Origin of the sequence: Ensifer sp. 22521 (assembly GCF_052044795.1) — a bacterium.
Lineage (GTDB): Bacteria > Pseudomonadota > Alphaproteobacteria > Rhizobiales > Rhizobiaceae > Ensifer.
On record NZ_JBQENM010000001.1, the window covers coordinates 113,659 to 170,548 of the forward strand.

51 protein-coding genes (2 of these 51 running past the window's edge) are annotated in these 56,890 nt (G+C 63.1%); 32 read left to right on the top strand and 19 right to left on the bottom strand.

Annotated features, from left to right (window positions below):
- From guaB to ACTJKE_RS00545, 4 genes are all read left to right on the top strand, one after another.
- Positions 1–3, top strand: partial view of an IMP dehydrogenase gene (gene guaB / locus ACTJKE_RS00530; protein WP_057250925.1) — the 3' portion only. The gene continues 1,500 nt to the left of window position 1, outside the view; 3 of the gene's 1,503 nt are visible here — the last part of the coding sequence; the start codon falls outside the window, past its left edge; the stop codon is at positions 1–3.
- A gap of 98 nt (positions 4–101) precedes the next feature.
- Entirely contained in the window at positions 102–518 is a 417-nt protein-coding gene (locus tag ACTJKE_RS00535) for an MAPEG family protein (RefSeq protein ID WP_057250923.1), read from the top strand.
- A gap of 147 nt (positions 519–665) precedes the next feature.
- Positions 666–1,694, top strand: coding sequence for an alcohol dehydrogenase AdhP (adhP, locus tag ACTJKE_RS00540; protein WP_440691028.1), 1,029 nt, complete (start codon positions 666–668; stop codon positions 1,692–1,694).
- 122 nt (positions 1,695–1,816) lie between these two features.
- The gene (locus ACTJKE_RS00545; RefSeq protein ID WP_058325429.1) at positions 1,817–2,692 is read left to right on the top strand and encodes a dienelactone hydrolase family protein; all 876 of its coding nucleotides are present in this window, start codon (positions 1,817–1,819) and stop codon (positions 2,690–2,692) included.
- 12 nt (positions 2,693–2,704) lie between these two features.
- Here ACTJKE_RS00545 and ACTJKE_RS00550 read toward each other — a convergent pair whose 3' ends face one another.
- Positions 2,705–3,616 (bottom strand): hydrogen peroxide-inducible genes activator, encoded by a 912-nt coding sequence (locus tag ACTJKE_RS00550; RefSeq protein ID WP_057250919.1) that lies wholly within the window; start codon positions 3,614–3,616, stop codon positions 2,705–2,707.
- Between the two features lie 188 nt (positions 3,617–3,804).
- Between ACTJKE_RS00550 and katA the strand changes: the two genes are divergently transcribed.
- Complete coding sequence (katA, locus tag ACTJKE_RS00555; protein WP_058325430.1) at positions 3,805–5,289, top strand: catalase KatA; 1,485 nt, start codon at positions 3,805–3,807, stop codon at positions 5,287–5,289.
- Between the two features lie 93 nt (positions 5,290–5,382).
- Here katA and ACTJKE_RS00560 read toward each other — a convergent pair whose 3' ends face one another.
- Positions 5,383–6,333, bottom strand: coding sequence for a LysR substrate-binding domain-containing protein (locus ACTJKE_RS00560; RefSeq protein WP_034800917.1), 951 nt, complete (start codon positions 6,331–6,333; stop codon positions 5,383–5,385).
- A gap of 207 nt (positions 6,334–6,540) precedes the next feature.
- On the opposite strand from ACTJKE_RS00560, the gene ACTJKE_RS00565 reads away from it, so the two are divergent.
- Positions 6,541–6,828, top strand: coding sequence for a DUF1127 domain-containing protein (locus ACTJKE_RS00565; protein WP_057250915.1), 288 nt, complete (start codon positions 6,541–6,543; stop codon positions 6,826–6,828).
- A gap of 343 nt (positions 6,829–7,171) precedes the next feature.
- On the opposite strand, the gene ACTJKE_RS00570 is transcribed toward ACTJKE_RS00565, so the two are convergent.
- The 6 genes from ACTJKE_RS00570 to ACTJKE_RS00595 form a co-directional block, all read right to left on the bottom strand.
- Positions 7,172–7,999 carry a DUF937 domain-containing protein gene (locus tag ACTJKE_RS00570; RefSeq protein WP_058325431.1) on the bottom strand — a complete coding sequence of 276 codons (828 nt, stop codon included), beginning with the start codon at positions 7,997–7,999 and terminating at the stop codon, positions 7,172–7,174.
- Between the two features lie 113 nt (positions 8,000–8,112).
- On the bottom strand, positions 8,113–9,486 hold the full coding sequence (locus ACTJKE_RS00575; RefSeq protein ID WP_058325432.1) for a glutamate--cysteine ligase: 1,374 nt from the start codon (positions 9,484–9,486) through the stop codon (positions 8,113–8,115).
- Between the two features lie 258 nt (positions 9,487–9,744).
- Positions 9,745–10,482: a 16S rRNA (uracil(1498)-N(3))-methyltransferase gene (locus tag ACTJKE_RS00580; RefSeq protein WP_057250909.1), complete on the bottom strand. Its 738-nt coding sequence runs from the start codon at positions 10,480–10,482 to the stop codon at positions 9,745–9,747.
- Positions 10,483–10,492: 10 nt separating this feature from the next.
- Complete coding sequence (locus ACTJKE_RS00585) at positions 10,493–11,998, bottom strand: inorganic phosphate transporter (RefSeq protein ID WP_057251103.1); 1,506 nt, start codon at positions 11,996–11,998, stop codon at positions 10,493–10,495.
- Positions 11,999–12,135: 137 nt separating this feature from the next.
- Positions 12,136–12,642 (bottom strand): NUDIX hydrolase, encoded by a 507-nt coding sequence (locus ACTJKE_RS00590; protein ID WP_057251102.1) that lies wholly within the window; start codon positions 12,640–12,642, stop codon positions 12,136–12,138.
- Positions 12,643–12,848: 206 nt separating this feature from the next.
- Positions 12,849–13,637: a FadR/GntR family transcriptional regulator gene (locus tag ACTJKE_RS00595; RefSeq protein ID WP_082615829.1), complete on the bottom strand. Its 789-nt coding sequence runs from the start codon at positions 13,635–13,637 to the stop codon at positions 12,849–12,851.
- Between the two features lie 274 nt (positions 13,638–13,911).
- Between ACTJKE_RS00595 and ACTJKE_RS00600 the strand changes: the two genes are divergently transcribed.
- Positions 13,912–15,186, top strand: a complete 1,275-nt coding sequence (locus ACTJKE_RS00600) for a DUF3422 family protein (protein WP_057250905.1) — start codon at positions 13,912–13,914, stop codon at positions 15,184–15,186.
- A gap of 159 nt (positions 15,187–15,345) precedes the next feature.
- On the opposite strand, the gene ACTJKE_RS00605 is transcribed toward ACTJKE_RS00600, so the two are convergent.
- The gene (locus tag ACTJKE_RS00605) at positions 15,346–16,242 is read right to left on the bottom strand and encodes a LysR family transcriptional regulator (RefSeq protein ID WP_057250904.1); all 897 of its coding nucleotides are present in this window, start codon (positions 16,240–16,242) and stop codon (positions 15,346–15,348) included.
- 106 nt (positions 16,243–16,348) lie between these two features.
- Here ACTJKE_RS00605 and ACTJKE_RS00610 point away from each other — a divergent pair, with 106 nt between their 5' ends.
- The 4 genes from ACTJKE_RS00610 to glcF all read left to right on the top strand — a co-directional run bounded on the left by ACTJKE_RS00610 (position 16,349) and on the right by glcF (position 20,821).
- Positions 16,349–17,788, top strand: coding sequence for an FAD-linked oxidase C-terminal domain-containing protein (locus ACTJKE_RS00610; RefSeq protein WP_057250902.1), 1,440 nt, complete (start codon positions 16,349–16,351; stop codon positions 17,786–17,788).
- Positions 17,785–18,996, top strand: a complete 1,212-nt coding sequence (gene glcE / locus ACTJKE_RS00615; RefSeq protein ID WP_057250900.1) for a glycolate oxidase subunit GlcE — start codon at positions 17,785–17,787, stop codon at positions 18,994–18,996. Before ACTJKE_RS00610 ends, glcE begins: the two co-directional genes overlap by 4 nt.
- A 30-nt stretch (positions 18,997–19,026) precedes the next feature.
- Positions 19,027–19,407: a DUF4870 family protein gene (locus ACTJKE_RS00620; RefSeq protein WP_057250898.1), complete on the top strand. Its 381-nt coding sequence runs from the start codon at positions 19,027–19,029 to the stop codon at positions 19,405–19,407.
- Positions 19,408–19,525: 118 nt separating this feature from the next.
- Entirely contained in the window at positions 19,526–20,821 is a 1,296-nt protein-coding gene (gene glcF, locus ACTJKE_RS00625) for a glycolate oxidase subunit GlcF (RefSeq protein ID WP_058325433.1), read from the top strand.
- 64 nt (positions 20,822–20,885) lie between these two features.
- Here glcF and ACTJKE_RS00630 read toward each other — a convergent pair whose 3' ends face one another.
- A complete protein-coding gene (locus ACTJKE_RS00630; protein WP_057250895.1) occupies positions 20,886–21,581 on the bottom strand; it encodes a L,D-transpeptidase in 696 nt (231 codons plus the stop codon).
- Between the two features lie 180 nt (positions 21,582–21,761).
- Complete coding sequence (locus ACTJKE_RS00635; RefSeq protein WP_058325434.1) at positions 21,762–22,532, bottom strand: L,D-transpeptidase; 771 nt, start codon at positions 22,530–22,532, stop codon at positions 21,762–21,764.
- Positions 22,533–22,785: 253 nt separating this feature from the next.
- On the opposite strand from ACTJKE_RS00635, the gene ACTJKE_RS00640 reads away from it, so the two are divergent.
- A complete protein-coding gene (locus ACTJKE_RS00640; RefSeq protein WP_058325435.1) occupies positions 22,786–23,430 on the top strand; it encodes a DNA-3-methyladenine glycosylase I in 645 nt (214 codons plus the stop codon).
- A 117-nt stretch (positions 23,431–23,547) separates the two neighbouring features.
- Here the strand turns inward: ACTJKE_RS00640 and ACTJKE_RS00645 are convergent, their stop codons facing one another.
- The gene (locus ACTJKE_RS00645; RefSeq protein ID WP_058325605.1) at positions 23,548–23,976 is read right to left on the bottom strand and encodes a hypothetical protein; all 429 of its coding nucleotides are present in this window, start codon (positions 23,974–23,976) and stop codon (positions 23,548–23,550) included.
- A gap of 430 nt (positions 23,977–24,406) precedes the next feature.
- Here ACTJKE_RS00645 and hisS point away from each other — a divergent pair, with 430 nt between their 5' ends.
- From hisS to ACTJKE_RS00675, 6 genes are all read left to right on the top strand, one after another.
- Positions 24,407–25,918, top strand: coding sequence for a histidine--tRNA ligase (gene hisS, locus ACTJKE_RS00650; RefSeq protein WP_440691030.1), 1,512 nt, complete (start codon positions 24,407–24,409; stop codon positions 25,916–25,918).
- Between the two features lie 5 nt (positions 25,919–25,923).
- A complete protein-coding gene (locus ACTJKE_RS00655; protein WP_440659881.1) occupies positions 25,924–27,066 on the top strand; it encodes an ATP phosphoribosyltransferase regulatory subunit in 1,143 nt (380 codons plus the stop codon).
- Entirely contained in the window at positions 27,063–27,758 is a 696-nt protein-coding gene (gene hisG, locus ACTJKE_RS00660; protein ID WP_057250885.1) for an ATP phosphoribosyltransferase, read from the top strand. The genes ACTJKE_RS00655 and hisG overlap by 4 nt, the downstream gene beginning before the upstream one ends.
- Before the next feature lie 150 nt (positions 27,759–27,908).
- The gene (locus tag ACTJKE_RS00665) at positions 27,909–28,616 is read left to right on the top strand and encodes a glutathione binding-like protein (protein WP_057250883.1); all 708 of its coding nucleotides are present in this window, start codon (positions 27,909–27,911) and stop codon (positions 28,614–28,616) included.
- 89 nt (positions 28,617–28,705) lie between these two features.
- On the top strand, positions 28,706–29,929 hold the full coding sequence (locus ACTJKE_RS00670; protein WP_440691032.1) for an NAD(P)/FAD-dependent oxidoreductase: 1,224 nt from the start codon (positions 28,706–28,708) through the stop codon (positions 29,927–29,929).
- Between the two features lie 212 nt (positions 29,930–30,141).
- Positions 30,142–32,943: a bifunctional diguanylate cyclase/phosphodiesterase gene (locus tag ACTJKE_RS00675; RefSeq protein WP_440691034.1), complete on the top strand. Its 2,802-nt coding sequence runs from the start codon at positions 30,142–30,144 to the stop codon at positions 32,941–32,943.
- A gap of 81 nt (positions 32,944–33,024) precedes the next feature.
- Here ACTJKE_RS00675 and ACTJKE_RS00680 read toward each other — a convergent pair whose 3' ends face one another.
- The 3 genes from ACTJKE_RS00680 to groES all read right to left on the bottom strand — a co-directional run bounded on the left by ACTJKE_RS00680 (position 33,025) and on the right by groES (position 36,003).
- Entirely contained in the window at positions 33,025–33,474 is a 450-nt protein-coding gene (locus ACTJKE_RS00680) for a hypothetical protein (RefSeq protein WP_057250878.1), read from the bottom strand.
- A 529-nt stretch (positions 33,475–34,003) separates the two neighbouring features.
- Positions 34,004–35,644, bottom strand: coding sequence for a chaperonin GroEL (groL, locus tag ACTJKE_RS00685; RefSeq protein WP_057250876.1), 1,641 nt, complete (start codon positions 35,642–35,644; stop codon positions 34,004–34,006).
- Positions 35,645–35,706: 62 nt separating this feature from the next.
- Positions 35,707–36,003 carry a co-chaperone GroES gene (groES, locus tag ACTJKE_RS00690; RefSeq protein ID WP_004675403.1) on the bottom strand — a complete coding sequence of 99 codons (297 nt, stop codon included), beginning with the start codon at positions 36,001–36,003 and terminating at the stop codon, positions 35,707–35,709.
- A gap of 434 nt (positions 36,004–36,437) precedes the next feature.
- On the opposite strand from groES, the gene ACTJKE_RS00695 reads away from it, so the two are divergent.
- From ACTJKE_RS00695 to ACTJKE_RS00715, 5 genes are all read left to right on the top strand, one after another.
- Positions 36,438–37,286 (top strand): TIGR01459 family HAD-type hydrolase, encoded by an 849-nt coding sequence (locus ACTJKE_RS00695; RefSeq protein WP_057250874.1) that lies wholly within the window; start codon positions 36,438–36,440, stop codon positions 37,284–37,286.
- 13 nt (positions 37,287–37,299) lie between these two features.
- A complete protein-coding gene (locus ACTJKE_RS00700; protein WP_058325440.1) occupies positions 37,300–38,286 on the top strand; it encodes a bifunctional riboflavin kinase/FAD synthetase in 987 nt (328 codons plus the stop codon).
- Positions 38,287–38,530: 244 nt separating this feature from the next.
- A complete protein-coding gene (ileS, locus tag ACTJKE_RS00705; protein WP_058325606.1) occupies positions 38,531–41,440 on the top strand; it encodes an isoleucine--tRNA ligase in 2,910 nt (969 codons plus the stop codon).
- A 127-nt stretch (positions 41,441–41,567) separates the two neighbouring features.
- Positions 41,568–42,188, top strand: coding sequence for a hypothetical protein (locus ACTJKE_RS00710; RefSeq protein WP_057250871.1), 621 nt, complete (start codon positions 41,568–41,570; stop codon positions 42,186–42,188).
- A 14-nt stretch (positions 42,189–42,202) separates the two neighbouring features.
- A complete protein-coding gene (locus ACTJKE_RS00715; RefSeq protein WP_057250869.1) occupies positions 42,203–42,682 on the top strand; it encodes a GNAT family N-acetyltransferase in 480 nt (159 codons plus the stop codon).
- A gap of 51 nt (positions 42,683–42,733) precedes the next feature.
- Here the strand turns inward: ACTJKE_RS00715 and ACTJKE_RS00720 are convergent, their stop codons facing one another.
- On the bottom strand, positions 42,734–43,183 hold the full coding sequence (locus tag ACTJKE_RS00720) for a nucleoside deaminase (RefSeq protein WP_057250867.1): 450 nt from the start codon (positions 43,181–43,183) through the stop codon (positions 42,734–42,736).
- A 73-nt stretch (positions 43,184–43,256) separates the two neighbouring features.
- On the opposite strand from ACTJKE_RS00720, the gene ACTJKE_RS00725 reads away from it, so the two are divergent.
- The 3 genes from ACTJKE_RS00725 (at position 43,257) to ACTJKE_RS00735 (ending at position 47,056) form a co-directional block, all read left to right on the top strand.
- Positions 43,257–45,461, top strand: coding sequence for a pseudouridine synthase (locus ACTJKE_RS00725; protein WP_440691036.1), 2,205 nt, complete (start codon positions 43,257–43,259; stop codon positions 45,459–45,461).
- Positions 45,462–45,467: 6 nt separating this feature from the next.
- A complete protein-coding gene (gene rsmD / locus ACTJKE_RS00730) occupies positions 45,468–46,028 on the top strand; it encodes a 16S rRNA (guanine(966)-N(2))-methyltransferase RsmD (protein WP_440691038.1) in 561 nt (186 codons plus the stop codon).
- A 146-nt stretch (positions 46,029–46,174) separates the two neighbouring features.
- Positions 46,175–47,056 carry a patatin-like phospholipase family protein gene (locus tag ACTJKE_RS00735; RefSeq protein WP_057250862.1) on the top strand — a complete coding sequence of 294 codons (882 nt, stop codon included), beginning with the start codon at positions 46,175–46,177 and terminating at the stop codon, positions 47,054–47,056.
- 36 nt (positions 47,057–47,092) lie between these two features.
- Here the strand turns inward: ACTJKE_RS00735 and ACTJKE_RS00740 are convergent, their stop codons facing one another.
- Positions 47,093–48,928, bottom strand: coding sequence for a monovalent cation:proton antiporter-2 (CPA2) family protein (locus ACTJKE_RS00740; protein WP_058325442.1), 1,836 nt, complete (start codon positions 48,926–48,928; stop codon positions 47,093–47,095).
- A gap of 146 nt (positions 48,929–49,074) precedes the next feature.
- On the opposite strand from ACTJKE_RS00740, the gene ACTJKE_RS00745 reads away from it, so the two are divergent.
- The 6 genes from ACTJKE_RS00745 to lpxK all read left to right on the top strand — a co-directional run bounded on the left by ACTJKE_RS00745 (position 49,075) and on the right by lpxK (position 55,102).
- Positions 49,075–50,421, top strand: a complete 1,347-nt coding sequence (locus ACTJKE_RS00745; RefSeq protein ID WP_058320535.1) for a TldD/PmbA family protein — start codon at positions 49,075–49,077, stop codon at positions 50,419–50,421.
- Positions 50,422–50,503: 82 nt separating this feature from the next.
- Positions 50,504–51,319 carry a 3'(2'),5'-bisphosphate nucleotidase CysQ gene (locus ACTJKE_RS00750; protein WP_058320437.1) on the top strand — a complete coding sequence of 272 codons (816 nt, stop codon included), beginning with the start codon at positions 50,504–50,506 and terminating at the stop codon, positions 51,317–51,319.
- Positions 51,320–51,378: 59 nt separating this feature from the next.
- A complete protein-coding gene (locus ACTJKE_RS00755) occupies positions 51,379–51,615 on the top strand; it encodes a DUF4170 domain-containing protein (RefSeq protein WP_057250859.1) in 237 nt (78 codons plus the stop codon).
- Positions 51,616–51,706: 91 nt separating this feature from the next.
- A complete protein-coding gene (gene waaA, locus ACTJKE_RS00760; RefSeq protein ID WP_440659878.1) occupies positions 51,707–53,020 on the top strand; it encodes a lipid IV(A) 3-deoxy-D-manno-octulosonic acid transferase in 1,314 nt (437 codons plus the stop codon).
- A 25-nt stretch (positions 53,021–53,045) separates the two neighbouring features.
- Complete coding sequence (locus ACTJKE_RS00765; RefSeq protein ID WP_057250856.1) at positions 53,046–53,750, top strand: HAD family hydrolase; 705 nt, start codon at positions 53,046–53,048, stop codon at positions 53,748–53,750.
- Between the two features lie 311 nt (positions 53,751–54,061).
- Positions 54,062–55,102 carry a tetraacyldisaccharide 4'-kinase gene (gene lpxK, locus ACTJKE_RS00770; RefSeq protein ID WP_058320435.1) on the top strand — a complete coding sequence of 347 codons (1,041 nt, stop codon included), beginning with the start codon at positions 54,062–54,064 and terminating at the stop codon, positions 55,100–55,102.
- Positions 55,103–55,137: 35 nt separating this feature from the next.
- On the opposite strand, the gene ACTJKE_RS00775 is transcribed toward lpxK, so the two are convergent.
- Complete coding sequence (locus ACTJKE_RS00775; protein WP_058320434.1) at positions 55,138–55,371, bottom strand: DUF2093 domain-containing protein; 234 nt, start codon at positions 55,369–55,371, stop codon at positions 55,138–55,140.
- Between the two features lie 89 nt (positions 55,372–55,460).
- Positions 55,461–56,890: the 3' portion of a DNA mismatch repair endonuclease MutL gene (gene mutL / locus ACTJKE_RS00780; protein WP_058325443.1), read on the bottom strand. The gene runs 382 nt beyond the window's last position; only the last 1,430 of its 1,812 coding nucleotides appear in the window; its start codon lies beyond the right edge, outside the window — the gene reads right to left on this strand; the stop codon is at positions 55,461–55,463.

Sequence of the window (56,890 nt, forward strand, 5' to 3'; positions counted from 1 at the left end):
TGATCGCGATTGCATTCGAAGGGCGCCGCGTTATCTCGCGGCGCCCTTCGCCTTTTCAGATTAAGTGTTTTTCAGAATAAGCTTTTTTCAGGGAGCAGCGCATGACGGGTTTCGAGATCTTCTGGCCGATCGTGGTCCATGTTTTTCTCGTCTTCTGCCTCTACGCTCTCCTATCCTTCCGCCGGATGAGGCTGGTGCGCGCCGGTAAGGTGCATGCGGCCCAGTTTCGGGAGAACCGTGACGAGCCGGGCGAAAGCCTGGTGGTGAAGAACAGCATCGCCAACCAGTTCGAGCTGCCCGTTCTCTTCTACGTCTGCTGCGTGCTGCTCTACATCACCGAGGCCGACAACATCGTCTCCCTCGCGCTTGCCTGGCTTTTCGTCGTCCTGCGCTACGTGCACGCCTTCGTACATGTCACGAACAACCGCATCCGCTATCGTCGCCCGCTGTTCATGGGGGGCGTCGCGACGCTTTTTGCCATGTGGGTGTGGCTTGCCGTCTGGATGGCGATGAGCTGATCCCGGTTCGCGCCCCAAGCGAATTGGCGCAAATCTGAGACAGTCTGCGCGAACGATCCACGCGCCTTGATGCGTATCAAGTACCCGATGCCGCCTTTGCGGGTAGTCTTTCCGACGTTGGACGACAACGCATCGGAGGAGGACGAGATGACCGCAACGATGAAAGCCGCCGTGGTACGCGAATTCGGCAAGCCGCTGGTAATCGAGGATGTGCCGATACCGGAGCCCGGCCCCGGCCAGGTGCTGATCAAATACGAGGCGACCGGCGTCTGCCATACGGACCTGCACGCCGCAAACGGCGATTGGCCGGTAAAGCCGAAGCCGCCGTTTATCCCCGGACACGAAGGCGTCGGCTATGTCGCCAAGCTTGGCAGCGGCGTCACACACCTGAAGGAGGGCGACCGCGTCGGCGTGCCGTGGCTGCACACGGCGTGCGGCGGATGCACGCCCTGCCGCACCGGCTGGGAAACGCTCTGCGGCAGCCAGCAGAACACCGGCTACTCCGTCAACGGCACCTTTGCCCAGTACGGCCTTGCCGATCCGGATTTTGTCGGGCGTCTGCCGGCAAAGCTGGAATTCGGACCGGCCGCACCGATCCTCTGCGCCGGCGTCACCGTCTATAAGGGCCTAAAGGAAACCGAGGTGCGTCCTGGCGAATGGGCGCTGATTTCCGGCATCGGCGGGCTCGGCCACATGGCGGTGCAATATGCCAAGGCAATGGGCATGCATGTCGCCGCCGTCGATATCTTCCCGGACAAGTTGGCGCTTGCGCGAAAACTCGGTGCCGACCTCGTCGTCGACGCGCGTGACAAGGACGCGCTCGAGCAGGTGCAGAAGGCGACCGGCGGCGTGCATGGCGCACTGGTGACGGCCGTGGCACCCAAGGCGATGGAGCAGGCGTTCAACATGCTGCGCTCCAAGGGGACCATGGCGCTCGTCGGCCTACCGCCCGGCCAGATGTGCCTGCCGATCTTCGATACGGTGCTGAAGCGCATCACCATCCGCGGCTCGATCGTCGGCACGCGCCAGGATCTCGAGGAGTCGCTGGAGTTTGCCGGCGAAGGCAAGGTCGCCTCGCACTTCACCTGGGACAAGATCGAGAACATCAATGCGATCTTCAAGCGTATGGAGGAAGGCAAGATCGACGGCCGGATCGTGCTCGATCTCAACGGCTGATCGGCCAAAAACGAAACACGCAGAAGTAACGCAAGTTTGTATGTTCGCGACCGCCCGCCGACTTATTCTGTCGCGGGCGGTTCTGTCTGCCGCCGCGGGACAACGAACCGAAGGAGGCTGACATGCAGGAACCGACAATCACGCAGGCGATGATCGATGCCTATGACGAATACACGCATCTGACCCTCGATCGCCGTCGCTTCATGGAAAAGCTCACCGGACTGGCCGGTTCCGCGGCTGCGGCCGCGGCGATCGCGCCACTGCTTGCTGCCAACGGCGCCAAGGCGGAAATCGTTGCGGCGGCCGATACCCGTATCACCGGCGAGGATATCTCTTACCCCGGGGCTGGCGGCGACATGAAGGGGTACCTCGTTCGCCCAGCGGAGGTGAGCGGAAAACTGCCGGCGGTGATCGTCATTCACGAGAACCGCGGGCTCAATCCGCATATCCGCGACGTTGCTCGACGGATGGCGGTCGAAGGCTTCCTGGCGCTTGCACCGGACTTCCTGTCGCCGTCGGGTGGAACGCCGACGGACGAGGACAAGGCACGCGAGATGATCGGCGCGCTGGATGCGGCAGCAACGACGGCGAATGCAGTTGCGACCGTGGCCTTCCTGGAAGGGCACCAGCAATCGACGGGGAAGGTTGGTGCCATCGGCTTCTGCTGGGGAGGTGGCCTCGTCAACCGGCTTGCTGTCGGCTCGCCCGATCTCAGGGCCGGCGTCGCCTATTACGGCGCGCAGCCCAAGGCGGAGGATGTGCCGAAGATCAAAGCCGCCCTGCTGCTGCACTATGCCGGGCTCGACGAACGCATCAATGCCGGCATCGACGCCTATCAAAAGGCGCTGAAAGACGACGGCAAGGACGCGACGATCTATGTCTATGACGGCGTCAACCATGCCTTCAACAACGACACCTCGGCCGCGCGCTATGACAAGGCTGCCGCCGATCTCGCCTGGGGCCGGACGGTGGAATTCCTGAAGGCCAAGCTCGCCTGAGCGCGTCTTAACTCAGGCGGCCGCCGCCCGGATAATATCGTCGGCGCAGTCGCTGATTGCCGTTGCGAGCGCTTCCATGTCGCGCTCGCGCGGACTGCTGCGCCGCCAGACGAGGCCGATCTCGCGGGCCGGCTCGGGTGCGGCGAAGGGCACGATGCGGATCGAATTGCGTGCGGCCTCGGTCGCAATGGCGATTTCAGGGATCAGCGTCATGCCCATGCCATTGGCAACCATCTGCAGGAGCGTCGTCATCGAGGTCGCGCCGAACGAGACAAGGCGGCGCTTGCCGGCGGTGCTGCAGACGGCGAGCGCCTGGTCGCGCAGGCAATGGCCTTCTTCGAGCAGGAGCAACTGTTCGACATCCACCTGATCTTCGGTCAGCGGCGACATCAGGATGTTTCGCTCGTCGTCCGCCATCGCCATGTAGAAGCGGTCGGAAAAGAGCGGTTTCGTCGACAGCCCGTCGGTTTCGATCGGCAGGGCCGCGACGACGGCGTCGAGCAGACCCTCGCCGAGATCGGCGACCAGCCTCGATGTCACCGATTCCTTCAACTCGATCTCGATCGCCGGATAGACGCGGCGCAGATGCGGCACCAGCCGCGGCACGAGATAGGGCGCAAGCGTCGGGATGACGCCGATGCGGATCCGCCCTTCGAGCGTGCCGGAGCTGGCGCGTGCGCTCTGTTCCAGCATGTCCACGTCGGCGAGGATGGTGCGGGTGCGGGCCAGCACCTCTTCACCCTTGCGAGTGAGGAAAACGCCGCTGCGGCTGCGCTCCACCAGCTTCACCCCCAGGTGGTTTTCCATTTCCATGATCTGGGCGGAGAGCGCCGGCTGGCTGACATGGACCAGTTCGGCGGCCTTGCCGAAGTGGCGAGCGGAGGCAAGAGCCTCGAAATAGCGCATCTGTCGAAGTGTAAGCATGATAAGAAAATCCTATCAATTTTTAATTTTTATGCAATTGGAGATTATCGAAGCCCTGTGGGAAAACCGTCTGGCCAAGGCGTCCGGGCTTTGAGCGCCGCGCGAATTGCGGCTGGCAGCCCCTCAGGCTGCTGTCGGGCAGATCTCGTCCGATCTCCCGGGCGCGAACCCTATGACAGGAGGACGCGATGTCAGATCGACCCATATTGACGACGAGTGCCGGAGCGCCGGTGCCCGACAACCAGAATTCGCTGACGGCCGGTCCGCGTGGCGGCGTCATGATGCAGGACTACCAGCTTATCGAAAAGCTGTCGCATCAAAACCGCGAGCGCATTCCCGAGCGCGCGGTGCACGCCAAGGGCTGGGGCGCCTATGGGACGCTGAAGATCACAGGCGATATCTCCAGATACACCAAGGCCAAGGTTCTGCAGCCGGGCGCTGAGACCCCGATGCTGGCGCGCTTCTCGACTGTTGCCGGTGAACTGGGTGCTGCCGACGCCGAACGCGACGTGCGCGGCTTCGCGCTGAAATTCTATACGCCCGAGGGCAATTGGGATCTCGTCGGCAACAACACGCCGATCTTCTTCGTCCGCGATGCCTACAAGTTCCCGGATTTCATCCACACACAGAAGCGCCACCCGAAGACCAACCTGCGTTCGGCGACCGCCATGTGGGATTTTTGGTCGCTTTCGCCGGAAAGCCTGCACCAGGTGACGATCCTGATGTCGGACCGCGGATGTCCGGTATCGCCGTTGCACATGAACGGCTACGGCTCCCACACCTTCTCCTTCTGGAACGACGCCGGCGAGCGCTATTGGGTGAAGTTCCACTTCAAGACCCAGCACGGTCACAAGTTCTACACCAATGCGGAAGCCGCCGAGGTGATCGGCCGGACGCGCGAAAGCTATCAGGAAGCGCTCTATGGCGCGATCGAGGAGGGCAACTATCCGCGCTGGACGCTGCAGGTGCAGATCATGCCGGAACTCGACGCGGAGAAGACACCCTACAATCCCTTCGACGTCACCAAGGTCTGGACGCATGCGGACTATCCGCCGATCGAGGTCGGCGTTCTGGAGCTCAACCGCAACCCGGAGAACTATTTCGCCGAGGTCGAGAACGCCGCCTTCTCGCCGTCGAACATCGTGCCCGGCATCGGCTTCTCGCCGGACAAGATGCTGCAGGCGCGGCTCTTCTCCTATGCCGATGCCCACCGCTATCGGCTCGGCACACACTACGAGCACATCCCGGTCAACCGACCGAAATGCCCGGTGCATCACTATCACCGTGATGGCCAGATGAACACGTTCGGCGGCATCCAGACCGGCAATCCGGATGCCTATTACGAGCCGAACTCGTTCAACGGCCCGGTCGAGCAGCCGTCCGCAATGGAGCCTCCGCTGCGCATCAGCGGCGATATGGCCCGCTACGACCACCGTGAAGGCAACGACGACTACAGCCAGCCGCGGGCGCTCTTCAACCTGTTCGATGCGGGACAGAAGGCGCGGCTGTTCTCCAATATCGCGGCCGCCATGGGCGGGGTGCCGGGGATGATCGTCGAGCGTCAGCTTGCCCATTTCAAGCTTGTCCATCCGGACTATGAGGCCGGCGTACGTGTGGCTCTTCGTGCAGCGCATCGTTATGAGGCCGAGGCGATCGGCACGGCTGCGGAGTGAGCTGGACGGGCGCTCGAAGCGGGCGCCAGTCTTCGGAAAAGAAAAAGGCCACGTACCTGTCGGTGCGTGGCCTTTTTTGGTTTCTACCGGCTATTACCAGCCCGGCAGCATGTGGCTCTGCCGCAGGCGCGGATAGCGCGGGAAGCCCTTGATATCGGCTTCGAGGTCGTCGTTAGCGCTGATCGGAGTGATATTGTCGAGGCAGGCGGTGATGTGGTTGCTGATCGCGTTGGAGAGCGAGGGCGAAAGACCCGGCCGCTTCATGATGCCGATCTGCACCGGTGCCAGCGCCGGGAAGCCGTCGGCGAGCGTCAGCACCTTCATGCCGGGGCGAAGAGCCGACTCCGGCAGGACCGAGACGGCCATGCCGGCAAGCACGGCCGCGGCGACGACCGTCGACGACCAGCTTGTGAACAGGATCTGGTATTCGCGGCCGGTCGCGTCGAGTGCCGCGCAGGCAGCCTGCCGCCAGAGGCAGTCGCGCCGGCCGACGGCGAGCGGGATCGGCGCGTTTTCCGGGAGCGGATGGTTGATCGAGCTCACCCAGCAGAGCGGTTCGGTCCGCACGACATCCGAGGCGCGTGCACGCGGATTGTGCGTGACGAGCGCGATGTCGAGGTCGCCCTTCGCCATCTTCTCGGCGAGATCCACCGAAGGTTCGCAGATGATATAGAGCTCGACATTCGGATGCGTCTTGGCAAACCGCATGATGATCTCGGGCATGTAGCGGTCGGCGTAGTCGTCGGGCGTGCCGATGCGGAGCGTTCCTTCAAGGCGGTTGTCGTCAAAGGAGGCGATCGCTTCATTGTTGAGGCGGATCATCCGGCGGGCGAAATTGAGCAGACGGTCGCCTTCGACCGTCAGCCGGTTGCCGCGGCCATCCTTCATGAACAGCGCCTTGCCGATGCGCTCTTCCAGGCGGCGCATCTGCATCGACACGGCGGATTGAGTCTTGAAGACCCGGTCGGCTGCCTTGGTGAAACTGCCCGTGTCGGCGATCGCGACAAAGGTCTGGAGCTGGTCGATATCGAGCGGTGCGGACATGGCCGTGATGCATCCATAAAATTGTTTGATGAATATCATTAAAAACATTCGTTGGACTGATCAATAAGGATTTGCGATCAATTAGGGGCAAATTCATCGATCCCCGGCCGGCAATTTCGCCGGCGATTCCCAAACCCTTTGGCCCGCCCCTGCGTTTGACCTCCCCGCAGGGGATGGGCCTCTTCGTGCCTGAAAAGGAGAATTGTCATGCGCACGACACAGCACGTCCTCGATCTCGACTTCGTTGCAGGAAAGCAGTCCCGCGCCGTCGGCGTGACAGGCATGCTCACGTCCGCGTGGCACCAGCTCCGAAACCGATATGCGATCGGCCGTCTGAATGACATGGATGACCGCCAGCTCCTCGATATGGGGCTAAAGCGAGAAGATGTGCGCGAGGCGATCACCTCGCCCTTCTTCGACAATCCGGCGAGTTACCTGACGCGCGCTTCGCGAAACCGGGCGAGCCTCTTCTACAAGGGGACCCGCCACGACTGACCGTTGACGAGTTGGAGCGGGATGAAAGCGGGAAACCGCATCCTCGGCCCGCTTCACGGCGCATCCCGCCGCTTAGGGTGTGCCAGTCGAGCATGATCCGCGAAAGCCAGCCGCCGCCGCGGATCATGCTGCGAATTTCAGAGTTCGGCGCTGCTGATCGTTAGAGGTCGCGCGCCCAAACGTTCCCCGCAGGGTAGAGCCAATAGACCCTGCCGCTTGGCCCGGTACATGACCAAGACATGTACCGGGCCTTTTTCTTTTGAAATTTGCGCAAGGGCGCGCGCGCCCTCTCTGGCGCAGAAGGTTGCGCCGTCCAACGGAGGCGTGGTCAGGGAAGGGCGTTTCAGCTTTTTGCGCCGGGTCCGGTCTTGTAGATATCGAACAGCGACTCGACGTTCTTCTGATATTCCTTCTGCATTTCCAGCCCGGTGTCGAACATGCTGTTCATCACCTGGGAGAACTGGGCAAGGGCCGGATTGTCCGATGCCGGCTTCTGCGCGCCGGCGGCGCCCGCCTGCATCATGTCCTGAAATGCCTTGACGAAGGGGTTGTCGGCAAAGACGTCTGATGTCTTGGCCTTCTCTTCCTTCTTGGCCATGCCAAAGAAGCCCTGCATCGCCTGCGTGAAGGGGTTGTCGAAGGGGTTCGGCTGCGGTTCCGGCTTCTTGGCAAAGCCGGCCGCTTCCATCCACTGGCGCATCGCCGCTGCCATCGGGTTGTTGGCGAAGGCGTCGCTTGCGGCGGCGAATTGCCCGGTCGTCTGCTTGAACAGTCCGCCCATCAGCGTATCGGCCATGACCGGCAGCATCTGCTTGTAGATCTCCTGGCTGATGCCGGTGACCTGCGCGGCCTGCGCGGCGATCGCGCGCGACATTTCCTTCGATCCGAACAGCTGTCCGAGAACACCGTTGCCGTCGACCATGCCCTGTGGCGTGAAGGCCTGGCTCATGTCTTCGAAGTATTTGGCGTAGTTGCCGCTGCCGAGCGCCGTGAGCAACGCGCCGAAATCATATGGATTGGCCGTGTTGCGCTTGAAGGCGGCCGAGAAGGCGGGCAGCAACGCTGCCGTCGCCTTCGTCATCTGCTCCTGGGCGAGGCCGAATTGTTGAGCCATCAGTTCGATGGCCTTACCATTCTGGGCCTGTGCGAACATGTCAAAAAGCGGTGCCATCCCAGTTCCCCTTCGGCATCTCGACGCGCGGCGCTGTAAGCGACGCATATCCTTGCACTATAACGGGAAATCGGGGGCTGGAAACCGCTTTTTGAGAGCGCCTGGCGGGCGCCTCAATATTGGTATTCGGCGAAAACCGGATCGACCGAGCCGTTCCAGCGACCATTGTAGAGTGCCAGCAGGTCTTCGGCGAGCGTCGCCTTCTTGGCGAGCACCTCGTCGAGTGGCGCGAGGAACTGGCTTTCGTCGACGCCATCCCCGTTCAGCCGGTTGCGGCGCTTCAGGCCGCCGCGGGAAATGGCGATGACTTCGCGGGCGATGTCGTAGAGGGTGCCTGTGCGGAACCTTGTCGCAAGCGCCTGAACCGGAACGGCGTCGCGCATCGCGCTCACCTCTTCGAGGGTCCAGTCGCGGGTCAGTGTCTCGGCGGCATCGAGCGCTTCGCGATCATAGAGCAGGCCGACCCAGAAGGCCGGCAGCGCACAGATCCGCCGCCACGGGCCGCCGTCGGCGCCGCGCATTTCGAGGAAGCGCTTCAGCCGAACGTCGGGGAACAGCGTCGAAAGGTGGTTGGTCCAGTCGCCCATGTTCGGCTGCCAGTCGGCGATCTCGCCCTTCAGCGCGCCGCCCATGAACTGGCGGAAGGTGACGTGGGTACAGTCATGGTAGTGGCCGTCGCGCACGACGAAGTACATCGGCACGTCGAGCGCCCATTCGACATAGTCGGCGAAGCCGAAATCCGGACGGAAGGCGGACGGCAGCAGGCCGGCGCGCTGGTTGTCGGTGTCGCGCCAGATATCGCCGCGCCAGGAGAGCAGCCCGTTCGGTTTGCCGTCGGTAAAGGGCGAGCTCGCAAACAGCGCCGTCGAAAGCGGCTGCAGCTTCAAGGACACCTGCATCTTGCGGCGCATGTCCTCTTCGGAGGAAAAGTCGAGATTCACCTGGATCGTGCAGGTGCGGTACATCATGTCGAGGCCCCTGGTGCCGACCTTGGGCATGTAGCGGCTCATGATGCCATAACGCGATTTCGGCATGCGCGGTGTCTCGGCGAAGGTCCACTTCGGGCTGCCGCCGATGCCGAGGAAACGGATGCCGAGCGGTTCGGCGACTTCGCGCAGAACCGCCAAATGCTGGTTCGATTCCTTGCAGGTCTGGTGCAGGTTTTCGAGCGGCGCTCCGGAAAGCTCGAACTGGCCGCCCGGCTCCAGCGAGATCGCGCCATTGCCCGACTGCTCGGCAAGGCCGATGATGTTGCCTTGGTCGACGATCGGTTCCCAGCCGCTCTTTGCGGCCATTCCATTCAGAAGCGCCTGGATGCTGGCCTCGCCGAAATAGGGGACGGAGCTGTTGTCCGCCTTAAAGAAGGCGAACTTTTCGTGCTCCGTGCCGATCCGGAACCGCTCCTCCGGTTTCGAACCTTCTGCCAGATAGGCGGTCAGGTCAGCGACAGAGGTTACCGGCGTCTGGTCGGTGGTATCTCGGGCCATGAGCGTCTTCTTTTGTTTGGGCGGCTCCCACTGGATAGCGGGAGTTGATGAAGGCTGCTTGAACCGTATTCAGGTGCGGTGCAAGTCAATTTCTTTCAAGATCTCATCAAAAAAAGTAGGACGATTGCTTGCGCTGGAGCAAGCTCCGTGGAACTGGGTATCGTCGACCCAACCATACCTTGTGTTGAGAGGTCCCCTTCTTCTAGGAGCCATCTTCTAGGAGAACGAGCGGCTCCCGGTTTGCTGCGGAGCGACCGGCTATCGCCAGTCGCCGACAGTCGCCTGGATGACCGCCATGGCTGCGACAGCGGCGGTGTCGGCCCTGAGGATCCGCGGTCCAAGCGGAATGCTGCTGACGAAATCGAGGCTGCGCAGCAACGTTCGCTCTGTCTCGGAGAAACCGCCTTCCGGACCGATCAGCAAAGCGAGTTTCTTCTCCTTGACGGCGGCGAGAATTGGCAACGGGTTCTGGCTGTCGCTGCCTTCGTCGCAGAAGATGATGCGTCGGTCGGTGGGCCAGGTGGCCAGCACGTCCTCCAGTCGTCGCGGCTCCTCGACATCGGGAATGCCGAGCACGCCGCATTGTTCGGCCGCCTCGATGACGTTGGCGCGCACGCGCTCGATGCTGCCGAGCTTGCCCTGCACATGCTGCGTCATGACCGGCTGCAGCACGCCTGCGCCCATTTCGACGGCCTTCTGCACGAGATAGTCGAGCCTGCCGACCTTCAGCGGCGCGAAAAGATAGACAAGATCGCAAGGTTCGGGCTGCGGGCGCGTCTGCTCGACAGCGGTCAGCACCAGCTTCTTCTTGCTGGCGAAGGAGAGTTCCGCACGCCACTCGCCGTCACGTCCGTTGAAGACGAGGATCGAGGAGCCTTCCTCATACCGAAGAACGTTGACCAGGTAGTTGAACTGCTCCTTGGTCGCCTCGTGGGCGGAGCCCGCATTGAGGGTATGTTCGACGAACAGTCGCTGCATGCGAAAATTGGCGCGCATATCGGGGCCTTCACATGAAAATGCTGGAGAGGATGAGGTAGAGGACGGCCGATAGCGCGGCCGAGGCGGGAACGGTGATGACCCAGGCGCCGACGATCGTCAGGAAATGCGAACGGCGTACAAGGCGCCGGCGCCGGACTTCGGCGAAGTTGGTTTCTTCCGTTTCCATGAAGTCGGCCTGCCCTGTGCGCTGTCGGACATATTGTAGGCGACGCTTGGAATTGCGGATGTACCATTCACGGAAGAAGCCGACGCCGAAGACGGCACCAACGGCCGTGTGGGTCGAACTGATCGGCAGTCCGAGCGCCGATGCCAAAAGCACCGTGACCGCGGTGGCGAGCGCGACGCAGAAGGCGCGCATCGGATTGAGCTTGGTGATTTCCTGACCGACGACGCGGATAAGCTTCGGGCCATAGAGCAGAAGACCGATCGAAATGCCGAGCGCGCCGATCGCCAGTTCCCACAAGGGAGCCGGCGATTTCTCCGTGGTGATGACGCCGTCCAGGGCCGAAACGATCGCGGATAACGGGCCGATTGCGTTGGAGACGTCGTTGGCGCCATGCGCGAAGGAGAGAAGTGCTGCAGCCAGAATGAGCGGCGCGCGAAATAGTTTGCGAAGTGACTGGTTGCGGTTGTCCAGCCCCTCTGACTGTTTGTAGATCCACGGCTTGGTCAGGAAATAGACGGCAGTACCGATGATGACGCCCAGGCTGAGTCCTGTTGGCAAAGAGATTGCCGCAACCTGAACTAGGGCAATCTCCGCGAGGTATGCGGTGAAGCAGCCCGCGGTGACACTGAGAATGACCGGCATCCATCGCCTTGCGGCAGCGATCTTGTCCTCGCGGTAGATGATGAATTCCTTGAGGAAGGCGAGGAATGCGGCGGCAATTGCGCCGCCGAGAAGCGGCGAGACCGACCAGCTCAAAGTGATGCCGGCAAGCGACCACCATTGGACGCTGGAAAAACCGGCCGCGGCAATGCCGGCGCCGACGATGCCGCCGATGATCGAGTGTGTGGTGGATACAGGCGCCCCTGAATAGGTGGCGATATTGATCCAGGCCGCAGCCGAAGCGAGTGCCGACATCATGATCCAGATGATCGCTTGCGGGCCGAGCACATCTTCGCCGTAGACGATGCCTGCTTCGATCGTCAGCGCGACCTCGCGCCCGGCAAGCATCGCGCCGGCGATCTCGAAGATGGCAGCGATGATGAGCGCCGTCGCCATCGACATCGCTTTGGCGCCGACGGCCGCACCAACGTTGTTGGTCACGTCGTTGGCGCCGATGTTCATGGCCATGTAGCCGGCGATCGCTGCCGCGGCGATGATGATCGGCGCGCTCGCGGAATGGGTCACGAAACTCGCGGCAAAGGCCATGCTGAGCAGCAGAAATAGGCCGGCGAGCGCCGGCGCCGCCAGGCTGCGGCGGACATGCTGCGACGCCTCTTCGGCAAGACTGAGCTTGTCGAGGTCTTTGTCGAGCGTCTGTTTTGCGAGGCGTAAGCGCGGCTGTGCCACTGCCTGGAACTCCATTGTCACAATGGCCACTAAGGCCACTGCAACACGCTTTCAAGTGGATTTGATGGACATTGGCGTTGCGCGCGCCGGGAACCCGTATTCAGGGCATTGGATGCCCCTGAGGATCATCTCGAAGGCTAGCCGATCGCAGCCTTCGGCATCGGCGCAGACGGTGCTGCCATGCGTTCGCCGAAGGCGAGAATGAGGTCCTTCAGCGACGGCTCTGCCACCCGTGAAGCAGCCTCCTTGTAGTCGACCCATTCGAGCTGCCTGCGGCCTTCCTCGGGGAAGTGCTTGCAGAGGTCGTCGACTTCGAGGGCATGAACCTGCACCTTGACCGAGATCTTCAGGCCATGGTCCATGCGCTTCTGGTAAAGATAGTATCCGATCGTCGACTTCTGCACATGCCCTTTGACGCCGGCCTCTTCATAGGCCTCCCGCTCGGCCACCTCGTGGGCGCGCTTGCCCTGCATCGGCCATCCCTTGGGAATGACCCAGCGGCCGGTGTCACGGCTGGTGATCATGAGGATTTCGAGGGCCTTGGTCTTCTTGCGGATCCGATAGCAGAGCGCGGCATATTGCATGCGCGCCGGGCGGCGCAGCATCAATTGGACATCGGATGTGAGTCTGTTCAAGAAGTTCAAGGTCGTCAGCGCTCCTCTCAGCGAATCAGTGTTCTTGTTTTCTGTCAAAGCGAGTATGGCAGCGTCCTGTTGCGTGTAAATGTTACGGCAATTGGGCAGCCGGATATGCAGTCAGCTTTCCGCTGAACTGTGGTTCAGATACGACAGAATATGGTGTTTCCGCGTCGGTTTGCCAATCGCGGGCAAGTGGGCGTAGGCCTGCTCCGTCAGTTCGCGCGGTCGCGCTGCTGCAAGCGCAGGCGGGCGATACGGTTCCATTCGCCGGTGCGCTCCGCCTCGCGGGTTGCGGCGGCAACGAAGTCGATATGGTTCTGCGACGCGGCCTTTGCTTTCGCCGGATCCCTCGCCATGATCGCGTCGTAGATCGCCTCGTGCTGGCCAAGCAGCCGATCGCGCGCGCCCGGTGCATCGAAAACCGAGTTGCGGTGAAAGAAGATGCCCTGCTGAAGCAGCCGATAACAGGCGCGCAGCGTATGCATCAGGATGATGTTGTGGGCGCTCTCACCGATTGCCTGGTGCAGCTCGATATCGGCCTCGAGCTCCGCCTCGAAGTCGCCGGCGGCGTGCGCTGTACGCATGCGCTCGATGATCCTGGTCAGGATGTCCCGGTCGAAATCCGTGGCGCGGGTGGCGGCCAGTTCTGCGGTCAGGCCCTCCAGCTCGCGCCGGTATTCGAGATAATCCTGGGTCGCCTTGTGATGACGGGCAATCAGGTCGATCAGCGGCCTGGAGAAAATCTTCCCTACGACATCGGCGACGAAGGTGCCGCCGCCATGGTGGCTTTCGACCAGGCCGCGTCCTTCGAGTTCCTTGAGCGCCTCGCGCAGGATCGGCCTCGATACGTCGAAGCGTTTGGAAAGCTCCCTTTCGCCCGGTAAACGATCGCCGTCGCGCAGCACGCCTTCGAGGATCAGGAGCTCGATCTGATGCACGACTTCGTCCGCCGTGCGGCTGTGGCTGATGCGGGCGAAGAGGTCGATCTGGTCGTCGGTCACGTCTTGGTCTCCCGGATCACGATGAATTTCGGTCTTTTCGGCCCAAAATTGATCATGATTCTCATAGGTTAGAGCGGGAGGGGACGGAAATCCGCGCCTAGGTTGCTCGCACCGCTCTGCGCCGCAATCTAGGCAGCCGGCGGCAAGTGGTCAATTTGCTTGTCCACTTTGTGCGGCTGACAAAAGTCAAACTGCGGCAATGCGTCCTTTTTCTTTTGCTCGTTCGATTGATAAGAGAGTCGTGATGAACGCGTGAGGGGGACAAGAGCGCTTCATGGCAAAGGGTAGTTTTGCATTTCCGGTGGCGCCGATGCGCGCCTTGGCCTTGGGCGAGGTTCATTCGCGCCCCTATGCGCTGGTCACCACGCCGCGGGTGATCTTTCAGCTCGCCTTCCTGACGGATGGCGGCTCGATCGTCGATCATGCCGTGTTGTCGGAGCTGTCGCGCGCACGCGGCATCGCACCGCCGGGGCGGGACGCGAACCATCATGCAATGCCCTGGGGGCAGGGCACGTTGCGTTGGGAGCGTCACACCGAGTTCTCCACCTACTTCTGGGATGCGCCGCCGCCGGAGCAGTTCGGCGGCGAGGTGCCGATCCATCCCTTCGGCGACGGCTTTTCGCCGCCGGGCTCGCTGATCTCGGGCATCCGCCTGGAGATCCGGCCGGACACGCCCGAAACCCGTGACGCGATCGGGCTCTTCGATCCGACGAGCCTCTGCTACAGCGAAACCAAGAACGGCCAGGCGGTAATCGTCACCGACTTCCGCCAGAACGGCGACGGCCTGACGCAGATACTGGTCATCGACCGTGGCATGACCGAGGCGGGCACCGGCGCGCTCATTCAGCGCCTGCTCGATATCGAGACCTACCGGACACTGGCGATGATGGGCCTGCCGCTCGCCCAGTCGCTGTCGCCGGAGATCCGCCGGACCGAGGATGGCTTGACCGGAATCACCCAGCGTATGAAGGAAAATGTGCGCGAGGAGGCCGACGACATGCTGGCCGAGATCACCCGGCTTGCCGCCGACCTCGAGGCGGGTGCCGCGCTCAGCCTCTATCGCTTCGGCGCCAGCCGCGCCTATTACGGCATCGTGCAGGAGCGCATTCGCACGCTCTCCGAGACGCCGCTTCCGGGCTACGAGACCATCGGCACCTTCCTCGAACGACGCCTCGCGCCGGCGATGCGCACCTGCCAGTCGGTCGAGGAGCGCCAGGCCAACCTGTCGCGGAAGCTCGCCCGCGCGACCGCTCTTCTCAGAAGCTGGGTCGATGTCGAGCTCGAACGGCAGAACAGCGCGCTTTTGAACTCGATGGACCGGCGCGCCAAGCTGCAGCTACGCCTGCAGCAGACCGTCGAAGGCCTGTCGGTCGCCGCCATTTCCTACTACGTCGTTGGCCTGTTCGGCTATCTCGCCAAGGCAGTCAGCCACGAGCTGCCGATCGATCCGGGCCTCTTGACTGGCCTTGCCGTTCCCTTCGCCGTTGCCGGCGTCTGGCTGATCGTGCGCCGCATCCGCCGCCATCACGAGGAAGGTGAGCACAAGTAAGCAATTCCAGCAAAAGTGTGCAGCGTTTTGCGTCGGGAATTGCGAGAAACAAGCAATTCCAGCAAAAGTGTGCAGCGGTCATACGTCCGGAATTGCGAGAAACAGGCAATTCCAGCAAAGTGTGCAGCGGTTTTGCGTCCGGAGTTGCCAGAAACAAAACTACTGCTCCCAGTAGGGGATCGGCCCGTAAAGCCCGGCCAGGTAGTCGATGAAAAGGCGCACCTTGGCCGGCAGGAACTGCCGGCTCGGGTAAACGGCCGAGAGCGTCAGTTGCTTCGAACCCTCCCATTGCGGCAGCACCTGTACCAGCTGGCCGCTGCGCAATTCCGGGCCGATGTCCCAGGTGGAGCGCAGCGCAATGCCCGCGCCGGCGATGACGGCGGCGCGCACGATCTCGGAGGAATTGGTCACGAGCGGCCCCTCCGGGTGCCAGACCAGCGCGCCTTCCGGCCCTTCGAGCTTCCAGTTGTCGTTGTTGTGCGCCGGCAGGCAGAGATGGTCTGCGAGGTCGCCGATCTCCTTCGGTTCGCCATTGCGGGCGATGTATTCCGGCGAGGCGCAGAGAAGCCGCCGCACCGGCGCAAGCTTCCTTGCCACCAGGGATGAGTCTACCAATTCGCCGATCCTGACCGCCATGTCGAAGCCTTCCGCGACGATATCCGTGAATTCGTCCGTCAGCACGATGTGCAGTTTCAGGTCCGGATGGTCCTTCATGAACTTCGTCAGATGCGGCGCGATGTGCATCCGGCCGAAGGAAGTTGGCGCTGAGATTCTGAGCACGCCGAGCGCATGCGACGAGCGTCCGGAGGCATAGGCCTCGGCCTCCTCGATGCCCGAGAGAATGCCGAGTACGCGATCGTAGAACCCCTGGCCGGCTTCGGTCAGAGAGATCTGGCGTGTCGTGCGCTGCAGAAGCCGCGTTCCGAGGCGATCTTCGAGCCTCTTGATGCGCTTGGAGATCACAGCTGGGGAAAACCCCAGCGCCCGCCCCGCTGCCGACATACTGCCGGTGGAAACGACCCGTGCAAAAATCTCAAGATCGCCTAAATTCGTCATCAATCGTTGCCATTGTTTCCAAAACGGAAAAGCTCAATAGCATTTGCAGGGACTCTAGCCTAGTGGTAAAGAAAATAGACCAATTTACATGCGGCGGGAGAAACTGATGGCGGAGACGATCGGTTTTCTGCAACCGAAACAGGCTGTTATCGCCCGGCGCCGCGAGATCGTCGCCGACCTCGCCGACCTGTTGCCCGAGGGCTGCCTGATCAGCGACGAGCGCGGGCTGAAGCCCTTCGAGACAGATGCCTTTATCGCCTATCGTCGCATGCCGCTTGCCGTCGCGCTGCCGGAGACGACCGAGCAGGTCGCAGCCCTTCTCAAATATTGCAGCCGCTATGGCATCCCGGTCGTGCCGCGCGGCGCCGGAACCTCGCTTTCGGGCGGTGCCATCCCGCAGGAGGATGCGGTCGTCATCGGCCTTTCGAAGATGTCGCGCATACTCGATATCGACCTCTTCAATCGCGCCGCGACGGTTCAGGCAGGCGTCACCAATCTCAATATTTCCGAGGCGGTTTCCGCCGACGGTTTCTTCTATGCGCCGGACCCGAGTTCGCAGCTTGCCTGCACGATCGGCGGTAACATCGGCATGAATTCCGGCGGCGCCCATTGCCTGAAATATGGCGTTACCACCAACAATCTGCTCGGCGTGAAGATGGTGCTGTTCGATGGCACGGTTATCGAGCTCGGCGGCAAGGCGCTGGATTCGGTGGGCTACGATCTGCTCGGCCTCGTCTGCGGTTCCGAGGGGCAGCTCGGCATCGTCACCGAAGCGACGGTGCGGTTGATCGCCAAGCCGGAGGGTGCCCGTCCCGTGCTCTTCGGCTTTGCCTCTTCCGAAGCGGCCGGCGCTTGCGTCGCCGATGTCATCGGCTCCGGTATCATCCCCGTCGCGATCGAGTTCATGGACAAGCCGGCGATCGAGATCTGCGAAGCCTTCGCCCATGCCGGCTATCCGCTCGATGTCGAAGCGCTGTTGATCGTCGAAGTCGAAGGCTCCGAGCCGGAAATGGATGCGACGCTTGCCGGTATCGTTGCGGTCGCGCGCCGTCATGGGGTGGCGACGATCAAAGAGTGCCAGTCGGCCATGGAAGCGGCTGCGATCTGGAAAGGCCGGAAATCCGCCTTCGGCGCCACCGGCCGCATCGCCGATTATATCTGCATGGACGGTACGGTGCCGCTCAGCCAGCTTTCGCATGTGCTGCGTCGCACCGGTGAGATCGTTGCGAGCTACGGCCTGCGCGTCGCCAATGTCTTCCACGCCGGCGACGGCAACATGCATCCGCTGATCCTCTACAACATCAACGACCCGGAGGATGCGGCGCGCGCCGAAGCCGCCGGCAACGATATCCTCAAGCTCTGTGTTGACGCCGGCGGTTGCCTGACGGGCGAGCACGGCGTCGGCATCGAAAAGCGGGACCTCATGCTACACCAGTACAACCGGATCGACCTCGACCAGCAGATGGCGGCACGGGCCGCCTTCGATCCGCAATGGATCCTGAACCCGTCCAAGGTCTTCCCGCTCGAAGGGCGTCCCGCCGCATGATCGTGCATTTCGAACCGGCAAGCGAAGAGGGGATTGCGACCGTCGTTCGCGCGATGGCGGCCGATAGGGCTTCGCTCGCGTTGATCGGCGGCAACACGCGCTCGGGTCTTGGCAATCCCGTGCGTGCCGACCGGGTACTGTCGACGCGCCGCTTGTCCGGCATCGTCAGCTACAATCCGGCCGAAATGACGATCACCGCGCTTGCGGGGACGCCGCTGCGCGCGATCGAAGAAGCACTGGCCGAGAACCGGCAGATGCTTGCCTTCGAACCGATGGACCATCGGCCGATTTTCGCCTCGTCGGGCGAGCCGACGATCGGCGGGGTCTTCGCCGCCAACGCCTCCGGCCCCCGGCGCTATGTCGCCGGTGCCGCCCGCGACAGCCTGCTCGGCGTTCGCTTCGTCAACGGTGAGGGGGAGGCAATCAAGGCCGGCGGACGGGTGATGAAGAACGTCACCGGCCTGGATCTTGTCAAGCTTTTGGCCGGCTCGCACGGCACGCTCGGCATCCTCACCGAAGTCACCTTCCGCGTCCTGCCGCTGCCGCCAGCGTCCGAGACCATTGTGGTCTCCGGGCTCAACGATGCCGAAGCCGCGGCGATCATGGCCGAGGCGATGGCGCAGACGGTGGAAGTTTCGGGTGCTGCCCATCTACCGGAAAGCGTGCGCGGGCGGTTCCTGGATGGCGGGCTTCCGGACGGCGCCGCGACGGTACTGCGGCTCGAAGGACTGGAGGCATCGGTTGCGCTCCGGGCTGAAAAACTGACGAATGCGGTCGGTCGCTTCGGCGCGGTGACCCGGCTCGATGCTATCAGGACATCGAGGCTCTGGGCCGAGATCCGCGACGTCAAACCCTATGCCGACGGCACCAGGAAGCCGCTCTGGCGCGTCTCCGTCGCTCCATCGCTCGGCCATCAATTGGTGGCGGCGCTCAGGCTGCAGACCGGCGTCGATGCCTTCTATGACTGGCAGGGCGGTCTCGTCTGGCTGCGCATGGAGGCCGACCCCGAAGCGGAACTCGTGCGTCGTTATATCAAGGTTCTCGGTGGCGGCCACGCGACCCTCGTCAAGGCCGAAGAAGGCTATCGTGCCGCCATTCCATCGTTTGAACCACAACCCTTGGCCGTGGCACAATTGAGCGAGCGCGTCCGCGCGAAGTTCGATCCGCACCGGATCTTCAATCCGGGCCGCATGGCTGCGGTCTCCTGAGGCGACGGCGGTGGAACATGGGAGGAGTTGATGAGCGATAATGGTCCGCAGACACCGTTTTCCCGCGAGACTGATCGCTGGCTGGAGCCGGGCAAGATCAATGTCCAGGTGATCTATGTCCTTTATCTCGTGGGCTTTGCGGTGGGGATCACTCCGATCATCGGCGTGGTGATGGCCTATCTCAATCGCGGCAAGGGTGCGCCGTGGGTCCAGACGCACTATGAATGGGCGATCCGGACCTTTTGGATCGCCCTGTTGTTCGGCGTAATATCGTTGCTGCTGACGGTGCTGTTGATCGGCGTTCTCGGTTTCATCGCCACCGCCGTCTGGATCGTCGTGCGCTGCGTCGTCGGCCTGCAACGGGCCGCGCGCCAGGAGCCGATCACCAATCCCGAAAGCTGGATGGTGTAGACCACGGCGCAAACCCTGAAACCGGGTCCGGTCGAAGGATGCTGAAATGAGAATGCCGCGGTGACCGAAGCACGTCGCAAGTGCCCGTTACCGCGGAACCGGAAAGTGGAGTTCGCGTTTGCAGACCAATTTTACCCCCGCGCAGCTTGCCGACCCGCATGTGGCCGAATCCGAGGCCATCCTGCGCAAATGCGTGCACTGCGGCTTCTGCACCGCCACCTGTCCGACCTATGTGACGCTCGGCGACGAACTCGATAGTCCGCGCGGGCGCATCTATCTCATCAAGGACATGCTGGAAAACGGCAGGGCGGCCGACAAGGAAACGGTCACCCACATTGACCGCTGTCTCTCCTGTCTCGCCTGCGCAACCACCTGTCCCTCCGGCGTCGACTACATGCATCTTGTCGACCATGCGCGCGTCCACATCGAAAACACCTATCGGCGCCCGTTTAGGGATAGATTGGCGCGTTCCGTGCTGGCGGCGGTGCTGCCCTATCCCGCGCGCTTCCGCCTGTCGCTGAAGGCGGTCGGCCTTGCCCGGCCCTTCGCAGGGATGATGAAGCGCATGCCGTTGCTGAAGACCTTCGGCGTCATGCTCGATCTCGCGCCAAGCGCCGTGCCGCAGCCCTCCACTTCCGCCATGCCCGGCGTCCACACGGCGCAGGGAAAACGTGTCGGTCGTGTCGCGCTCCTGTCCGGATGCGCGCAGCCGGTGCTGAAGCCGGAGATCAACGAGGCGACGATCCGTCTTTTGACGCGCTTTGGTGTCGAGGTGGTTGTTTCGGCCGGCGAAGGCTGTTGCGGCGCCCTGGTGCACCACATGGGCCGCGAGAACCAGGCGCTTGAGGCGGCGCGCCGCAACGTCGACGCCTGGCTGAAGGTCGCAGACGAGGGCGGGCTCGATGCCATCGTCATCACCGCTTCGGGCTGCGGAACGACGATCAAGGACTACGGCCACATGCTGCGGCTCGATCCTGAGTATGCAGAAAAGGCGGCACGTGTCTCGGCGCTGGCAAAAGACATCACCGAGTACCTGTCTACGCTAGACCTGCCGGAACAGGATGCGAGGGGCATGACGCTTGCCTATCATTCCGCCTGCTCCATGCAGCATGGCCAGAAGATCACCGTGGCGCCGAAGCAGCTTTTGAAGCGTGCTGGCTTCGTCGTCCGCGATCCGGCCGAAGGCCACCTCTGCTGCGGTTCGGCCGGCACCTACAACATCCTGCAGCCGGAAATCTCGGCGAAACTGAAGGCGCGCAAGGTCAAGAACATCGAGGCGACGAAGCCGGATGCGATCGCGACCGGCAATATCGGCTGCATTACCCAGATCGCCAGCGGCACTGCGATCCCCATCCTGCATACGGTCGAACTGCTCGACTGGGCCTATGGTGGAGCAAAGCCCAAGGGGCTCTGATGGACAGGCAAAAGGCCGGCTCCGTGAGGAACCGGCCTTTCAAACTGTGCATGGTCGATGACCGTCAGCCGCCGAAGATCTGGCGGAAGATGTCGACGCCGCGATCGTCGAAATAGGTGTCGCCGGCTTTGCTGCCGGGGCCGATGACGATGACCTTGGTGCCGATGTCGGCGCGATCGTAGAGGTGTTCCACGTCGTCGTTCATCATGCGGATGCATCCGGATGACATGTTCTGGCCGATGGTCCAGGGCTGGTTGGTGCCATGGATCCGGAAGATCGTGTCGCGGCCGCCCTTGTAGAGATACATGGCGCGGGCGCCGAGCGGGTTGTCGATGCCGCCTTCCTGGGTGACCGGCAGGATGCGGCCCTTGGCAGCCTCGCGCTGGCGCATCTCCGCCGGCGGTGTCCAGGTCGGCCATTCGGCCTTGCGGCCAACCTTCACGACACCCGACCAGCCGAAGCCGTCGCGGCCGACACCGATGCCGTAGCGCGTCGCGCGGTTCGGGCCGTCGATGTAGTAAAGGTACTTGTTGTTGGTATCGACGATGATCGTGCCGGGGGCTTCGTCGGTGCGGAAGCGAACCTTGGTGCGCCAGTATTGTTTTGCCGGCTTCTTCGGCGTGGCCACGAGTACAACGTCTGATGATTTGACCTTGGAGCCTGTCGCCGGCGTCGGCGTGAAAGCCGAGGCGCTGGCGGCGACAAGAATAGTGCTGGTCGCGATGGCGATCGCGACCACTTTGCTGGCATGACGCTTCATATACGATTCCCTCTAACCCTCGTTGCAGGCAGGCTAAGCAAAATGCGCCGAAGTTCAAGCCTGCCATACAGCCGGCGGACCGCCGAACTTATATCTGTTCATGCTGCTGTTGCCTGAAAATCACGCATAGGCAATAGCAAAACGTGCGAGGGGGAGGGAATATTCTATGCTATGCTCCAATTATATGACGATAACCTTCGTGCCCACCTTCACGTGCTCGTAAAGGTCGACGACGTCTTCATTGCGCATGCGGATGCAGCCGGAGGAAACGGCATAGCCAATCGTCCAGGGCGCATTGGTGCCGTGGATTCGATAGAGCGTCGAGCCGAGATACATGGCGCGCGCGCCAAGCGGGTTTTCCGGGCCGCCGTCCATGCGCGCCGGCAGGTAGTGGCCCTTGGAGGCCTCGCGGCTGATCATCTCCTGCGGCGGCGTCCAGCTCGGCCACTCCGCCTTGCGGGTGACCTTGTGGGCGCCTGCCCATTCGAACCCCGGCTTGCCGACGCCGACGCCATAGCGCCGTGCCTCGCCGTTGCCAGTCACCAGATAGAGAAAGCGGTTGTTCGTATCGATGACGATCGTGCCCGGCTTTTCCTTGCTCTCATAGGCGACCGTCTGCGGCAGGTATTGCGGGTCGAATTTCGACTTGACCGGCCGCTGGGCGCGCATGGCGTTGGCCGGCTGGATCAGCGGGTTGATGGTGCGGCGCTTGACCTGCGGCTGTGCGACCTGTCCCTGATAATACTGTTTTCGGGTGGCTGCCGGAATCTGCTGCCGGTAGATGACCTGCCGCGTGCGGGCCTGCTGCCCGCCGAGCTGCATTACCCAGGGGGCGGTGAGGTCGGGGCTGACGACCACCGGAGGCCGGTTCTGATACCGATCCTGCGCCACGGCGGGAGCGGCGACGAGGGTCAGCAGGGAGACTGCTAAAAGAAGGGATTTTTTCAACATCGGACGGACTCGCTACCTTTCGCCGAAATTCATCAAGGGGGCGCAGACAGCCGAAGAACCGGACGCTCGAGCGGGGGGTATGCGCCTTGGCAATGGCGCGATCGTGTCACCGGGGGGCCACCGAATGGTAAACGGCGCTTCATTAAAAGGCGAAGGCGCCGATAAAGCTTTGGGTAGGGTTATCCGCCGCTTTAGGAATCTGGTTTGCAAATGGTAAAGGCAGGGAAATGAACGGGATGGAGCGAGGAAAGCGATGACGGTCAAGGGCATAGTGATCGGCGAGGACGGACTTCAGCGCTGCGCCTGGCAGGGCAATCTCGACGACTACCGTCGCTATCATGACGACGAATGGGGCCGTCCGGTCACCGACGATCGCCGCCTGTTCGAGAAGATCTGCCTCGAAGGGTTCCAGTCCGGCCTGTCATGGCTGACGATCCTGCGCAAGCGCGAGGCGTTCCGCGCGGCCTTTTCCGGTTTCGATTTCGATAAGGTCGCGACATTCGATGAGACGGATATCGAGCGCTGCCTGGCAGACACGGGCATCGTGCGCCACCGCGGCAAGATTGTCTCGACCATCAACAATGCGCGCCGCGCCCAGGAGCTCAGGCAGGAGTTCGGTTCGCTCGCGGGCTATTTCTGGTCCTATGAACCCGCCGCGGAAGAGCGCCCGAAACAGGTGACCTACGAGGCGATCGTTGCCAATCCTACGACCCCGACCTCGACGCGGATTTCCAAGGACCTGAAGAAGCGCGGCTGGACCTTCGTCGGCCCGACGACGATCTACGCCTTCATGCAGGCCATGGGCCTCGTCAACGATCACATCGAAGGCTGCCATTGCCGCGTGGTTGTCGAGGAACTGCGTGGCAAGCTCGCAAGACCCAGGGCTCGCGTGGCCTGATTGATGCGCCCGTCGTCAGCTTGGCGATGGGCGTTTCCCGGTGAGGGAGCGCCAGCGAGGCTCTTCATAGAGCTGCTTCAACCCAGGGAAAAGTGTCCGCGGTTTCAAGCTTTGCGCTCAAGCGCAGAGCATCACGCGCTCGCGCGGAAAGGCGAAGACGCCTTGCAGCAGTTCCTCGCCGGTTGGCGTATCGAGCACGGACCGACCGACGCAGATAAGCTGCGCCGCTTGCGATGTCGGCGCGCGCACCATGGCGGTAAAGCAGAACGAGGATGACGAGGCGGTCGCCTGTTCGAGTATGTTGAGCACGGTTGGGCGATCCTTGCGGTCATAGGCGCGAACCAGATCGATGATGCCGCAGGAAGGAGCGGAGATGCCGAGCAAGGCGGCGGTATTTTGGCCGAGCTGGAAAATGCCGGTCGCGAGATCGCAGCGCCAGGCTTCGATGAGGTAGGTCCCCTCGTCGAGGCCCCGCATCCAATTGTGATGTGCGCCCAGATGTCCGGGCCGGATCGCCCCGCAGCCAGGTGTCATGAATCTCAACATGATGCCCATCCCTCTCTTCGCGCCGACCGCGAGACGTCTCCGCAGAAATCCGCCATTCCCGATGAAATGGTTCGCCGTTCCATTTTGCCGTTGGGGTATTGGGTCCGATGCTCTCATTGCATCCGGAATGACCTGCGGGTAAATGCTCCGGACCGAAATTAGCCGATGATCTTCATGATCGAAACGTCGGCGATCGATCGGGTGATAAACTTTTAGTGATTGTTGGCGATTTAATGCGCCTTATGGTTGAGGTCAACCCGATCCGATCGATAGGTCGAGACAGCCGGCTCCAGCTTCGTCTCGCGCCGAGTAACCCGCATCGCTTGCTACGACCGGCGCAACGCGCGCTTTGCGCGGTGCAAACCCTTGCCGCCCCCCACTTGATCCGATAGGGAAAGCAGCCAACACGCTGACAGTCCGGAATGCTCCCATGACCGAGAAACAGAAGAAACCGCAGAAGCTCAAGGCGCGCCTGCCGCGCGGCTTTGTCGATCGCTCCGCCGCCGATATCCGTGCGACCGACGAAATGATCGGCAAGATCCGGGCTGTCTACGAGCATTATGGTTTCGATCCGGTCGAAACGCCGCTGTTCGAATATACCGATGCGCTCGGCAAGTTCCTGCCGGACAGCGACCGGCCGAACGAAGGCGTCTTCTCGCTGACGGACGACGACGACCAGTGGATGTCGCTGCGCTACGACCTGACGGCGCCGCTCGCCCGTCACGTTGCCGAGAATTTCAACGAGATCCAGCTGCCGTTCCGCACCTATCGCGCCGGCTACGTCTTCCGCAACGAAAAGCCGGGTCCGGGCCGCTTCCGCCAGTTCATGCAGTTCGACGCCGATACCGTCGGTGCCGCCGGCGTCCAGGCGGATGCCGAAATGTGCATGATGATGGCCGACACCATGGAAGCCCTCGGCATCGCGCGCGGCGACTACGTGATCCGCGTCAATAACCGCAAGGTGCTCGACGGCGTCATGGAGGCGATCGGTCTCGGCGGTGACGACAAGGCGAACGCGCGCCTGACGGTGCTGCGCGCCATCGACAAGCTTGACAAGTTCGGCACCGAAGGCGTGCGGCTCCTGCTCGGCGAAGGCCGCAAGGATGAGAGCGGCGACTTCACCAAGGGCGCCGGCCTGAGTGCCGAGCAGATCGACAAGGTGCTCTTCTTCGTCGGCATCAAGGACTATGCCGAAAGCGCTGCCGAGCTCGCGGCCCTCGTTGCGGGAACGTCGAAGGGCGGCGAAGGCGTCGAAGAACTGAACACGATCCGCAGTCTGGTTCTGAGCGTCGGCTACGAGGCCGATCGTATCAAGATCGACCCCTCGGTCGTGCGCGGTCTTGAATACTACACCGGCCCAGTCTTCGAGGCCGAGCTGCAGTTTGCCGTCACCAACGAGAAGGGCGAGAAGGTCGTCTTCGGTTCGGTTGGCGGCGGCGGCCGCTATGATGGCCTCGTGTCGCGCTTCATGGGCCAACCGGTGCCGGCCACCGGTTTCTCGATCGGCGTTTCCCGTCTGATGACGGCGCTGAAGAACCTCGGCAAGCTCGGCGCGTCGGAAGTGCTCGCCCCGGTCGTCGTCTGTGTCATGGACCGCGACATCGAAAGCATGGGACACTACCAGCGTTTCGTGCAGCAGCTGCGCCACGCCGGCATCCGCGCTGAGATGTACCAGGGCAACAAGAAGAATTTTGGCGATCAGCTGAAATATGCCGACCGCCGCGGCTCGCCGCTGGCGATCATCCAGGGTGGCGACGAACGCGCCGCCGGTGTCGTGCAGATCAAGGATCTGATCGAGGGCAAGCGCCTGTCGGGCGAGATCGAGGACAATGCGGCCTGGCGCGAGGCGCGCGTGGCCCAGGTTTCCGTTCCGACCGCCGAGCTGGTCAAAAAGGTACGCGAGATGCTGGCGGCGCAGGCCGAGGATCGGGCAAGGGGCTGACGGTCATGGCCCTCATCAATCTGCCTGCCTTCGCCGACGATCTGCTTGCCGACTTTGAAAGCCTTGGCACGCTGCGTGTCGACACACCGGTGATCCAGCCGGCCGAACCCTTCCTCGCCATGGCTGGCGAGGATCTGCGCCGCCGTATCTTCATGACCGAGAGCGAGACCGGCGAAAGCCTCTGCCTGCGCCCGGAATTCACCATTCCCGTTTGCCTCCGCCACATCGAGACGGTGACCGGCACGCCGAAGCGCTACGCCTATCTCGGCGAGGTCTTCCGCCAGCGCCGCGAGGGCGGCAACGAATTTTACCAGGCCGGCATCGAGGATCTCGGCGATACGGATATCGCCACAGCCGATGCACGCATTGTCGGTGACGCGATGCGTGTCGTTGCCAACCGCTTGCCGGGCCGGGGTCTCAACGTGACGCTCGGTGACCAGGCGGTGTTCGAAGCCGTCGTCGGCGCCTGCGGCCTGCCGGTCGGCTGGCAGAAGCGGCTGATCCATGCCTTTGGCGACCAGAAGCACCTGCAGAAGCTGCTCACCGAACTCGCTCATCCGCGGACGGTCGGTGTCTTCGGTCCCGAGGTCGTGCGCCTGTCGATGGACGGATTGCTTGAGGATGAAGCCCGCCTCATCGCCCATATCGCCGAAACGATGGAATCGACCGGCTACTCCACCAATGCCAGCCGCTCGCCGCAGGACATCGCCCGGCGGCTGAAGGAAAAGATGGAGCTGGCGAACACGCAGCTCGATCGCAAGACGCTGGACCAGGTTGGCGCGTTCCTGGCGCTCGACGTTCCGCTCGCCGATGCTCCGGCGGCACTCTTCGCCTTCGCGCAGAAGTCCGGCCTCAAGCTCGATGAGGCGCTCGCCCGCTTCGATGCCCGTGTCGCAGCACTTTCCGCGGCCGGTGCCGACATCGGCGCGATCCGCTACCGCGCGGCCTTCGGTCGTCCGCTCGACTATTACACAGGCCTCGTCTTCGAGGTCGAAGTCGCCGGCATTCAGGCAGTTCTGGCCGGCGGAGGTCGCTTTGACCGGCTGCTGACGCTGCTCGGCGCCCGCGAACACATTCCCGCTGTCGGTTTCTCGCTCTGGCTCGACCGCATCGAAAAGGCGATTACCTCCCAGGGAGGCGTTCAATGACCATCACCATCGCGCTGCCGTCCAAGGGGCGGATGAAGGATGACGCCTCGGCGATCTTTGAGCGGGCCGGAATGAAGATCGTCGCCGTCGGCAACGATCGCTCCTATCGCGGCCGGGTCGAAGGTTCTGATGATGTGGAGATCGCGTTCCTGTCGGCCTCCGAGATTTCCCGCGAACTTGGCAATGGCTCGATCGATTTCGGCGTCACCGGCGAAGACCTGGTGCGCGAGGGGCTCGCCAATGCCGATGCCCGCGTCGAGTTCTGCGCCCGTCTCGGCTTCGGTCATGCCGATGTCGTCGTCGCAGTGCCGGAGATTTGGTACGACGTCGACACCATGGCCGATCTCGGCGACGTTGCCGCCGACTTCCGTGCCCGCCATGGCCGCCGCCTGGCGATCGCGACCAAGTACTGGCGACTGACGCAGAACCATTTCTCGGGAAGCCACGGCATCCAGCTCTATCGCATCGTCGAAAGCCTCGGTGCGACCGAAGGCGCGCCGGCGTCCGGCTCGGCCGACATCATCGTCGATATCACCTCGACCGGCTCGACGCTGAAGGCGAACCATCTGAAGATCCTGACGGACGGCGTGATCCTGCGTTCCGAGGCCTGCCTGGTGCGGGCGCGTAAATCGGCGCATGCCGGCGATCCGGTCGTGGCACGGGTTATTGCGGCGGTTCGCGGCGTGCTTTGACGCTGCGAACGGGGCAGGGCGGAGCCTACGGCTATCTCGCTGGCCCCGTGGACTGCAAAAATTAAAGTAGGGCCCTCACAAAGCGCGCCCTCCGCTCCTATGTAAGGCGTGCAGACGGCGCCCTTGCCGCTTCGTTTCCAGGAGACCTTCATGGCCGATCTTTCCGCCTTTCCGATCACCAAGCGCTGGCCGGCGAAAAACCCCGATATTATCCAACTCTATTCGCTGCCGACGCCGAATGGCGTGAAGGTCTCGATCGCGCTCGAAGAGCTGGGTCTCGCCTACGAGCCTCACCGGGTTGCCTTCGATGCCAACGAGCAGAAATCGCCGGAGTTCGTCTCGCTCAATCCGAATGGCCGCATTCCGGCGATCATCGATCCCAATGGCCCGGACGGCAAGCCGATCGGCCTGTTCGAATCCGGCGCGATCCTGATCTATCTGGCGGAAAAGACCGGAAAACTGCTGCCGGCCGATGCGGCCGGTCGCTACGAGACCATCTGCTGGGTGATGTTCCAGATGGGTGGCATTGGCCCGATGCTCGGTCAGTTCGGTCATTTCTTCAAGTTCGCTGCCGATAAGGTCGCCAACAATTCCTATCCCGTCGAGCGTTACCGTGACGAAGCGAAGCGCCTTCTCGGTGTGCTGGAAGCGCGCCTTGAGGGGCGGCAATGGCTGATGGGTGATGATTACACGATCGCCGACATCGCCACCTACCCCTGGGTCGAAGGCGCGCGCAGGTTCTATGGCGGAGCCGAGGTCCTCGATTACAAGAGCTTTCCGAACGTGATGGCCTGGGTCGAGCGCGGCCTGTCGCGCCCGGCGGCTCTAAAGGGCATGGAAGTGCCGCGCAAGGAATAGCAATCACGACAGCCCTGTGCCTGAGTTGACGAAGCTCGGGCGCAAGGCTAGGCCTTGCTGTACAGACGAATAAGAAGCAGGTGAGAAGCGTGTCGGGAAGGCTTGTAGTTGTCGGTGGCGGTCAGGCCGCCTTTGCCCTGGTTGCCAAGCTGCGTGCCCTCAAGGACGAGCGGCCGATCACCATCGTCGCCTCCGAAGCGAGCCTGCCCTACCAGCGCCCGCCGCTTTCCAAAAAATATCTCTTGCGCGAGATGAGCCTCGACCGGCTGCTCTATCGGCCGGAGGCCTGGTACGGCGAGCACAATGTCGACATACGGCTCGAGACGATCGTGACCGGCCTTGATCGCGCCGGCAAGCGCGTGACGCTCAGCGACGGGACCTCGCTCGAATACGAGGTGCTCGCCTTTGCGACCGGCGCCACGCCGCGCCGGTTGCCGGCTTCCGTCGGCGGTGATCTCGACGGCGTGTTCGTCGTGCGCGACTTCCAGGACGCGGATCGCCTTGCCGAGGAAATGAAGCCCGGCCGTCGCGCCCTGGTCGTCGGCGGCGGTTATATCGGCCTTGAAGCGGCGGCGGTCGCCCGGACCTGCGGGCTCGAGGTCACGGTCATCGAGATGGCCGACCGCATCCTGCAGCGCGTTGCCTCATCGGCGACATCCGGCCTGGTGCGCGATATTCACCACGCCCGCGGCGTAGATATCCGCGAGGGGACCGGGCTCAATCGTCTCATCGGCGAAAGCGGCCGGGTGACCGCAGCGGAACTTTCCGATGGGTCGAGATTGCCGGTCGACGTCGTCATTGTCGGGATCGGTGTCACTGCCAATGACCGCCTGGCGCATGATGCCGGCCTCGAAACCGCCGGCGGCATCGTCGTCGATGCCTTCGGGCGAACTGCCGACCCGGCGATCTTCGCTATGGGCGATTGTGCCGTGCTTCCCTGGGAGGACCTGCGCATCCGGCTGGAATCGGTGCAGAACGCCGTCGACCAGGCCGAGGCCGTTGCGGCAATCCTCGCCGGCAGCGAGCACCCTTACGAACCCAAGCCCTGGTTCTGGTCCGACCAGTACGACGTCAAGCTGCAGATCGCCGGCTTTGGACTCGGTCATGACGAAACCATCGTCAGGCCCGGTCAGCGCGAGGGCAGTGTGTCCGTCTGGTACTTTAAGCAGGGACGCTTCGTGGCGGTCGATGCGATCAATGACGCCAAGGCCTATGTGACGGGCAAGAAGCTCCTCGAGACCGGCATCAATCCCGACCGGGCCGTCATTGCCGATCCGCAATCGGACCTCAAGGCGCTGCTATCGCAGCCCTGAGCGGGACCACGCCTGGCCGCGCTTTCCACCTGCTGCAACTTGCAGGCGGTCAGATTTCAATTTTCGTTAACGACGAAACGACTGTTTGGCCACGCAACTGTGGGCCGGAGCGACGATTTATCATTTCCTTAAATCACCTGACGTCAACACAGGCCGCTTAACTGGAGGCGAAAGGTCTCGTTTCCCGGCGGTTGTTGATTTAGGCGATTGCGATGTTCAAGGTTCTTACATGCCTCGTGGTGGAGCATAATCCGAAGCTGGTCGCGTTGGCGGCGCTCATATGCTTCCTGTCCAGCTACGGCGCGGTGGCGCTGTTGCAGCGCGCGCGTGGATCTTCCGGCAAGGCGCGGACGATCTGGGCGGTGGCTGCAGGCATTGCCAGCGGCTTCGGCATCTGGGCCACCCACTTCATCGCCATGCTTGCCTACGACCCCGGGGTCGTCCTTGGCTACCAGACGGACCTGACGGCCCTGTCGTTGGCCGTTGCGATCGTGCTGACCACGACGGCGCTGCTGATCGCGACCTGCGTGCAGGATCGGCAGGCGTGGATTGCCGGCGGCCTGGTGCTCGGCGCCGGTGTTGCCTGCATGCATTTCCTCGGCATGGCGGCCCTCGATGTTCCCGGCAACCTGCGCTGGGACGCCACGCTCGTTGTCGCGTCGATCGTGCTCGGCTCGCTGTTCGACATCGGCGCACTCGGCACGATTGCCTGTATGGGCAAGCCGCTGAAGGCGAAGATCATCGCGACGCTCCTGATGACGCTCGGCATCGTCGCGCTGCACTTCACCGCCATGGGCGCCGTGACGATCGAAGTCGGTCTCATCACCCCGACCTATGAAGGCATGATCCAGCCGCACTTGCTCGCCTTCGTCATTGCCGGAACCGCCTTCTTCCTTCTGTCCCTGGTGCTGGTTGCCGCCGGCTTTGCCCATCATGCCGAGCTCTCCGCCGCCGCAACCGAACGGGAGTTCACGCGCTTCGTCCGCAGCGTGAAGGACTACGCGATCTACATGCTCGACGTCGATGGCCGCGTGGCGAGCTGGAATGCCGGCGCCGAGGCCAACAAGGGTTATGCCGCCGAGGAAATCATCGGCAAGAATTTCGCCTGCTTCTATTCGGACGACGATCAGCGCGATGGCCTGCCGCGCCGCGCGCTTGAGGTTGCCATGGTCGAGGGCAAGTTTGAGAACGAGGGTTGGCGCTATCGCAAGGACGGCTCTCGCTTCTGGGCGCATGTGGTGATCGATCCGTTCCTGGACGAGCAGGGCAAGCACGCCGGCTTCATCAAGATCGTCAAGGACACCACCAAGGCGAAGGCCGATGCCGATCGCATCGCTGAGGTCAGCAACAACCTCGATGTCGCGCTCGAGAACATGTCGCAGGGTATCTGCCTGTTCGATAGCGATGACCGGCTGCTCCTGTCGAACCGACGCTGCCGCGAGATCTTCGGCTTCTCCGAAACGCTTGCCGGCAAAGGCCTGACCTTCCGCGAGATCGTCGATATCGTCTTCGCCCGCATTTACGCCGAGCCCGAAATTGCGCGAGCCAAGGCCGAGGAACTCTATCAGAAACACCGGATCGAAATGGTCGGCAAGGGCGGTGGCGATATCGTCGAGAAGCTCGCCAACGGCCGCTCGATCCTGACCAAGCACCGCACGCTGCCCGATGGTGGCTGGGTCAGCACCTATGAAGACATTACCGAGCGCCTGGATACCGAGGAACAGATCACCTTCCTTGCGCGTCACGACAGCCTGACGGGCCTGCCGAACCGGTTGCAGTTCAGCAGCTACCTCGAAGAGGAACTGGATGCGGCCGCCTGGTTCAACCGCAAGGTTGCCGTCATCGGCATCGACCTCAACAAATTCAAGGAAGTCAACGACCTGCACGGTCATGCCGCCGGCGATTTCGTGCTGGTGACGATTGCCCAGCGCGTGAAGGGCCTGTTGCAGGAAGGCGAGTTCGTGGCGCGCCTCGGCGGCGACGAGTTCGCCGCGGTCAAACGCTTCGAGGAACTGGCCGAACTCAACGACTTCCTGCGGCGGATCGAGAAGAGCTTGCACGAGGGGGAAATGCGCTTCGGCGATTTCGAGCTGAAATCCGGCGGCAGCATGGGCGTCGCCATCTACCCGCAGGATGCGGAAACGGCCGATACGCTGATCAACAATGCCGACCTTGCGATGTACCGGGCGAAGGCCGCGCTCAACCAGACCGTCTGCTTCTACGAGGTTTCGATGGACGAGGCTGCCCGCCAGCGGCGCGCACTTGCCAACGATCTCTGGGATTCCGTCGACAAGAAGCAGCTTGCTCTGCACTACCAGGTGCAGAAGTCGGTGATGACCGGCGTCGTCATCGGCTACGAGGTGCTCCTGCGCTGGCATCATCCCGAACGCGGCATGGTGCCGCCCAGCGAATTCATTCCACTCGCCGAAGAGTGCGGTGCAATCCTGCCGATCGGCGAGTGGGTGCTGCGCGAAGCCTGCCGCGAGGCGGCTGGCTGGGAGAGCAACCACAAGATCGCGGTCAACCTGTCGCCGGTCCAGCTCGCCAATGGCGATATCGTCAGCCTGGTGCAGGACGTGCTTGCCGAGACCGGGCTCAATCCGAACCGGTTGGAGCTTGAGATCACGGAGTCGACGATCATCGACGACAAGGAGCGCGCGCTGCTGACCCTGCGTCAGATCAAGGAGCTCGGCGTGACGATCGCGATCGACGATTTCGGCACCGGGTACTCGTCGCTTGAAACGCTCCGCTCCTTCCCCTTCGACAAGATCAAGCTCGACAAGAGCTTCATGTGGGAAGTGGAGGGCAGCCCGCAGGCCAAGGCGATCGTCCGCGCCATCCTGGCGCTCGGACAGAGCCTGTCGGTGCCGGTCCTTGCCGAGGGCGTCGAGACGCAGACGCAGCTCGATATCCTGCAGGCGGAAGGCTGCGACGAGGCACAGGGCTATCTGCTCGGCCGGCCGGCCCCGATAACGCTCCTGTTCAGCGGCGACGAAGAGGCGGCCGCCGCCTGATCGGCGGACGTCATCATCGCGAGGGTCGCGTCCATGGCGAGCGCCTTGTCTGCGCGAACTGTCGGCCGGGTCAGGCTTGCGCTATTGCCGCAGCAACGTCCGGCCGGCGCCTTCCACCAGGAAGCGCGGGAAGAAGAAGACACCCGTTATCGTGCCGGAATAGCGCTGTTCGAGGCCTGAGGATTCGCCGATGCAGAACAGCGGCTGTTTCTGGCCGTGCTCTTCGAGTGCGATCGTCGTCGAAAAGCAGAAGGATGAGCAGCTTGTCGCCGCCTGCTCGAAAAGCTCGAGCACGTGGTTGCGGTCGGCTGGGTCGTAGCAGCGCACGAAGTTGAGCAGGCCGCATTCGCCGTCGCGCAGGCCATGGATGGCGGCAGCTTTCTCGCCAAGCCGGAACAGCCCCGTGGACAAGTCGCCCGACCAGCCTTCCGCCGCACAGAACTGTTGCAGGAACTCATGATGTGGCAGGTCGAGGTGCGGCTGTCCCGGAGAGCCGAGGGGAACGGAATTTGCTCTCGTGATCTTGAACACGGTCTACCCCAGCAGCATTCCTGGACATCGTCTTCGACGCCCCAGGAAACACGTCCTATTGTGCAAATTCCGCCCAACCATCCACCAATGCAAGAGTACACGCCACCTATTGCGGGCGTTTGTTCAACTCGAAAGGTCGCGAGATAGTAATGAAGCTCGCCTACGAAGTAATTTCGTCGGCGAGGTCGGCTCAATTTGCGATTAAATACTTATATGCTTTTCGTGATATTCTCGAAGAGGTCTCGGATGTTCGGTTAGTGCGAAAAAGCTTCGGCAATTGTTCGCCCGCTTGAGTTCGCTACCCGATCTCCCATCAATCTCCGCCCACTTGGGGCGCTGTTATAGTTCGTTTTTTTTCGACTTCAACGGTTTTTTGAAACCGGACTACAACCGGCGGCTTTTTTCTGCGGAGAGATTGGCGGGGGGCTCGCCCAGCCGCGAACGGCATTGATAAAAAACGAGAAAGGGCGACCCGAGGGCCGCCCTTCCGATCCGGATGGATCGCTAATGTGAAAAGGCTATCGCCTTATCACATCATGTCCATTCCACCCATGCCGCCCATGCCGCCCGGCATGCCAGCAGGTGCATCCTTCTTCGGCAGTTCGGCGATCATGGCTTCCGTCGTGACGAGGAGGCCGGCAACCGAAGCTGCGTCCTGAAGGGCGGTGCGAACGACCTTGACCGGGTCGATGATGCCCATGGCGATCATGTCGCCATATTCGCCGGTCTGGGCGTTGTAGCCGAAGTTGTCCTGGTCCTTGTCGAGGATCTTCCCGACAACGATCGAAGCTTCGTCACCAGCGTTCTCTGCGATCTGGCGGGCCGGAGCCTGCAGAGCGCGACGAACGATGTTGATGCCGGCTTCCTGGTCGTCGTTGGCACCCTTGACGGTGATCTTGACGGAAGAACGCAGCAGGGCAACGCCGCCGCCCGGTACGATGCCTTCCTGAACAGCAGCGCGCGTCGCGTTGAGAGCGTCGTCGATGCGGTCCTTCTTTTCCTTCACTTCGACTTCCGTCGAGCCGCCAACGCGGATCACGGCAACGCCGCCAGCGAGCTTGGCAAGACGTTCCTGCAGCTTTTCGCGGTCGTAGTCGGAGGTGGTTTCTTCGATCTGGGCCTTGATCTGGGCAACGCGGCCTTCGATGTCGGCCTTCTGGCCGGCGCCGTCGACGATCGTCGTGTTTTCCTTGGAGATCGAAACCTTCTTCGCACGGCCGAGCATGTCGAGCGTGACGTTTTCGAGCTTGATGCCGAGGTCTTCGGAGATCACGGTGCCGCCCGTCAGGATGGCGATGTCTTCGAGCATGGCCTTGCGGCGATCGCCGAAGCCCGGAGCCTTGACAGCAGCAATCTTCAGGCCGCCACGCAGCTTGTTGACGACGAGCGTTGCAAGAGCTTCGCCTTCTACGTCTTCAGCGATGATCAGGAGCGGCTTGCCGGTCTGAACGACAGCTTCGAGAACCGGGAGCATGGCCTGGAGGTTCGAGAGCTTCTTCTCGTGGAGGAGAACGAAGACGTCGTCGAGGTCAGCGACCATCTTTTCCGGGTTGGTGACGAAGTAGGGGCTGAGGTAGCCGCGGTCGAACTGCATGCCTTCGACGACTTCGAGTTCGGTTTCGGCGGTCTTGGCTTCTTCAACCGTGATGACGCCTTCGTTGCCGACCTTCTGCATCGCTTCAGCAATGTCGAGGCCGATCTGACGCTCGCCGTTTGCCGAGATCGTGCCGACCTGTGCGACTTCTTCCGAAGTGTTGATCTTCTTGGCCTTGGCCTGGAGATCCTTGACGACTTCGGTGACGGCGAGGTCGATACCGCGCTTCAGGTCCATCGGGTTCATGCCGGCAGCAACGGCCTTGGCGCCTTCGCGAACGATCGCCTGGGCAAGAACGGTTGCAGTCGTGGTGCCGTCGCCGGCGATGTCGTTGGTCTTCGAAGCAACTTCGCGGACCATCTGGGCGCCCATGTTTTCGAACTTGTCTTCGAGTTCGATTTCCTTGGCGACCGATACGCCGTCCTTGGTGATGCGCGGAGCGCCGAAGGACTTGTCGATGATGACGTTACGACCCTTCGGGCCGAGCGTGACCTTTACCGCGTCAGCGAGGATGTCGACGCCACGCAGCATCTTTTCGCGCGCGGTGCGGCCGAACTTGATTTCTTTTGCAGCCATTAGAGAAAACTCCCGGGCTCATTGCCCATTGGTTGTCATAAAAAGGGGTGGACGACGGCTGATCAGCCGATGATGCCCATGATGTCGGCTTCCTTCATGATCAGAAGGTCTTCGCCGTTGATCTTGACTTCGGTGCCCGACCACTTGCCGAACAGAACGCGGTCGCCAGCCTTGACGTCGAGAGCAACAACCTTGCCGCTTTCGTCACGGGCGCCCGAACCGACGGCGACGATTTCGCCTTCCTGCGGCTTTTCCTTGGCGGTGTCCGGAATGATGATACCGCCCTTGGTCTTCTCTTCAGACTCGACGCGGCGAACGACGACGCGGTCGTGCAGCGGGCGGAAGTTGGTGCTTGCCATTAGTCTAATCCCTCGATCAAATGACATTACGGATCGCTGATCGACCCGATGGATGGGTGTTAGCACTCTCATTTATCGAGTGCTAGCGATGCCGAGATAAGCCTGGGTATGGGGTGAGTCAAGGATCGGCGCCTAGATTTTTTGCCGGCGGCAGTAGCCTTGGGCGAGCGCAGCAGGCGAGGGCGTAGGCAGCCTAGCCCCATTCTTGGCGAAATGTAGGCGATCGCGTCGACGAATGGCATTGGCGGGATTTTGACGGTTGATAACCGCTACAAAGTGCTTTGGCGAAGCGGGCGGCATCGGCAATGCACTTTTCTTTGACGCCCGACACCGCCGGAATCCTTGGGAGGGGGCGCCTTTTTCGGGCGCCGAGACTTGTAATCTCCTGCCTTCCTTGCCATGCAAGCCGGAAACCGTGTTTGCAGGAAGCCAGAATGGCCGCAAGGATCAACAGTTTTCGGGAAATCGCTGCGCGCTACGACGTGGTGCTGTGCGATGTCTGGGGCGTTCTTCATAACGGCGTGCAGGCCTTTGCCTCCGCTTGCGAGGCGTTGGCCGAGGCGCGTGCCGCCGGCCTGACTGTGGTGCTGATCACCAACTCGCCGCGTCCGCATCCGGGTGTGAAGATCCAGATCCGCGGTCTCGGCGTGCCGGACGAAGCCTACGACCGGATCGTGACCTCGGGCGATGTGACCCGCGCGCTGATCGCCGCCGCCGCCAAAAAGATCTTCTTCATCGGTGCCGAGCGCGACCTGCCGCTGCTCGAAGGCCTGGGAACGCAGATCGTTTCGTCGGAAGATGCTGAGACGGTCGTTTGTGCCGGCTTCTATGACGACGAAACCGAAACGCCGGAGCATTACCGCGCGACACTGACGGGGCTTGCCAAGCGCAAGATCCCGTTCATCTGTGCCAATCCGGATCTGGTGGTCGAGCGCGGCCACAGGCTGATCCCCTGTGCCGGCGCAATCGCCAAGCTCTATGAAGAGCTCGGTGGCGAGGCGCGCATTGCCGGCAAGCCCTATATCGCCATCTACCGTGCGGCGCTGACGGAGGCGAAGGCCGTTCGTGGCGCGCTTGACCTGTCGCGTGTCATCGCCGTTGGCGACGGCATGCCGACGGACGTCAAGGGTGCCCAGGATGCCGGCTTCGATCTGCTCTATATCAGTGCCGGTATCCACGCCCAGGAATACATGAACGAAAGCCGCACCGACGAGGCGAAGCTCGCCGCCTTCCTGAAGAAGGAAGGCGCGTCGCCGAAATATTGGATGCCGCGGCTCGCCTGACGGGAAGACGGAGATGACGGTTTTTCATCGCAACGAGACCCGTGATCCGCTTCCGCAGCATCTGCGCGGCGGCGTCGTCGCGATCGGTAACTTCGACGGCGTGCACCGTGGTCACCAGTCGGTGCTCAATCGGGCGCTGGAGGAGGCCAATGCGCGCGGTGTGCCGGCGCTCGTGCTGACCTTCGAGCCGCATCCGAGAACCGTGTTCCGTCCGGAAACCCCGGTCTTCCGACTGACGCCGGCACCGCTGAAGGCGCGCATTCTCGAAGGCATGGGTTTCGGCGCCGTCATCGAGTATCCGTTCGACCGCACCTTCTCGCAGCTTTCCGCATCGGATTTTATCCACCGTATCCTGCTCGAATGGCTGCACGCCTCGCATGTCGTCACCGGTTTCGATTTTCACTTCGGCAAGGGGCGCGAGGGCGGCCCCGCCTTCCTGATGGCGGCCGGCGGCGATAACGGATTTGGCGTGACGCTCGTCGATGCCTTCCGCGACGAAAACGCATCGGTCATCTCGTCCAGTTACGTGCGCTCGCTGCTTGGCGAAGGTGATGTCTCGCAAGCTGCCGGCATGCTCGGCTATCGCTATCTGGTCGAGGCGGAAGTGATCGGCGGCAAGAAGCTCGGCCGCGAACTCGGCTTTCCCACCGCCAATATGCGGCTTGCGCCCGAGGTGGAACTGAGGCCTGGCATATACGCCGTGCGTTTCCGTCGGGCCGACGGCTCGCTCTACGACGGCGTCGCGAGCTTCGGGCGCCGCCCGACAGTCGATAGCGACGGTGAGCCCTTGCTCGAAACCTTCGTCTTCGACTTTTCGGGCAATCTCTACGGCGAGATCTGTGCGGTCACCTTCTTCGGCCACCTGCGCGACGAGCTGAAATTCGACGGGCTCGATCCGCTGGTGGCGCAGATCCGCCAGGACGAGGCAGAGGCGCGGGCGTTGCTCTCCGGTGTGCAGCCGCTCGGCGACATCGACCGCAAGCTCAACTTCGCCCGATAAAAGATTTCGGCGTTGCTGTGGCGGCGGACCTTTTCAAAAGCCCGAAAACGCCTTAAACAACCGGCCACCATGACCCGGCACCGTCGATTGATCATCGATCAGCGAATTATTGGCCCGGCCTTCCGCGCGCTTTAGTCAGCCGGAAGGTCCGGGATTTCGGCGTTTCCGACGCCCCAGTCATCTCTCGATACCGAGCCCATTTCGTATGCGCGGCCCCTCGCGCGAAGAAGCGATTGCAAAGACCATGACCGACACCGCTGAAAAGATCGACTACTCCTCGACCCTCTATCTGCCGCAGACGGAATTCCCGATGCGCGCCGGCCTGCCGCAGAAGGAGCCGGAAACGGTGGCCCGCTGGCAGCAGATGGGCCTCTACAAGAAGCTGCGCGCATCGGCCGCCGGCCGCGACAAGTTCGTGCTGCATGACGGCCCGCCCTATGCCAACGGCAACATCCACATCGGCCACGCGCTGAACAAGATCCTCAAGGACGTCATCAACCGCTCGTTCCAGATGCGCGGCTTTGACGCCAACTATGTGCCCGGCTGGGACTGCCACGGTCTGCCGATCGAGTGGAAGATCGAGGAGAAGTACCGCGAGAAGGGCCAGAACAAGGACGAGGTCCCTGTCAACGAATTCCGCAAGGAATGCCGTGATTTCGCCTCCGGCTGGATCCAGGTCCAGGCCGAGGAGTTCAAGCGCCTCGGCATCGAGGGCGACTTCGACAATCCCTACACGACGATGAACTTCCATGCGGAAGCCCGCATCGCCGGCGAATTGATGAAGATCGCCAAGCTCGGCCAGCTCTACCGCGGCTCCAAGCCGGTCATGTGGTCGGTCGTCGAGCGCACCGCGCTTGCCGAAGCCGAAGTCGAATATGCCGATGTCGAAAGCGACATGATCTGGGTGAAGTTCCCGGTCACCGAAGGTCCGGACAGCCTTGCCGGCAGCTTTGTCGTAATCTGGACGACCACGCCCTGGACCATCCCGGGCAACCGCGCCATCGCCTTCTCGTCGCGTTATGCCTATGGTCTCTACGAAGTGGCGACCGCCGAGAACGACTTCGGTCCGCAGCCGGGCGAGAAGCTGATCTTCGCCAAGCGCCTTGCGGACGAATCCGCAGCCAAGGCCAAGCTCACCTTCAACTTCGTTCGCGACCTCGAAGCCGACGAGCTGTCGTCGGTCACCTGCGCCCATCCGCTGCATGGTCTCGGCGGCGGCTACGCCTTCAAGGTGCCGCTACTCGACGGCGACCATGTGACCGACGACGCCGGTACGGGCTTCGTGCACACCGCCCCCGGCCACGGTCGCGAGGACTTTGATGCCTGGATGGACAGCGCCCGCGCGCTCGAAGCCCGCGGTATCTCCTCGGCGATCCCGTTCACGGTCGACGATGCCGGCTACTTCACTGCCGACGCCCATGGCTTCGGTCCCGATGCCGAAGGTGGCGCCGGCCGCGTCATCGACGACAAGGGCAAGAAGGGCGACGCCAACGATCGCGTCATCAAGGCGCTGATCGCCCGTCATGCGCTCTTTGCCCGCGGCCGCCTGAAGCATTCCTATCCGCATTCCTGGCGTTCCAAGAAGCCGGTGATCTTCCGCAACACACCGCAATGGTTCGTCTATATGGACAAGGCGTTCGGCGACGGATCGACGCTGCGTTCGCGTGCGCTTTCGGCGATCGACGACACCCGCTTCGTTCCCGGCGCCGGCCAGAACCGCCTGCGCGCGATGATCGAGGGACGCCCGGACTGGGTGCTCTCGCGTCAGCGCGCCTGGGGCGTGCCGATCGCGATCTTTGCCGACGACCAGGGTGAGATCCTGATCGACGAGGCCGTCAACGCCCGCATCCTCGACGCTTTCGAGCAGGAAGGTGCGGACGCCTGGTTTGCCGAAGGTGCCAAGGATCGCTTCCTCGGAAACGACCACGACCACGAAAAGTGGCACCAGGTCATGGACATCCTCGACGTCTGGTTCGATTCCGGTTCGACCCACACCTTTACGCTCGAAGACCGTCCGGACCTGAAGTGGCCGGCCGACGTCTATCTCGAAGGTTCGGACCAGCATCGCGGCTGGTTCCATTCCTCGCTGCTCGAGGCCTGCGCGACGCGCGGCCGCGCGCCCTACAACGCCGTTGTCACCCATGGCTTCACCATGGATGAGAAGGGCGAGAAGATGTCGAAGTCCAAGGGCAATACCGTCACCCCGCAGGAGGTGATGAAGGACGCCGGCGCCGACATCCTGCGCCTGTGGGTGATGACGACGGACTATTGGGAGGATCAGCGTCTCGGCAAGACGATCATCCAGACCAACATCGACGCCTATCGCAAGCTGCGCAACACGATCCGCTGGATGCTCGGCACGCTTGCCCACGACAAGGGTGAAGAGATCGCCTATGCCGACATGCCGGAACTCGAAAAGCTGATGCTGCATCGGCTGGCGGAACTCGATCAGCTTGTGCGCGAAGGCTACGATGCCTTCGACTTTAAGAAGATCGCCCGTGCGCTGATCGATTTCTCGAACGTCGAGCTCTCGGCTTTCTATTTCGACGTGCGCAAGGACGCGCTCTACTGCGACGCCCCGTCGAGCCTGCGCCGCCGTTCGGCGCTTGCCGTCATCCGCAAGCTCTTCGATTGCCTCGTCCTGTGGCTGGCGCCGATGCTGCCGTTCACCACGGAAGAAGCCTGGCTGTCGCGGAAGCCCGATGCGGTTTCGGTGCATCTCGAACAGTTCCCGGCGATCCCGGCGGAATGGAAGAACGATGCGCTCGAAGCCAAGTGGGACAAGATCCGCACGGTCCGCACCGTTGTCACCGGTGCGCTCGAGATCGAGCGCAAGGACAAGCGCATCGGCTCGTCGCTGGAAGCGGCTCCGGTCGTCCATGTCGCCGATCCGGAACTTTTGAAGGCGCTGGAAGGCCAGGACTTCGCGGAGATCTGCATCACTTCGGGCATCGTGATCGAAGCTGCGGAAGGCCCTGCGGAGGCGTTCCGCCTTGCCGACGTGGCCAAGGTGAGCGTCGTGCCGAAGCTTGCCGAAGGCCAGAAATGCGCCCGCTCCTGGCGGATCACGACCGATGTCGGTTCCGACCCGATCTACCCCGACGTGTCGGCCCGTGACGCCGCTGCCTTGCGCGAACTTGGTTTCAAGGCTTAACGCATTGTTACCGGATGAATTGCACTCGTTGCGTTCATCCGGTAAAACCTGCCCGAAATTTGGCGGATTTCTCCGCCATGGGCGCTTGAGTGGCCGCGCTGACCGGTGGCCGGCTGGAAGGAATCTCATGGAAATGACGCGAGAGTTGCGAGTGTTTGCCAGCGTGGCCGCCATTTTGACGAGCGGCCTGGTGCTTTCGGGCTGCATCGGCGGCCCGACCTATGGCACGGACAAGACCGCCGGCGAACAGCTCATGGACGACCTCGGCAGCGTCGCCAGCTTCGGCCCGCCGAAGCGTGATCCGGTCAAGTATCAGCCGCGCCCCGGCCTCGTTCTGCCGCCGTCGGCGCAGCAGACTGCTCTCGTCGAGCCGCAGAAGTCGCTTGCCAGCCGTGAGGCTAACCCGGAATGGGTCGAGTCTCCGGAAGAGGTTCGCAACCGTCTGCGCGAAGAGGCCGACGCGAACAAGAACAACCCGAACTACGTTTCCCCGCTTGCCAAGGCTAGCGCCAACGGCCGCCGGCTCTCGGCCAAGGAGCAGCAGGAAGCTTATCGCGCAGGCCGTAAGATCGAGATGGGCGCCTATTCCGACAAGCGACGCTTCCTCAGCGATCCGCCGCTTGATTACCGCCGCCTGCCGGAGGGTACCGAGACCGAACTCGGCGAGCCGGAGAAGGACAAGGAGCGCCGCCGCAAGAAGGAGGCGCAGATCAAGAATTCCGGCTCCAAGTGGTATTGGCCTTTCTAAGCAGCGCATAAGCCATGACGATCAGCATTCGCGACGCTCGCCCGGAAGACGCGCAGACCATTCTGCGCTTCATCACCGAACTTGCCATCTACGAGAAGGAGCCCGACGCAGTCGAGGCGACGGTCGAGATGTTGCAGGCCTCGCTCTTTGGTCCGGGTTCCATTACCCGCGCCGTGATCTGCGAGAAGGACGGCAAGCCCGCAGGCTTCGCCATGTGGTTCTACAACTATTCGACCTGGCAGGCACGCAAGGGTCTCTACCTTGAGGACCTTTACGTTACGCCGGATTGCCGTGGCTCCGGCGCTGGCAAGATGCTGCTGAAGCATCTGGCGAAAATTGCCGTCAAGGAAGGCTGCGGCCGCTTCGAATGGAGCGTGCTCGACTGGAACGAGCCGGCGATACGGGTCTACGAGGCGGTCGGTGCCGAGCCGATGTCCGAATGGACGCGCTACCGTCTCTCCGGCGCGGCCCTCGAAAGCTTCGCGGCCGACTGAGGCGACCTCAGAAAATCTGAAACGGGCTCGCGTTCAGAGTCGGGATTGGTTTCACCGCTTGCCGGCGAAGAAATTCCTGAGAAGGTCGGCAGCCTCGCGCTCGGCGAGGCCCGAATAAACGTCCGGCACGTGATGGCAGGTGGGAGAACCGAAGAAGCGCACGCCGCTGTCGACCGCGCCGCCCTTCGGATCGTCCGCGCCGTAGTAGAGGCGGCGGATGCGGGCGAACGAAATCGCCGCGGCGCACATGGTGCAGGGTTCGAGGGTGACGTAGAGATCGGCGCCCGTCAGCCTTTCGTCCTTGAGGACGGCAGCAGCCTCGCGGATGGCGACAATCTCCGCATGTGCAGTCACGTCGTTGAGTTCACGGGTGCGATTGCCGGCGCGGGAGACGATCTGGCCATCGAAAACGACCACGGCGCCGATCGGCACTTCGCCGCGTTCTGCCGCCTTCCTGGCCTCCTCAAGGGCCACATCCATGAAGTGTGTCGTCTCAGCCATCGCTCAAACAATAATTTCTCTTAACCCACGGGCCGCGACCTGATAGGACAGCCGCAAAAGGCAGGCAACACAAATGACATCCAAAGACAAGCCCACACGGCCTGGCGGCAAGTCCGCCGGCCGGGACAAGAAACCGCATTTCGCCGACAAGAAGGCTGGAGCACCGAAAAAGGTTGCAGGCCCGAAGACATTTGGCGCCAAGACCTCCGGACCGAAGGCTGACGGCCCCAAGTCCTTCGGACCAAAGACCGGCGCTTCGCGTCCGGCCAGGGAGCGCCCGAACGCGGCTGCTCCGGGTGTCGACGAACCGCAGCGCATCTCCAAGATCCTGGCGCGCGCCGGCGTCGCCTCGCGCCGCGACGTCGAGCGCATGATCATGGAAGGCCGCATCAAGCTCAACGGCGTCATTCTCGATACGCCGGTCGTCAACGCGACGCTTGCCGATGCGATCGAGGTCGATGGTCAGCCGATCCGCGGCATCGAGCGCACGCGCCTCTGGCTCTACCACAAGCCGGCCGGCCTAGTGACCACCAATGCCGATCCGGAAGGCCGCCCAACCGTATTCGAAAACCTGCCCGACGAACTGCCGCGCGTTCTGTCGATCGGCCGCCTCGACATCAACACCGAGGGCCTGCTGCTTTTGACCAACGATGGTGGTCTTGCCCGTGTGCTCGAACTACCGTCGACCGGCTGGCTGCGCCGCTACCGCGTTCGCGCCCACGGCGAGATCGATCAGGAAGCGCTCGACCGGCTGAAGGACGGCATCGCCGTCGACGGCGTGCTCTATGGCGCGATCGAGGCGACGCTGGACCGGGTGCAGGGCTCGAACGTCTGGATCACCATGGGGCTGCGCGAAGGCAAGAACCGCGAGATCAAGAACGTGCTCGGCGCGCTCGGTCTCGACGTCAACCGCCTCATCCGCATTTCCTATGGACCCTTCCAGCTCGGCGAACTGCCGGAGGGACATGTCCAGGAAATCCGTGGCCGGACGCTCCGCGATCAGCTCGGGCCGCGCCTGATCGAGGATGCCAAGGCAAACTTCGACGCACCGCTTTACAACGATCAGGCAGCGACCGTAGCCGGCGACGCGCCGGAGGATGATACCGCCGATACGCGCCGGCCTGAACGTGCCAACCGCTGGGAAAAGCCGGAGGACAAGCGCGAGCGTGCTCTGGCCCGGCTCGACACGCGTCGCGACGATCGCCGTGACGGCGGCCGCAAGGACGGTCCTCGTGGCAAGGGCGGCTCCCGCGACGACCGTGACGCCAAGTTTGAGGACCGGCCGAAGCGCGCGCCGGCGCAGCGCGCCCGCACCGCCAATGTCTGGATGGCGCCGGGCGCCCGTCCGCTGGCCGAAAAGAAGCCGAAATCCGCTGAAGGCGACGCCACGGAGAAGCCCGCCCGTCGCGAGCGTCCGGAAGGCGCGCCGAAGACCAAGCGCTACGGTCGCAGCAAGGATGGCTTTGCGACGAAGACATCCGGCAAGTTCGACCCGGACCGCAAGGGCGGCTCGCACAGGGACTTCGATCGTCCCGCTGCGGCCGCGCCGGTCAAGCGTCGCGACGAAGAGGGCGAATGGATCAGCGCCAGCGAGCCTGCCCGTCGCGGCAAGGACGAGGGCCGGGATGGCGGCTTCGGTCGGCGCAAGGCGGGCGACGCGGGAGACCGCAGGTCGCGCGATCACGGTGACCGTCCTGCGCGCCGTGAAGGCGGCGACCGTCCTGCTCGTTCTGAAGGCGGGCCGCGCAGCTTCTCCGACAAGCCGCGGTTCCCGCGCGCCGATGGCGACCGGCCTGCCCGCCGCGAAGGTGGCGACCGCCCGCGTGGTGATCGACCTGCCCGCTCCGAGGGTGGTCCACGCAGCTATTCCGACAAGCCGAGGACCCCGCGTGCCGAGGGCGATCGTCCGCCACGCCGCGAAGGTGGAGACCGACCGTTCGGTGATCGGCCTGCCCGCGCCGACGGCGGCCCGCGCAGCTATTCCGACAAGCCAAGAGCCCCACGCGCCGAGGGCGATCGTCCGCCGCGCCGTGAAGGCGGGGACCGTCCGTTCGGGGATAAACCCCGCGGCAAGTCCTTCGGGGGCAAGCCGTCCGGTGGAAAGTCCTTTGGCGAACGCACTGGCGGTCCGCGCGGTGGCAAGCCCGGCGGCGGCAAACCCGGCGGTGGGCGCCCCGGCGGCGGCAAACCCGGCGGTGGGCGCCCCGGCGGCGCTGGACGCTCCGGTGGTGGCGGACGCCCGGCCGGCGGCGGCAAGCCGCGCGGCAGAGGAAACTAAGCGGCGGTGCGTATCGTCGGTGGAGAGTTTCGGGGGCGCAGCCTTGCGACCCCCAAGTCCAACGATATCCGTCCGACCACGGACCGGACGCGCGAAAGCCTGTTCAACATCCTGAGCCATTCCTATCCGGAGGCGCTCGACGGCGCCCGTGTGCTCGACCTTTTTGCGGGCACCGGCGCCGTTGGCTTCGAGGCTCTCTCACGCGGGTGCCGGCAGGCACTCTTCGTCGAGCAGGGCGTCGAGGGCAGGGGACTTCTGCAGACGAACATCGAAACGCTCGGCCTCCAGGGCCGAGCCAAGGTCTTCCGCCGTGACGCCACCAGCCTCGGCGGCGTCGGCACGATGGAGCCGTTTCATCTGGTTTTCGCCGATCCGCCCTACGCGAAGGGTCTCGGCGAGAAGGCGCTGGAATCTGCCGCCGCCGGCAATTGGCTCGTCCCCGATGCACTGGTGATCCTCGAAGAGCGGGCGGACGTTCAGCCCGCGCCGACGGCCGTGTTCGAGCGGCTCGATGTCAGAGCCTTCGGCGATACACGCATGCATTTCTACCGCTTCCGCGGTGCCTGACCGTCATATTTTCGATTTCTTTGCGAAGATAGGCTGACGCCGACCATACACGTTTCCTTATCCCGCGCCTTACGGCGACCTTCTGCATAATTTGTCCTTAAAATGATTCCGCTTTAGGGAATCATGCAGAAGCGGAGGACATGCCGATGAAGCAGGATCTTTCGATGACGAAGGCGCCGACGCAGGTGACGAGCCAACCGACGGTGGCCCTGGCGCTTGGCGGCGGCGGCGCGCGCGGGCTTGCGCATATTCACGTCATCGAGGCCCTGGACGAGCTCGGCATTCGCCCGGTGGCGATCGCCGGCTCTTCGATAGGCGCAATCATGGGTGCCGGCATGGCGGCCGGCATGCGCGGCGAAGAGATCAGGGGCCACACGCTCTCGACCATCGGCCATCGCCGCGAGGTCCTCAATCGGCTCTGGCAATTGCGGCCGTCGAGCCTTTCCGAAGCCATGGCGAACGGTTTTCGTTTCGGGCAATTCAATGTCGAGCGCGTTCTCAGGGCTTTTCTGCCCGAGGCCATTCCGCCGAAGTTCTCGGATCTAGGCATTCCGCTCAAGGTGGTCGCTACCGACTATTACGGCCAGACAGAACATATCTGCGAAAAGGGTGACCTGTGGCAGGCGCTGGCTGCCTCCGCTGCCCTGCCGGCGATCTTCATCCCGGTGAAGATCGGCGGGCGCGTGATGATCGACGGCGGCATCTACAACCCTATCCCCTTCGATCATCTGCGCGGCCTGGCGGACATCGTCATCGCCGTCGACGTCGTCGGTGGTCCTGACGGCGACGGCAAGACGATCCCGAGCCGCATCGACAGCCTGTTCGGTGCGAGCCAGTTGATGATGCAGTCGATCATCGCGATGAAGCTCAAGGAAGGGGCACCGGATATCCTGCTGCGCCCCGATGTCGGCCGCTACCGGGTGATGGATTTTCTGCGGGCCCAGGACGTGCTGAACGGAACCGTCGCCATCAAGGACCAGCTGAAACGGGCGCTCGACGAGCGGATGCGGGCGCCGACGCTCAAGTGAACGCCGACGACTGAGGGGCGGTTCGCCTGAGCGAGACTACGCGCTCTCGCGCTCGTCGGCAGGAAGCCCCGGCAGGATCCGTTCGCCCGTCTCCTGGGAGTGATCGACCTCGCGCTTCGGCTTGACCAGCGGCTCCGGCCTGACGGGACGCGAATGCAGCATGTCGCGACCGGCTGTGATGCCTTCGGCCTCCTGCAGCACGAGCCGGGCCTCGTCGCGCTTGCGGATGTCGTCCATGATGGCGATTGCCTCGTCGTCGCCGACCCCCAAAGCCTCCAGTGTCTTGCGACCAAAGAGCAGGCCGGACTCGAAAGTCTCGCGCAATTCGTAGTCGACGCCTTTGGCGCGCAGTTCCAGCGTATGCAGGCGGTCGTAGGAGCGGGCGTAGATGCGTGCATTTGGATACTCCGACTGCACGAGATCGATGATGTGGTCGGTCGTTTCCTTCTTCTGGGTGCAGACGGCGACGATCTTGGCCCGTTCGATGCCGGCGGCGCGCAGCACGTCGAGACGATTGCCGTCGCCGAAATAGATGCGGAAACCGAAGGTCGCGGCCTGGCGCACGCGCGCTGCCGAATGGTCGATGATCGTCACGTCGCGGCCGCCGGCGAGCAGGATCTGCGCGGCGATCTGGCCGAAGCGGGAAAAGCCGATCATCAGCACGTCGGCATTGGCGCCGTCGAAATCTTCCTCGATCTCCTCGTCCATCTCGTCCTGTTCGCGCATCAGCTTTGCGGCCAGCATGGAGGCAAGCGGCGTCAGCGCCATCGACAGCGTCACGATCGCGACCAGCAGCGAGGCGTCGCCATCCGAGAAGACGCCAGCGGTTGCCGCCGCGGTGAACAGCACGAAACCGAACTCGCCGCCCTGCGGTAGCAGCAGGCTGATGCGCACTGCGTCGTTGTGATGGGATCCGGTGAGCCGGCAGAGCCAGTAGAGCACCAGGCTCTTCAACGCCATCAAGAGCGGCACGGCGATGATGATCAGCTGGTAGCGCTCGACGATGACGCCGAGTTCCAGCGACAGGCCGACGGCCATGAAGAACAGCGCCTGCAGGATACCGCGGAACGGTTCGATGTCCGCTTCGAGTTCATGGCGATAGGAGGATTCCGCCAAGAGCACGCCCGCGAGGAAGGCACCCATCGCCATGGAGAGGCCGGCAAGCTGCATCATGGTCGCCGCGCCCATGACGACGAGCAGGGCCGCTGCGATCATGACGTCGCGGGCGCCCGTGCGGCCGATGATCTGGAACAGGGGGTTCACGAGGTAGCGCCCGGCAGCAAAGAGCACGACGATCGCTGTGGTGGCGATCGCAAAATCCTCGAGCGGCGGTGTCGTATCCTCAGGCGCTTGCGCCGCCATAAGCGGGATCAGCGCCAGCAGAGGCACGATCGCGAGATCCTGCAGCAGGAGAATGGAGAAGGATCGCTGCCCGTAGCGGGTGTTGCGGTCGTTGCCCTCGTCGAGGATCTGCATGGCAAAGGCGGTCGACGACAGGGCCAGGCCGAAGCCGGCGATGATGCTGCCGCCCTGGCCGAGAAGCCCGAGGGCATAGATCATCGAAGAGAGCACGATGCCGGTCAGCACGACTTGCGCCGTGCCGAGGCCGAAGATATCGCGCCGCATCTGCCAGAGACGTGACGGTTTCAATTCGAGGCCGATGATGAACAGCAGGAACACGACGCCGAGCTCCGAGACATGCAGGATCTGCTCGCCATCGGTGATGCTTTGGGCGACCGGACCGATGAGTACGCCGGCGCAGAGATAGCCGAGGATAGTGCCGAGGCCGAGCCGCTTGAAGATTGGTGCGGCGACCACTGCGCCGCCGAGCAGCATCAGCGCCTGAGAATAGATGATCGGTGTCGTTGCCATGCCTGCGGCTTTCACTATTGGGCACCCGGCCCCGATGAGGGAGCTTTCGAGAGCGGTCATTTGCGGTGTATGGGCGGGAATCAGGCCGATGCCCTTGATGCCTGCGTCACTGCACAATAAATGGGGCAGGAATGAAAGGCTACATCATGTCAGACACGATCGATTCTGCCGACCTCGAAAAACGCGCCTCCGAACTCGTGGACCTCGCCCGCAAGGCCGGCGCCGATGCGGCGGATGCGGTGGTGGTACGCGGGCGCTCCCGTTCCGTCTCCGTGCGCCTCGGCAAGGTCGAAGCGACGGAAGCCTCCGAAAGCGACGATTTCTCGCTGCGAGTATTCGTCGGGCGACGCGTCGCCAGCGTTTCGGCCAATCCGGGCTTTGATCTGAAGCTGCTCGCCGAACGCGCCGTCGCCATGGCCAAGGCTTCGCCGGAGGATCCCTTTGCCTCGCTCGCCGATGCGGACCGGCTGGCAAGCTCCTATCCCGACCTCGACCTCTTCGACCCCACCGCCGTTTCCACGGATTCGTTGACGGAAGCGGCATTGGCTGCCGAAGAGGCAGCACTTGCGGTCTCAGGCGTCACCAACTCCAGCGGTGCCGGCGCTTCGGCCGGCATGGGCGGTCTGGTTCTCGTTACCTCGCACGGTTTCTCCGGCTCCTACATGGCGACCCGTTTCGGTTGCTCCGTCAGCGCGATTGCCGGCGAAGGCACGAAGATGGAGCGCGACTACGATTTCGACAGCCGCCTCTATGTCGGTGATCTCCGGCCGGCCGAGGAGATCGGCCGCCTTGCGGGCGAACGTGCGGTCGCGCGCCTCAATCCGCGCCAGGTGCCGACGGCCAAGAACGTCACCGTCGTCTTCGATCCGCGCATGGCGCGCGGCTTCGTCGGCCATCTGGCGGGCGCGATCAACGGTGCGGCCGTCGCCCGCAAGACGAGCTTCCTGCGTGACCGGATGGGCAAGCAGGTGATGAAGGCGGGTCTTTCTGTGACCGACGACCCGCTGATCGTGCGCGGCTCTTCTTCGCGTCCCTTCGACGGCGAAGGTGTCAGCGGCGAAAAGCTCGTGATGGTCGAGGACGGTGTGCTGAACCATTGGTTCCTGTCGACCTCGGCAGCGGCCGAACTCGGTCTGGAGACCAACGGCCGCGGTGTGCGCGGCGGCCCGACGGTCAACCCGGCCTCGACCAATCTGGCGCTCGAGCCGGGTTCGATCTCGCGTGAGGATCTGATCCGCGGTGTCGGCAACGGCTTCTACGTGACCGAACTGATCGGCCAGGGCGTCAACATGGTGACCGGCGAATACAGCCGCGGCGCCTCCGGCTTCTGGATCGAGAACGGCGAACTCACCTTTGCCGTCTCCGAGGTGACGATCGCGTCCAATCTCAAGGACATGTTCATGGCATTGACGCCGGCAGACGACATCGATCGCAAGTTCGGCGTTGCCGCACCGACGCTTGCCATCGAGGGCATGACGCTCGCTGGTCTCTAAACAGGCCGAAGACAAACCGGCGCGGGGACCCGCGCCGATCCGGCTCTCGTGCTATAGGAGAGGCGGGCTGACGGGGTTTTGAATGTTTGACACAGCACCATCGGGCGCGGACTGGAAGCCGGATCTCGAGTTGATCCGCGCCGCCGCGGTCGTCGCCGGGGAAACGGCGCTCGGTTATTTTCGCAAATCGCCCGACGTCCGCTGGAAGAACGAGGGCCGCTCGCCGGTCAGCGAAGCGGATCTGGCGGCAAACGATGTGCTGAAGACGCGGCTGCTTGCGGCGCGGCCCCACTACGGCTGGCTGTCGGAAGAGACCGACGACGACTCCAGCCGCCTGACCCGCGAAACGGTCTTCGTCGTCGATCCGATCGACGGCACGCGTGCCTTCATCGCCGGCAAGGAACTCTGGTGCGTCAGTGTTGCCGTCGTCCACCGGGGGCAGCCCGTCGCCGGCGTCCTCTATGCTCCGGCGCTTGACGAACTCTTCGAGGCGGTCGCCGGCGGTAGCGCGCTGAAGAACGGCACGGCGATCTCGGTGCGAGAGGCAAAGGCCGGGGAAATGCTGCATCTGGCGGCCGCCGAAGATACGGTCGGCAAGCTTCCGGCCGTCTATCGCAACACCGTCACGCGCGTGCCGCATGTTCCGTCGCTTGCCTATCGGCTGGCCATGGTTGCCGACGGGCGGATCGACGGTACGCTGGTGAAGAAGAATTCCCATGATTGGGATCTGGCTGCGGCCGATCTCATTCTCGCCCGGGCCGGTGGCGCGCTCGTCGATCTCGACGAGCAGCCCTTGTCCTACAATCGCTCCAGCGTCGTTCACGGCGTTCTCTGCGCAGCGGCAAAGCCGCTCTTGCCAGGCCTGATCGCCGCATCGCGGTCGATGGAGCCCCATTGACCTTTGGGGCCGAATGCCTCAAATCAACGCCCATACCCAAAAAGAAAAATGGAATTCCGATGGCTCACGAATCCGAGAAGAAACAACGTCTGCACCTCGTCTTTGGCGGTGAACTCACCACGCTGACGGACGTCCACTTCCGCGATCTGGACAAGCTCGATATCGTCGGCATCTACCCGGACTACGATAGCGCTCTCGTTGCCTGGAAATCCAAGGCGCAGATGACCGTCGACAACGCTCACATGCGCTATTTCATCGTCCACATGCATCGTCTGCTCGACCCGGAAAACGGCTGATGCCGATGAGGTCGGGATGCGCGGCGCAAACCCGCATGCCAGTCGCCCCTAAGTTTCTCGCCGCTGAGACGGCTGGGGAAGGTGTCTCGTCATGAGCAGCTTTCGCGCGCGCCTGGCGCTCTCCAGCTATCGCTGGATCGGCTCGGCCATCTATCCCCTGGTTTGGTCCTACCTTGCCATTCGCGCGGCGAAGGGCAAGGAGGATCCGGCTCGCCGTCGCGAGCGCTACGGCCATGCGAGCGCACCACGGCCGCAAGGCCCGCTCGTCTGGTTTCACGCCGCCAGTGTCGGCGAGACCAATGCGGTCATCCCATTGATCAAGGAAATCCGCAGGCGCGGCATCAATGTCGTGCTGACGACGGGTACGATGACCTCGGCACGTGTCGTTGCCCAGCGCCTGGGAACAGGCGTCATCCACCAGTATGTCCCGCTCGATTTCAAGCCGGCGGTCAGCCGGTTTCTGAACTATTGGGAGCCGGATCTCGCGATCATCGCCGAGTCCGAAATCTGGCCGATGACCATCCTGGAGCTCGGCCGGCGCCATATTCCGCAGGTTCTGGTGAACGGCCGTCTGTCCGATCGCACCTTCGCCCGGTGGAAGCGGCGGCCGGCGCTTGCCGACGCGCTTTTTGAAAACCTGGCGCTGGTCATCGCGCAGTCCGACGTCGATGCGGAGCGCTTCCGCACGCTCGGCGCGCTGCCGGTCATGGTCTCCGGCAATCTGAAGGTCGACACTGATGCGCCGCCGCATGATCCGCTGGCGCTGAAGGAGTATGAGCAGCAGATCGGCACGCGGAAGACCTGGGCGGCGATCTCGACCTTCGACGGCGAGGAAAACGCGGCCGGCGTCGTGCACCGCGCGCTGAAGGAACGGACCGGCCTCCTGACGATCATCGTGCCGCGCCATCCCGAGCGCGGCGATGCGATCGAGGCGGCGCTGACGGCCAAGGGCCTGAAGGTCGCGCGCCGCACGCGGCGTGATCCGCTGACGCCGGATGTCGATGTCTTCCTCGGCGACACCATCGGTGAAATGGGCCTCTATCTGCGCCTGACCGAAGTCGCCTTTGTCGGCCGCTCGCTCTTTGCCGAAGGCGGCCAGAACCCGCTGGAGCCGGCGATGCTCGGCTGCGCTATCCTGTCCGGCGGCAATGTGCAAAATTTTCGCGAGACTTATCAGACGCTTGCAAAGAACGGCAGCGCCAAGATCGTGCGCGACGTCGAGATGCTGGCGAAGGGCGTCAACTATCTGCTCGCCAACGACGACATGCGTCGCTCGATGATCGATGCCGGCCTCGAAACCGTGCAAGAGATGCGCGGCGCTCTGTCGGCGACGATGAAGGGGCTCGAGCCCTATATCAATCCGCTCATCGTCAAGGCGCGTCTCAATCCCCCGACCGAAAGCTGACACAAACAGGAGACGATCCCTCATCATGACCGCACCCAAGGCCATAGCCGGCATCCTGTTCGACAAGGACGGAACCCTGCTCGACTACGCAAAGAGCTGGGTGCCGGTGAACTATGAGCTGGCACGGCTTGCGGCCAAGGGTGATGAGGCATTGGCCCGCGTATTGCTGAAAGCGGGCGGCATGGACGCCGACACCGGCCATGTACTGCCTGACAGCCTGCTTGCGGCGGGCAACACGGTTGAGATCGCGACCGGTTTCGTGGGGGCGGGCGCGCCCTTTACCGTGGCGGATCTCACCACCCTGTTCGACAGCCTGTTCGCGCGCTCGGCGGAATATGCCGTCCCGGTCACCGATCTTGGCACATTCTTCGCCGGTCTGCATGCCAAGGGCTATCGGCTTGGGGTCGCCTCCAGCGACAACGAAAAATCGATCCGCGAGACCGCCAAACGCTTCGGTTTCGATGGTTACCTGCATTATGTAGCGGGTTATGACAGCGGCTACGGCGTCAAGCCGGAGCCTGGCATGGTGCTCGGCTTTTGTGCCGCAACAGGCTTGGAGCCGCATCAGGTCGTCGTCGTCGGCGACAACAATCACGACATGCACATGGGCCGCAGTGCCGGCGTCGGCATGACGGTCGCGGTGCTGACCGGGACCGGTTCGCGCCAGTCGCTCGCGGCGGCTTCGGACCATTGCCTTGCCGACATCACCGAACTTGAGGCTGTCCTCTAGAGCGCCGTGTGTTCAGATGAACGCACTAAGGACGCTCTAGCACTTTGTTTCTAGAGCATCTTTCCGCTTTCACGTGATTCCGCTTGAAAGCGGGACGCTCTAGTCGCAAATCCGGGAAAAGCGTGAAGCACTTGTCTGTCGGCAGGCCATTCTGCCGCGCGGCCGCCGGCCCAGGTCGCTGCAATCGTATCCATAGCTTGCGTTTTTTCACATTCTGACGTTTTTTGGGCGATCCGCCGGCTTCCGGCGGCAAGAACGACATATGTCCTCCCGGAGCGGATGGACGACACCGGCTGGGGCACGGAACGAAGATGGTATCGGAAGCGCCACCATTCTGGTGGACAAAGGCGGATTGGCGTGCGCGCGCGTTGTGGCCGTTTTCATGGGTATATGGCCGGATTGCCGGCCTGCGCATGGACCGAGCCCATCGAGCCTCGGTTCCGGTTCCGGTCATCTGCATCGGCAACTTCACCGTCGGCGGCGCCGGCAAGACGCCGACCGCGATCGCGCTTGCCCGCGTCATCCGTCAGAAAGGGTTGAAACCCGGGTTCCTGAGCCGCGGCTATGGCGGCTCGCTCGACGTGACGACCGTCGTCGATCCGGAGCATCACCGTGCGCGCGATGTCGGCGACGAGCCCCTGCTTCTGGCGCGTGAGGCGTTGACCGTCGTCTGCCGCCGCCGTGTCGATGGCGCTCGCCGCTTGGTGAAGGAAGGTGTCGATATCATCATCATGGACGACGGCTTCCAGAGCGCGCGTCTGGCCTTCGACTTTGCGCTTTTGGTGATCGACTCGCGCCGCGGCATCGGCAACGGCTATCTGGTGCCGGCAGGCCCGGTGCGGGCGCCGCTGCCCAATCAACTTCGGCACGCCACGGCATTGCTGAAGATCGGCGGCGGCACGGAGGCCGATGCCCTGATCCGCCGCGCAGCCCGCGCCGGAAAGCAGATCTACGAGGCCGATGTGGTGAGGCTCGACGACGGGTCGCTGAAAGGCGTCAAGGTCCTTGCCTGGGCCGGTATCGCCGATCCGGAGAAATTCTATCGCACGGTGCGCGAGACCGGCGCCATCGTCGAGGAAACTCGCAGCTTTCCGGATCATCACCATTTCTCCGACGACGAGATCGCCGACCTGCTCGATCGAGCGGCGGCCTTGGGCTGCACGCTTGTCACGACCGCCAAGGACATGGTGCGGCTCGAGCCCGGTCATGGCCGCGCAGCCGAGCTGGCCGCGGCCAGCCGGGTGATCGAGATCGACGTGCGCTTCGACGACCCTATGGCGCCCAAGAAGATTATCGAGACGGCACTTGCTGCCGCGCGCGCGCGAAAGCTGCGCGAAGGCGCGGGCAAGTAATCACTTATCGGTGGTGGGAGAAGCCGGGCTGAGCCTCAGCGGCGCTGGTTCGGCAGCGCGCCGGCGCGCTTTTCCGCCTCGAGCGAGGCGTCCGCATCGACATAGGCTTCCTGCCGGGCGACGCTCCAGTAGCGCAGCTCGTCGACGGGAATGGTCTTGCCGGTCATCGCGCAGATCACATGCGAGCCGGCGAGAATGATCTGAAAGTCGCCGTCGAGATAACGGATTTTCGCCTCGCGCGACGCGCTTCCTTCAAACCGGTTCATCATGTTCGTTGCCTATTGCGTCTCTGTGGTCTGTTCTCTGGTCTAGCTCGCCATCCGGCAAAATGCCAGCCGCATTTCGCCGCCGCGCGCGATCAGCTTCGGCCGAACAGCCGTTCAATATCGGAAAGCTTGAGCTCGATATAGGTCGGCCGCCCGTGGTTGCATTGGCCGGAGCCGGGCGTCGCCTCCATCTGCCGCAGCAAAGCGTTCATTTCCTCGGTGCGCATGCGTCGGCCGGAGCGCACCGATCCATGGCAGGCCATCGTCGCCGCAAGATATTCGAGCCGGCCTGTCAGGCCGTTGGCGGTGTCCCATTCGGCAAGTTCGTCGGCAAGCTGGCGCACCAGGCCGACGGCATCCATTTCGCCGAGCATCGCGGGCGTCTCGCGCACGGCGATCGCCCCCGGGCCGAAGCGTTCGATGGCAAGGCCAAGGCGGGCGAACTCCGCCGCATGCGCCATCAGCCGGTCGCAGTCGTCTTCGGCCAGATCGACGATTTCCGGGATCAGCAAAGCCTGCGCCGCGACGGGCCGTGAATGCAGCGCCGTGCGCATCGCCTCGAACACCAGCCGCTCATGGGCGGCATGCTGGTCGACGATGACGAGGCCGTCATTCGTCTGGGCGACGATGTAGTTTTCATGGAGCTGCGCCCTGACCGCGCCGAGCGGGAAGGATGGCGGTGCCGGTGTCTCCTGCTGCGCTCCCGCTGCCTCACGCTCGGACGGGGCGCCAGTCCGTGCCGATGGTGCCGCAAAGGCGGCGAAGCTCGCCTGCGGCTGTTCGGAGAAGCGGCCGTTCACCGTCTCGAATTGCATGGGTCGTGATGGCGAAGTTTCCGGCGTCCACGGCGCCTGCGGCCGATAGGACTCCGGTCGGAAGGCCCGCATCAGACCACTGGCGCCGGTGGTTGCCGCCCGGTCACCTTCGCGCGTCAGCGCTTGGCGGATCGCGCCGATGATCAGACCTCGGATGAGGCCCGGGTCGCGGAAGCGCACATCGGATTTCGCCGGATGCACATTGACGTCGACGAGCGCCGGGTCGAGCGCGATCGACAGCACCGCGACCGGATAGCGGCCGCTCGGGATCGTTTCGGAATAGGCGGCGCGGATCGCCGACAGCAACAGCTTGTCCTGCACCGGGCGGCCATTGACGAAGACATATTGCTGCAGCGAGTTGCCGCGATTGTAGGTCGGCACGCCGGCAAAGCCGGTGAGCCCGACATCTTCGCGCTCGGCATCGATCTCGATCGCGTTGTCGCGGAAATCCTTGCCGAGCACCTGGGCCATGCGCGCCAGACGATCGTCGCCGGTCGCCGGGAATTCGAGCGTCGAGCGGTCGCTGCCTGAGAGCACGAAGCGGACCGCCGGGAAGGCGATCGCCATGCGGCGTACGATCTCGGAGATCGCCGCCGCTTCCGCCTTCTCGGACTTCATGAATTTCAGCCGCGCCGGCGTCGCGAAGAAGAGGTCGCGGACCTCGACAACCGTGCCGGTATTGGCGGGCGACGGGCGGACCGGATCGG

What these genes read in the sequence shown, in the direction of transcription:
- ACTJKE_RS00655 (WP_440659881.1), top strand. Translation starts at nt 25,924, where the DNA reads ATGGCCCTCATCAATCTGCCTGCCTTCGCCGACGATCTGCTTGCCGAC.
- ACTJKE_RS00695 (WP_057250874.1), top strand. Translation starts at nt 36,438, where the DNA reads ATGGCCGCAAGGATCAACAGTTTTCGGGAAATCGCTGCGCGCTACGAC.
- ACTJKE_RS00620 (WP_057250898.1), top strand. Translation starts at nt 19,027, where the DNA reads ATGAGCGATAATGGTCCGCAGACACCGTTTTCCCGCGAGACTGATCGC.
- ACTJKE_RS00545 (WP_058325429.1), top strand. Translation starts at nt 1,817, where the DNA reads ATGCAGGAACCGACAATCACGCAGGCGATGATCGATGCCTATGACGAA.
- ACTJKE_RS00665 (WP_057250883.1), top strand. Translation starts at nt 27,909, where the DNA reads ATGGCCGATCTTTCCGCCTTTCCGATCACCAAGCGCTGGCCGGCGAAA.
- ACTJKE_RS00715 (WP_057250869.1), top strand. Translation starts at nt 42,203, where the DNA reads ATGACGATCAGCATTCGCGACGCTCGCCCGGAAGACGCGCAGACCATT.
- ACTJKE_RS00640 (WP_058325435.1), top strand. Translation starts at nt 22,786, where the DNA reads ATGACGGTCAAGGGCATAGTGATCGGCGAGGACGGACTTCAGCGCTGC.
- ACTJKE_RS00580 (WP_057250909.1), bottom strand. Translation starts at nt 10,482, where the DNA reads ATGCGCGCCAATTTTCGCATGCAGCGACTGTTCGTCGAACATACCCTC.
- groES (WP_004675403.1), bottom strand. Translation starts at nt 36,003, where the DNA reads ATGGCAAGCACCAACTTCCGCCCGCTGCACGACCGCGTCGTCGTTCGC.
- ACTJKE_RS00740 (WP_058325442.1), bottom strand. Translation starts at nt 48,928, where the DNA reads ATGGCAACGACACCGATCATCTATTCTCAGGCGCTGATGCTGCTCGGC.
- ACTJKE_RS00630 (WP_057250895.1), bottom strand. Translation starts at nt 21,581, where the DNA reads ATGAAGCGTCATGCCAGCAAAGTGGTCGCGATCGCCATCGCGACCAGC.
- ACTJKE_RS00605 (WP_057250904.1), bottom strand. Translation starts at nt 16,242, where the DNA reads ATGACGAATTTAGGCGATCTTGAGATTTTTGCACGGGTCGTTTCCACC.
- ACTJKE_RS00610 (WP_057250902.1), top strand. Translation starts at nt 16,349, where the DNA reads ATGGCGGAGACGATCGGTTTTCTGCAACCGAAACAGGCTGTTATCGCC.
- ACTJKE_RS00560 (WP_034800917.1), bottom strand. Translation starts at nt 6,333, where the DNA reads ATGTCCGCACCGCTCGATATCGACCAGCTCCAGACCTTTGTCGCGATC.
- adhP (WP_440691028.1), top strand. Translation starts at nt 666, where the DNA reads ATGACCGCAACGATGAAAGCCGCCGTGGTACGCGAATTCGGCAAGCCG.
- ACTJKE_RS00570 (WP_058325431.1), bottom strand. Translation starts at nt 7,999, where the DNA reads ATGGCACCGCTTTTTGACATGTTCGCACAGGCCCAGAATGGTAAGGCC.
- ACTJKE_RS00720 (WP_057250867.1), bottom strand. Translation starts at nt 43,183, where the DNA reads ATGGCTGAGACGACACACTTCATGGATGTGGCCCTTGAGGAGGCCAGG.
- ACTJKE_RS00600 (WP_057250905.1), top strand. Translation starts at nt 13,912, where the DNA reads ATGGCAAAGGGTAGTTTTGCATTTCCGGTGGCGCCGATGCGCGCCTTG.
- katA (WP_058325430.1), top strand. Translation starts at nt 3,805, where the DNA reads ATGTCAGATCGACCCATATTGACGACGAGTGCCGGAGCGCCGGTGCCC.
- hisG (WP_057250885.1), top strand. Translation starts at nt 27,063, where the DNA reads ATGACCATCACCATCGCGCTGCCGTCCAAGGGGCGGATGAAGGATGAC.
- ACTJKE_RS00765 (WP_057250856.1), top strand. Translation starts at nt 53,046, where the DNA reads ATGACCGCACCCAAGGCCATAGCCGGCATCCTGTTCGACAAGGACGGA.
- ACTJKE_RS00635 (WP_058325434.1), bottom strand. Translation starts at nt 22,532, where the DNA reads ATGTTGAAAAAATCCCTTCTTTTAGCAGTCTCCCTGCTGACCCTCGTC.
- ACTJKE_RS00575 (WP_058325432.1), bottom strand. Translation starts at nt 9,486, where the DNA reads ATGGCCCGAGATACCACCGACCAGACGCCGGTAACCTCTGTCGCTGAC.
- ACTJKE_RS00725 (WP_440691036.1), top strand. Translation starts at nt 43,257, where the DNA reads ATGACATCCAAAGACAAGCCCACACGGCCTGGCGGCAAGTCCGCCGGC.
- ACTJKE_RS00565 (WP_057250915.1), top strand. Translation starts at nt 6,541, where the DNA reads ATGCGCACGACACAGCACGTCCTCGATCTCGACTTCGTTGCAGGAAAG.
- ACTJKE_RS00775 (WP_058320434.1), bottom strand. Translation starts at nt 55,371, where the DNA reads ATGATGAACCGGTTTGAAGGAAGCGCGTCGCGCGAGGCGAAAATCCGT.
- groL (WP_057250876.1), bottom strand. Translation starts at nt 35,644, where the DNA reads ATGGCTGCAAAAGAAATCAAGTTCGGCCGCACCGCGCGCGAAAAGATG.
- ACTJKE_RS00535 (WP_057250923.1), top strand. Translation starts at nt 102, where the DNA reads ATGACGGGTTTCGAGATCTTCTGGCCGATCGTGGTCCATGTTTTTCTC.
- lpxK (WP_058320435.1), top strand. Translation starts at nt 54,062, where the DNA reads ATGGTATCGGAAGCGCCACCATTCTGGTGGACAAAGGCGGATTGGCGT.
- ACTJKE_RS00645 (WP_058325605.1), bottom strand. Translation starts at nt 23,976, where the DNA reads ATGTTGAGATTCATGACACCTGGCTGCGGGGCGATCCGGCCCGGACAT.
- ACTJKE_RS00700 (WP_058325440.1), top strand. Translation starts at nt 37,300, where the DNA reads ATGACGGTTTTTCATCGCAACGAGACCCGTGATCCGCTTCCGCAGCAT.
- ACTJKE_RS00550 (WP_057250919.1), bottom strand. Translation starts at nt 3,616, where the DNA reads ATGCTTACACTTCGACAGATGCGCTATTTCGAGGCTCTTGCCTCCGCT.
- hisS (WP_440691030.1), top strand. Translation starts at nt 24,407, where the DNA reads ATGACCGAGAAACAGAAGAAACCGCAGAAGCTCAAGGCGCGCCTGCCG.
- ACTJKE_RS00750 (WP_058320437.1), top strand. Translation starts at nt 50,504, where the DNA reads ATGTTTGACACAGCACCATCGGGCGCGGACTGGAAGCCGGATCTCGAG.
- ACTJKE_RS00710 (WP_057250871.1), top strand. Translation starts at nt 41,568, where the DNA reads ATGGAAATGACGCGAGAGTTGCGAGTGTTTGCCAGCGTGGCCGCCATT.
- ACTJKE_RS00755 (WP_057250859.1), top strand. Translation starts at nt 51,379, where the DNA reads ATGGCTCACGAATCCGAGAAGAAACAACGTCTGCACCTCGTCTTTGGC.
- ileS (WP_058325606.1), top strand. Translation starts at nt 38,531, where the DNA reads ATGACCGACACCGCTGAAAAGATCGACTACTCCTCGACCCTCTATCTG.
- ACTJKE_RS00735 (WP_057250862.1), top strand. Translation starts at nt 46,175, where the DNA reads ATGAAGCAGGATCTTTCGATGACGAAGGCGCCGACGCAGGTGACGAGC.
- ACTJKE_RS00675 (WP_440691034.1), top strand. Translation starts at nt 30,142, where the DNA reads ATGTTCAAGGTTCTTACATGCCTCGTGGTGGAGCATAATCCGAAGCTG.
- waaA (WP_440659878.1), top strand. Translation starts at nt 51,707, where the DNA reads ATGAGCAGCTTTCGCGCGCGCCTGGCGCTCTCCAGCTATCGCTGGATC.
- ACTJKE_RS00745 (WP_058320535.1), top strand. Translation starts at nt 49,075, where the DNA reads ATGTCAGACACGATCGATTCTGCCGACCTCGAAAAACGCGCCTCCGAA.
- glcE (WP_057250900.1), top strand. Translation starts at nt 17,785, where the DNA reads ATGATCGTGCATTTCGAACCGGCAAGCGAAGAGGGGATTGCGACCGTC.